This is a genomic window from Wenzhouxiangella sp. XN24, from assembly GCF_011064545.1.
Taxonomy (GTDB): domain Bacteria; phylum Pseudomonadota; class Gammaproteobacteria; order Steroidobacterales; family XN24; genus XN24.
In genome coordinates this window covers 1-55,602 of record NZ_JAAMFG010000036.1, presented here as the reverse complement: position 1 = coordinate 55,602, position 55,602 = coordinate 1, and the positions used below count along the sequence as shown (strand labels likewise).

The 55,602-nt window shown below is 64.7% G+C and carries 57 protein-coding genes (1 of these 57 only partly in view); 34 read left to right on the top strand and 23 right to left on the bottom strand.

The features are described 5' to 3' along the window. The 4 genes from G6032_RS12380 to G6032_RS12365 all read left to right on the top strand — a co-directional run. Positions 1 to 1,448 carry the 3' portion of a tetratricopeptide repeat protein gene (locus G6032_RS12380; RefSeq protein WP_165282468.1) on the top strand. Its footprint begins 715 nt before the window's first position, so the window shows 1,448 of its 2,163 coding nt (coding positions 716–2,163); its start codon lies beyond the left edge, outside the window; its stop codon occupies positions 1,446 to 1,448. 67 nt (positions 1,449 to 1,515) lie between these two features. Beyond that, on the top strand, positions 1,516 to 2,703 hold the full coding sequence (locus G6032_RS12375) for a helix-turn-helix domain-containing protein (protein ID WP_165282467.1): 1,188 nt from the start codon (positions 1,516 to 1,518) through the stop codon (positions 2,701 to 2,703). A gap of 82 nt (positions 2,704 to 2,785) precedes the next feature. Then, the gene (locus G6032_RS12370; protein WP_165282466.1) at positions 2,786 to 4,498 is read left to right on the top strand and encodes a serine hydrolase domain-containing protein; all 1,713 of its coding nucleotides are present in this window, start codon (positions 2,786 to 2,788) and stop codon (positions 4,496 to 4,498) included. Between the two features lie 136 nt (positions 4,499 to 4,634). Beyond that, entirely contained in the window at positions 4,635 to 5,840 is a 1,206-nt protein-coding gene (locus G6032_RS12365) for a S41 family peptidase (protein WP_206211972.1), read from the top strand. Positions 5,841 to 5,850: 10 nt separating this feature from the next. Here the strand turns inward: G6032_RS12365 and G6032_RS12360 are convergent, their stop codons facing one another. Then, positions 5,851 to 6,576, bottom strand: coding sequence for an adenylate/guanylate cyclase domain-containing protein (locus G6032_RS12360; RefSeq protein WP_165282465.1), 726 nt, complete (start codon positions 6,574 to 6,576; stop codon positions 5,851 to 5,853). Positions 6,577 to 6,841: 265 nt separating this feature from the next. Here G6032_RS12360 and G6032_RS12355 point away from each other — a divergent pair, with 265 nt between their 5' ends. Genes G6032_RS12355 through G6032_RS12335 form a run of 5 tightly spaced genes read left to right on the top strand, consistent with a single transcriptional unit; the run spans position 6,842 to position 12,606 of the window. Further along, positions 6,842 to 7,990: a hypothetical protein gene (locus G6032_RS12355; RefSeq protein ID WP_165282464.1), complete on the top strand. Its 1,149-nt coding sequence runs from the start codon at positions 6,842 to 6,844 to the stop codon at positions 7,988 to 7,990. After that, positions 7,974 to 9,608, top strand: a complete 1,635-nt coding sequence (locus G6032_RS12350) for an ABC transporter ATP-binding protein (RefSeq protein ID WP_165282463.1) — start codon at positions 7,974 to 7,976, stop codon at positions 9,606 to 9,608. The genes G6032_RS12355 and G6032_RS12350 overlap by 17 nt, the downstream gene beginning before the upstream one ends. Positions 9,609 to 9,618: 10 nt before the next feature. Next, positions 9,619 to 10,464 (top strand): alpha/beta hydrolase, encoded by an 846-nt coding sequence (locus tag G6032_RS12345; protein WP_165282462.1) that lies wholly within the window; start codon positions 9,619 to 9,621, stop codon positions 10,462 to 10,464. Then, complete coding sequence (locus G6032_RS12340) at positions 10,422 to 11,654, top strand: porin (protein ID WP_165282461.1); 1,233 nt, start codon at positions 10,422 to 10,424, stop codon at positions 11,652 to 11,654. The genes G6032_RS12345 and G6032_RS12340 overlap by 43 nt, the downstream gene beginning before the upstream one ends. A 10-nt stretch (positions 11,655 to 11,664) precedes the next feature. Next, positions 11,665 to 12,606, top strand: a complete 942-nt coding sequence (locus tag G6032_RS12335) for an aspartyl/asparaginyl beta-hydroxylase domain-containing protein (protein ID WP_165282460.1) — start codon at positions 11,665 to 11,667, stop codon at positions 12,604 to 12,606. Between the two features lie 2 nt (positions 12,607 to 12,608). Here G6032_RS12335 and G6032_RS12330 read toward each other — a convergent pair whose 3' ends face one another. Continuing rightward, entirely contained in the window at positions 12,609 to 12,953 is a 345-nt protein-coding gene (locus G6032_RS12330; RefSeq protein WP_165282459.1) for a hypothetical protein, read from the bottom strand. A 167-nt stretch (positions 12,954 to 13,120) separates the two neighbouring features. Between G6032_RS12330 and G6032_RS12325 the strand changes: the two genes are divergently transcribed. Further along, on the top strand, positions 13,121 to 13,492 hold the full coding sequence (locus G6032_RS12325; protein ID WP_165282458.1) for a hypothetical protein: 372 nt from the start codon (positions 13,121 to 13,123) through the stop codon (positions 13,490 to 13,492). A 23-nt stretch (positions 13,493 to 13,515) separates the two neighbouring features. Beyond that, positions 13,516 to 14,004 (top strand): hypothetical protein, encoded by a 489-nt coding sequence (locus G6032_RS12320; protein WP_165282457.1) that lies wholly within the window; start codon positions 13,516 to 13,518, stop codon positions 14,002 to 14,004. A gap of 22 nt (positions 14,005 to 14,026) precedes the next feature. On the opposite strand, the gene G6032_RS12315 is transcribed toward G6032_RS12320, so the two are convergent. The 3 genes from G6032_RS12315 to G6032_RS12305 form a co-directional block, all read right to left on the bottom strand. Beyond that, positions 14,027 to 14,503, bottom strand: coding sequence for a DUF1566 domain-containing protein (locus G6032_RS12315; RefSeq protein ID WP_165282456.1), 477 nt, complete (start codon positions 14,501 to 14,503; stop codon positions 14,027 to 14,029). A 153-nt stretch (positions 14,504 to 14,656) separates the two neighbouring features. After that, complete coding sequence (locus tag G6032_RS12310) at positions 14,657 to 15,523, bottom strand: DMT family transporter (protein ID WP_165282455.1); 867 nt, start codon at positions 15,521 to 15,523, stop codon at positions 14,657 to 14,659. Between the two features lie 2 nt (positions 15,524 to 15,525). Further along, positions 15,526 to 15,708, bottom strand: a complete 183-nt coding sequence (locus G6032_RS12305) for a hypothetical protein (protein ID WP_165282454.1) — start codon at positions 15,706 to 15,708, stop codon at positions 15,526 to 15,528. 277 nt (positions 15,709 to 15,985) lie between these two features. On the opposite strand from G6032_RS12305, the gene G6032_RS12300 reads away from it, so the two are divergent. The 7 genes from G6032_RS12300 (at position 15,986) to G6032_RS12270 (ending at position 22,654) form a co-directional block, all read left to right on the top strand. After that, the gene (locus tag G6032_RS12300; RefSeq protein ID WP_165282453.1) at positions 15,986 to 17,116 is read left to right on the top strand and encodes an AraC family transcriptional regulator; all 1,131 of its coding nucleotides are present in this window, start codon (positions 15,986 to 15,988) and stop codon (positions 17,114 to 17,116) included. 39 nt (positions 17,117 to 17,155) lie between these two features. Then, entirely contained in the window at positions 17,156 to 18,610 is a 1,455-nt protein-coding gene (locus G6032_RS12295; RefSeq protein WP_165282452.1) for an amidohydrolase family protein, read from the top strand. Between the two features lie 109 nt (positions 18,611 to 18,719). Continuing rightward, the gene (locus G6032_RS12290) at positions 18,720 to 19,364 is read left to right on the top strand and encodes a sigma-70 family RNA polymerase sigma factor (protein ID WP_206211971.1); all 645 of its coding nucleotides are present in this window, start codon (positions 18,720 to 18,722) and stop codon (positions 19,362 to 19,364) included. Continuing rightward, a complete protein-coding gene (locus tag G6032_RS12285) occupies positions 19,361 to 19,726 on the top strand; it encodes a DUF6768 family protein (RefSeq protein ID WP_165282451.1) in 366 nt (121 codons plus the stop codon). Before G6032_RS12290 ends, G6032_RS12285 begins: the two co-directional genes overlap by 4 nt. Before the next feature lie 61 nt (positions 19,727 to 19,787). Further along, positions 19,788 to 20,891: an ionic transporter y4hA gene (locus G6032_RS12280; protein WP_206211970.1), complete on the top strand. Its 1,104-nt coding sequence runs from the start codon at positions 19,788 to 19,790 to the stop codon at positions 20,889 to 20,891. Then, on the top strand, positions 20,888 to 21,232 hold the full coding sequence (locus G6032_RS12275) for a hypothetical protein (protein WP_165282449.1): 345 nt from the start codon (positions 20,888 to 20,890) through the stop codon (positions 21,230 to 21,232). Before G6032_RS12280 ends, G6032_RS12275 begins: the two co-directional genes overlap by 4 nt. 60 nt (positions 21,233 to 21,292) lie before the next feature. Next, positions 21,293 to 22,654, top strand: a complete 1,362-nt coding sequence (locus tag G6032_RS12270) for an amidohydrolase family protein (protein ID WP_165282448.1) — start codon at positions 21,293 to 21,295, stop codon at positions 22,652 to 22,654. Between the two features lie 19 nt (positions 22,655 to 22,673). Here the strand turns inward: G6032_RS12270 and G6032_RS12265 are convergent, their stop codons facing one another. The 3 genes from G6032_RS12265 to G6032_RS12255 form a co-directional block, all read right to left on the bottom strand. After that, positions 22,674 to 24,581 (bottom strand): TIR domain-containing protein, encoded by a 1,908-nt coding sequence (locus G6032_RS12265; protein ID WP_165282447.1) that lies wholly within the window; start codon positions 24,579 to 24,581, stop codon positions 22,674 to 22,676. Positions 24,582 to 24,795: 214 nt separating this feature from the next. After that, complete coding sequence (locus G6032_RS12260; RefSeq protein WP_165282446.1) at positions 24,796 to 25,236, bottom strand: universal stress protein; 441 nt, start codon at positions 25,234 to 25,236, stop codon at positions 24,796 to 24,798. A 141-nt stretch (positions 25,237 to 25,377) separates the two neighbouring features. Then, complete coding sequence (locus G6032_RS12255) at positions 25,378 to 25,575, bottom strand: hypothetical protein (protein ID WP_165282445.1); 198 nt, start codon at positions 25,573 to 25,575, stop codon at positions 25,378 to 25,380. A gap of 79 nt (positions 25,576 to 25,654) precedes the next feature. On the opposite strand from G6032_RS12255, the gene G6032_RS12250 reads away from it, so the two are divergent. Beyond that, positions 25,655 to 26,176 (top strand): mechanosensitive ion channel domain-containing protein, encoded by a 522-nt coding sequence (locus tag G6032_RS12250; protein ID WP_165282444.1) that lies wholly within the window; start codon positions 25,655 to 25,657, stop codon positions 26,174 to 26,176. 19 nt (positions 26,177 to 26,195) lie between these two features. Here the strand turns inward: G6032_RS12250 and G6032_RS12245 are convergent, their stop codons facing one another. After that, positions 26,196 to 26,789, bottom strand: coding sequence for a YceI family protein (locus G6032_RS12245; protein WP_165282443.1), 594 nt, complete (start codon positions 26,787 to 26,789; stop codon positions 26,196 to 26,198). Then, entirely contained in the window at positions 26,786 to 27,511 is a 726-nt protein-coding gene (locus G6032_RS12240) for a CDP-alcohol phosphatidyltransferase family protein (protein ID WP_165282442.1), read from the bottom strand. The genes G6032_RS12245 and G6032_RS12240 overlap by 4 nt, the downstream gene beginning before the upstream one ends. A 119-nt stretch (positions 27,512 to 27,630) precedes the next feature. Here G6032_RS12240 and G6032_RS12235 point away from each other — a divergent pair, with 119 nt between their 5' ends. From G6032_RS12235 to G6032_RS12220, 4 genes are read left to right on the top strand one after another with little or no spacing between them, the layout of a single operon-like run. Then, a complete protein-coding gene (locus tag G6032_RS12235) occupies positions 27,631 to 28,611 on the top strand; it encodes a zinc-binding alcohol dehydrogenase (protein WP_165282441.1) in 981 nt (326 codons plus the stop codon). Between the two features lie 16 nt (positions 28,612 to 28,627). Continuing rightward, entirely contained in the window at positions 28,628 to 29,026 is a 399-nt protein-coding gene (locus G6032_RS12230; RefSeq protein ID WP_165282440.1) for a 6-carboxytetrahydropterin synthase, read from the top strand. Beyond that, positions 29,023 to 30,099 carry a glycosyltransferase family 4 protein gene (locus tag G6032_RS12225; RefSeq protein WP_206211969.1) on the top strand — a complete coding sequence of 359 codons (1,077 nt, stop codon included), beginning with the start codon at positions 29,023 to 29,025 and terminating at the stop codon, positions 30,097 to 30,099. The genes G6032_RS12230 and G6032_RS12225 overlap by 4 nt, the downstream gene beginning before the upstream one ends. Beyond that, positions 30,099 to 30,956, top strand: a complete 858-nt coding sequence (locus G6032_RS12220) for a class I SAM-dependent methyltransferase (protein WP_165282439.1) — start codon at positions 30,099 to 30,101, stop codon at positions 30,954 to 30,956. Before G6032_RS12225 ends, G6032_RS12220 begins: the two co-directional genes overlap by 1 nt. A gap of 41 nt (positions 30,957 to 30,997) precedes the next feature. On the opposite strand, the gene G6032_RS12215 is transcribed toward G6032_RS12220, so the two are convergent. Then, positions 30,998 to 31,843, bottom strand: coding sequence for a RibD family protein (locus G6032_RS12215; RefSeq protein ID WP_165282438.1), 846 nt, complete (start codon positions 31,841 to 31,843; stop codon positions 30,998 to 31,000). A gap of 104 nt (positions 31,844 to 31,947) precedes the next feature. Between G6032_RS12215 and G6032_RS12210 the strand changes: the two genes are divergently transcribed. Beyond that, positions 31,948 to 33,066: a GTP cyclohydrolase II gene (locus G6032_RS12210; RefSeq protein ID WP_165282437.1), complete on the top strand. Its 1,119-nt coding sequence runs from the start codon at positions 31,948 to 31,950 to the stop codon at positions 33,064 to 33,066. A gap of 38 nt (positions 33,067 to 33,104) precedes the next feature. On the opposite strand, the gene G6032_RS12205 is transcribed toward G6032_RS12210, so the two are convergent. From G6032_RS12205 to G6032_RS12195, 3 genes are read right to left on the bottom strand one after another with little or no spacing between them, the layout of a single operon-like run. Beyond that, positions 33,105 to 33,878, bottom strand: coding sequence for a creatininase family protein (locus G6032_RS12205; RefSeq protein ID WP_165282436.1), 774 nt, complete (start codon positions 33,876 to 33,878; stop codon positions 33,105 to 33,107). A 4-nt stretch (positions 33,879 to 33,882) separates the two neighbouring features. After that, entirely contained in the window at positions 33,883 to 34,635 is a 753-nt protein-coding gene (locus tag G6032_RS12200; RefSeq protein ID WP_165282435.1) for an FkbM family methyltransferase, read from the bottom strand. After that, positions 34,632 to 35,816, bottom strand: a complete 1,185-nt coding sequence (locus tag G6032_RS12195) for a hypothetical protein (RefSeq protein ID WP_165282434.1) — start codon at positions 35,814 to 35,816, stop codon at positions 34,632 to 34,634. Before G6032_RS12195 ends, G6032_RS12200 begins: the two co-directional genes overlap by 4 nt. 153 nt (positions 35,817 to 35,969) lie before the next feature. Between G6032_RS12195 and G6032_RS12190 the strand changes: the two genes are divergently transcribed. From G6032_RS12190 to G6032_RS15830, 4 genes are all read left to right on the top strand, one after another. Continuing rightward, positions 35,970 to 36,170, top strand: a complete 201-nt coding sequence (locus G6032_RS12190; protein WP_165282433.1) for a CsbD family protein — start codon at positions 35,970 to 35,972, stop codon at positions 36,168 to 36,170. Between the two features lie 72 nt (positions 36,171 to 36,242). Then, positions 36,243 to 38,090 carry a copper resistance system multicopper oxidase gene (locus tag G6032_RS12185; protein WP_165282432.1) on the top strand — a complete coding sequence of 616 codons (1,848 nt, stop codon included), beginning with the start codon at positions 36,243 to 36,245 and terminating at the stop codon, positions 38,088 to 38,090. A 16-nt stretch (positions 38,091 to 38,106) separates the two neighbouring features. Further along, the gene (locus G6032_RS12180; protein ID WP_165282431.1) at positions 38,107 to 38,997 is read left to right on the top strand and encodes a copper resistance protein B; all 891 of its coding nucleotides are present in this window, start codon (positions 38,107 to 38,109) and stop codon (positions 38,995 to 38,997) included. Positions 38,998 to 39,302: 305 nt separating this feature from the next. Continuing rightward, positions 39,303 to 41,381: an FG-GAP repeat protein gene (locus G6032_RS15830; RefSeq protein ID WP_206211967.1), complete on the top strand. Its 2,079-nt coding sequence runs from the start codon at positions 39,303 to 39,305 to the stop codon at positions 41,379 to 41,381. An 8-nt stretch (positions 41,382 to 41,389) separates the two neighbouring features. Here the strand turns inward: G6032_RS15830 and G6032_RS12170 are convergent, their stop codons facing one another. Continuing rightward, complete coding sequence (locus tag G6032_RS12170; protein WP_165282430.1) at positions 41,390 to 41,647, bottom strand: hypothetical protein; 258 nt, start codon at positions 41,645 to 41,647, stop codon at positions 41,390 to 41,392. Between the two features lie 88 nt (positions 41,648 to 41,735). Next, the gene (locus G6032_RS12165) at positions 41,736 to 42,434 is read right to left on the bottom strand and encodes an outer membrane beta-barrel protein (protein ID WP_165282429.1); all 699 of its coding nucleotides are present in this window, start codon (positions 42,432 to 42,434) and stop codon (positions 41,736 to 41,738) included. Between the two features lie 343 nt (positions 42,435 to 42,777). Between G6032_RS12165 and G6032_RS12160 the strand changes: the two genes are divergently transcribed. Beyond that, the gene (locus tag G6032_RS12160) at positions 42,778 to 43,584 is read left to right on the top strand and encodes a Crp/Fnr family transcriptional regulator (RefSeq protein ID WP_165282428.1); all 807 of its coding nucleotides are present in this window, start codon (positions 42,778 to 42,780) and stop codon (positions 43,582 to 43,584) included. 54 nt (positions 43,585 to 43,638) lie between these two features. Here the strand turns inward: G6032_RS12160 and G6032_RS12155 are convergent, their stop codons facing one another. Next, on the bottom strand, positions 43,639 to 44,886 hold the full coding sequence (locus tag G6032_RS12155; RefSeq protein WP_165282427.1) for a hypothetical protein: 1,248 nt from the start codon (positions 44,884 to 44,886) through the stop codon (positions 43,639 to 43,641). Between the two features lie 216 nt (positions 44,887 to 45,102). Between G6032_RS12155 and G6032_RS12150 the strand changes: the two genes are divergently transcribed. Both G6032_RS12150 and G6032_RS12145 read left to right on the top strand, forming a co-directional pair. Further along, on the top strand, positions 45,103 to 45,414 hold the full coding sequence (locus G6032_RS12150) for a hypothetical protein (RefSeq protein WP_165282426.1): 312 nt from the start codon (positions 45,103 to 45,105) through the stop codon (positions 45,412 to 45,414). A 1-nt stretch (position 45,415) separates the two neighbouring features. Next, complete coding sequence (locus G6032_RS12145) at positions 45,416 to 47,626, top strand: tetratricopeptide repeat protein (RefSeq protein WP_165282425.1); 2,211 nt, start codon at positions 45,416 to 45,418, stop codon at positions 47,624 to 47,626. Positions 47,627 to 47,681: 55 nt separating this feature from the next. Here G6032_RS12145 and G6032_RS12140 read toward each other — a convergent pair whose 3' ends face one another. The 5 genes from G6032_RS12140 to G6032_RS12115 all read right to left on the bottom strand — a co-directional run bounded on the left by G6032_RS12140 (position 47,682) and on the right by G6032_RS12115 (position 52,064). After that, positions 47,682 to 49,406: a TIR domain-containing protein gene (locus G6032_RS12140; RefSeq protein WP_165282424.1), complete on the bottom strand. Its 1,725-nt coding sequence runs from the start codon at positions 49,404 to 49,406 to the stop codon at positions 47,682 to 47,684. A 387-nt stretch (positions 49,407 to 49,793) separates the two neighbouring features. Continuing rightward, a complete protein-coding gene (locus tag G6032_RS12135; RefSeq protein ID WP_165282423.1) occupies positions 49,794 to 50,033 on the bottom strand; it encodes a hypothetical protein in 240 nt (79 codons plus the stop codon). A gap of 118 nt (positions 50,034 to 50,151) precedes the next feature. Then, positions 50,152 to 50,373 carry a DUF2835 family protein gene (locus tag G6032_RS12130; protein WP_165282422.1) on the bottom strand — a complete coding sequence of 74 codons (222 nt, stop codon included), beginning with the start codon at positions 50,371 to 50,373 and terminating at the stop codon, positions 50,152 to 50,154. A gap of 18 nt (positions 50,374 to 50,391) precedes the next feature. Further along, positions 50,392 to 50,730 carry a DUF4870 domain-containing protein gene (locus tag G6032_RS12125; RefSeq protein WP_165282421.1) on the bottom strand — a complete coding sequence of 113 codons (339 nt, stop codon included), beginning with the start codon at positions 50,728 to 50,730 and terminating at the stop codon, positions 50,392 to 50,394. A 347-nt stretch (positions 50,731 to 51,077) separates the two neighbouring features. After that, positions 51,078 to 52,064 carry a PD40 domain-containing protein gene (locus G6032_RS12115; RefSeq protein WP_165282420.1) on the bottom strand — a complete coding sequence of 329 codons (987 nt, stop codon included), beginning with the start codon at positions 52,062 to 52,064 and terminating at the stop codon, positions 51,078 to 51,080. Between the two features lie 303 nt (positions 52,065 to 52,367). On the opposite strand from G6032_RS12115, the gene G6032_RS12110 reads away from it, so the two are divergent. The 3 genes from G6032_RS12110 to G6032_RS12100 are packed head-to-tail and all read left to right on the top strand — an operon-like array spanning position 52,368 to position 53,806. Beyond that, entirely contained in the window at positions 52,368 to 52,904 is a 537-nt protein-coding gene (locus G6032_RS12110; RefSeq protein ID WP_165282419.1) for a hypothetical protein, read from the top strand. Beyond that, a complete protein-coding gene (locus G6032_RS12105; RefSeq protein ID WP_165282418.1) occupies positions 52,901 to 53,092 on the top strand; it encodes a hypothetical protein in 192 nt (63 codons plus the stop codon). The genes G6032_RS12110 and G6032_RS12105 overlap by 4 nt, the downstream gene beginning before the upstream one ends. A 48-nt stretch (positions 53,093 to 53,140) precedes the next feature. Continuing rightward, the gene (locus G6032_RS12100) at positions 53,141 to 53,806 is read left to right on the top strand and encodes an exopolysaccharide biosynthesis protein (protein WP_165282417.1); all 666 of its coding nucleotides are present in this window, start codon (positions 53,141 to 53,143) and stop codon (positions 53,804 to 53,806) included. A 761-nt stretch (positions 53,807 to 54,567) separates the two neighbouring features. Here G6032_RS12100 and G6032_RS12095 read toward each other — a convergent pair. Further along, positions 54,568 to 55,107: a nuclear transport factor 2 family protein gene (locus G6032_RS12095; RefSeq protein WP_165282416.1), complete on the bottom strand. Its 540-nt coding sequence runs from the start codon at positions 55,105 to 55,107 to the stop codon at positions 54,568 to 54,570. Between the last annotated feature and the right edge of the window lie 495 nt (positions 55,108 to 55,602).

Sequence of the window (55,602 nt, the reverse complement as noted above, 5' to 3'; positions counted from 1 at the left end):
GCGAGGAACTCGGCGCCGGCCACATCCTCGAGGGCGGATTGCAACAGGCGGGCGGGCGCGTGCGCATCAACGCGCAGCTGATCGACGCCGTCACCGACGAGCACCTGTGGGCCGAGACGTTCGAGCGCGAGCTGACGCCGGACGCGATTTTCGAAATCCAGGCCGAGATCGCGATGGCCATCGCCACTGCGCTGAAAGCGACCCTGAGCGCCGAGGAAGCGGCCCAACTGGCCCAGGCGCCAACCTCCAGCCAGGGCGCCTACGAGGCATTCCTGCAGGCGCGGCTCAACACCTATGTCTATGACCCGGATGCGCGCAAGCTGTCCGTGCGCAAGTTCGAGGACGCCGTCGCCCTCGACCCGGATTTCGCGGAGGCCTGGGGCTGGCTGGGGTTCGCCCGGCTGCTGGAAGCCTGGTCGGACGGCATCACACCGCAGGATGAGCCGCTCATTGCCAGCGCCCGCGAAGCGATCGCGACAGCACGCGAGCTCGAGCCGGGCCTGCCGGAGGCGGATTACGCCGAAGCGCACTACTACTACTGGGTGCAGGCGGATTATGCCGCGGCGCTGCAGTTGATCGAGCCGTTGATCGCGCGCTTCCCCAACAACGGGGACTGGATGGCGTCGCGCGGCTGGTTCAATCGTCGCGCCGGCAACTGGGAGGAGGCGGTGGCCGACCTGACGCGGGCCCTGGAACTGGATCCGCGTAACGGTTTCGTGGCACTGGAACTGGCGAATTTCTACATCCAGCTGCGCCAGTGGGACCAGGCCGTGCCGGCGCTCGAGCATGCGCTGGCCATCAGCGGCGACCGAGACACCTATCTCGGGTACCTCGCACGGCTGCGCCTCGATTGTTGCGGCGAACTCTCAGTGGCGCGCGAATTCGCCAGCCGCCTGCACGACACCGGCCGCGACTCCATGCTCCTGGCCCAACTCCTCCGCGTGGACGGCAAGCCCGGGGAGGCCCTGGCGCTGCTGGAAGGCTACGGGCCGGAGACGTCGGAGCCCGGGCCGGACGAAAACTGGCTGACGGCGATCATCCTGCTGCGGGAGACAGGCGACGAGGAACGGATGCGGGCCGAGGCGGATGCCTACAGGCGACACCTCGAGACCTTCCTTATCGGGCACGAAGAATACTCGCTGGTGCACCGCGACCTGGCGTTCGCGTTCCTTGCCCTGGGGGAACGTGAAAAGGCGCTCTCGCATTTTGCCGACGTGGAGCGGCTCCTGCGGCCCGATGCGGTTCGCTACGCCGAAGCGGACACTTTCTGGGCAGAGACGTTCGCCATGTTCGGCGAGCATGACCTGGCCTTCGAGCATCTCGCGAGCACGCTGGAAAGGCCGGCAGGCATCAGTTGGCACCGGGTGCGGCTGAGCCCCGCCTTCGACGGGATCCGCAACGACCCGCGCTACGCGGCGCTCGAGCAGGAATACCAGGTCGCAGACTGAGCGAGGGTGGGGCGGTGTCCGATGGTCGGCGCCGCTCCAGAGATCTATTTTCTTCGACGCCATCCGGATGCCCGCGTCGATCCTGGAGACGACCATAGACATCACCCTCGGCAACTTTTTCGCCGTGATCTCCACCCTGGTCGGGTTCACCTGCTGCCTGCTGGCGGTCTTTTTGTTTGCCGTGCCGTCGGCCCGCAGGTTACCGAACCGATTGCTTGCCGTTTTCCTGGTCCTGACGGCCATCGAGCTGAGCGCCTGGCTGTGGGTCACGCCGGGGAATGCCGGCGAATGGCTCAATGCTTTGCGGCTGGCGCTCGGGAAACTGCAGATGCCGATCTTCTTCGGCTTTTTCGTGGCCACCTGTTATTCGGACTTCAGGCCAAGGTGGCGCGACACGCTCCATCTCGTCCCCTTCATGGTTGCGCTCGCCATGACATTACCCGGCAGCCAGGTTCCCTTCGCATCCGGATCCACCGCGCTGCACCTTACCGAGCTGGAAAGCCACGTCTTCTGGATCGCGTCGCACGTCCAGTACTACGCGTACATGGTGGCGGTCATCATGGTGCTCGTGCAGTTCCGGAGACTGTTTCACGCGCATCATTCGGGTGACCGCTCGGAGGTCCTGACGTGGCTGACGCAGCTCGCGGCCGTGTCGCTGTTCGCCCACACACTCATCCTGGTCCGCAACGTGTTGCTCTTCACCAGCGCGACCGATGTGGTGCTCGCGTTGCAGGTCATCGGCATCCTGTTGGCGCTCGCCATCACGAGCTGGATTGCGCTCAAGTCGCTGCTTCAGCCCCACCTGTTCAGGGATGTGGACCGGAGGTTGATCGCGCTCACCGGTGGCGCGGACCAGGTGCACCAGAAGGCCGAGGTTCCCAGTCCACAACTGGAGCGCCTGCATGCATTCATGGACGCCGACGAACCCTACTTGGACCCTGGGCTGACGCTGGCCTCGCTGTCTGCCCAGGTGGCCATGACGCCGAGGGATCTCTCGGAGCTCCTCAACCGGTCCCTTGGAGTTCATTTCTTCGATTTCATCAACGGCTACCGGATCGAGAAGGCGCAACACCTGTTGCTGGCCGAGCCGCGGCAGTCTGTCCTGCAAATCCTCTACGCCGTCGGTTTCAACTCCAAGTCCTCGTTCAATACGGCTTTCAAGAAGCACAGCGGCGTCACTCCGAGCGCCTTTCGGGCGCAGCAACCGGCCGCTCCAGGTCCGTACGCGAAAGCACCCCAAGCGTTCGACTTCTAGGAAAAACGTACGATTTCACGAACTCGGTCGCCGGCGGTGGCGAATTCGGGCATCCAGGGCCTCTCAATCGAAGAGGACCCCCATGATGTTTCCAGTCTTGCCCCTGAAATCCACTGTCAGCGCGGTGTTGAGCCTCGCGCTGATCGCTTGCACCGCAACAGGCCCCGGCAGGCCAACGCCGCCCGGTACTGAGGCCCAGCAAGCCATCGAAGCGATCCTGGCGCCCTGGGTGTCCGACAGTGCGCCGGGCGTCGCGGTCGCGGTATCGAAAGACGGCGAAATCGTGTTCGCGCGCGGCGCAGGCATGGCGAACCTGGAGCACGGAGAACCCATCACGCCGGACTCGGTTTTCCAGGTGGCCTCCGTGTCCAAGCAGTTCACCGCGTTCGCGACGCTCCTGCTCGTCTCGGAAGGGAAGATCGGGCTGGATGACGACATCCGGACGTATATTCCCCAGCTCGCTGAACATCCCGTGACGGTCACGATCCGCCACCTGTTGAATCACATGGGCGGCCTTCGGGAAGTGAATACCCTTGCGGCGATGGCGGGGTGGCTGGACGATGACATCCAGACCCACGCACAACTCATGGAACTGGTCACGCGCCAGCGCGGCGTGAATTTCGCAGCAGGTGCGCGGGTCGAATACAGCAACACCGGTTACATGCTGCTCGCCGAAATCGTGTCGCGCGTCTCCGGGATGCCGTTCGAACAGTTCACGAGAGAGCGGATCTTTGCGCCGCTCGGCATGACCAACACGCGCTTCAAGGCGAGCAGGAACGATCTCGTGCGCGGACGGGCCAGTTCGTATTTCCCTGCAACCGACGGGTTCAGGAACGTCGTCGCGGCGGGGGAGAGCACCGGTTCCACCGGCCTCTACACCACGGCCCTGGACCTGTTGAAGTGGACGGAGAACTTCCAGGCCCGGCGGGTCGGCGAAGACATCGTGTTCGATTTGATGGAAAAACGTGCCGCTGCCCTGGACGGCGAAGACGCCACCTTCGCCAAGGGACAGGAACAGCGCCAGTACAAGGGACTCGAGACATGGTCCCACGGCGGGCGCGACGCGGGTTATCGGTCGTTCCTGCTGCGCGTCCCTGCCGAAGGGTTCGCGGTTGCCGTGCTAAGCAACCGGACGGACTTCGACACCGCCAGGCTGGCGTTCGCCGTCGTCGATGCATTCCTCTCGAGTTCACCATTCTATCGCCCCGATGAACCGGAAAATTGGGAACCGGCTTCGTCCGCACAACTGAAAAGCTACGCAGGGCACTACGAAATGTACCCCGGCGTGATTTTCACTATCTCCGCGGACAGCGAAGGACTGAAGTTCGCTGCACTGAACGCGCCGGAAAACGAGTACCAGGTGCTGCCGCAGATCGGCCGGCACAGGTTCCTCGTTTCACCGGCCGCAGACATTTCCATAGCATTCCATGACCCGGTGGAGGGCCAGTCCCCCGGGTTCAGCTACACGATCGGATTGCACGGAACACTGAAAGGGCGCCGCGTGGAACTGGCGCCCTTCGATCCGGCGACCGTCGAGCTCTCGGACTATCTCCGGACCTGCGAGAGCCCCGAGCTCGCTGCGCGCTACGTCTTCAGTATTTCCGGCGACACGCTCTTTGCGAAGCACCCGCGGCGTCCGGCGTTCGCCCTGGCCCCCTACCAGGTCGACGCCTTCACGGGGGAGGGGCCTTTGCAGGAGATCATTTTCACGAGAGATCGGAACGGGAACGTTTCAGGGTTGCGTGCATCAGCCAGTCTTGCCGACGACGTCACGTTCCGATGTACAGCCCGATGAAGAGCCGCTAGCATCCTGCGCCACCAGGGACATGCGCAGCACCGGCGGGGTTGAGATGGAAATGGCTAACAGGTCCGGGCCGGAATGCAACGCGCGTCGTGCCCGTGTCCAGCGGACGATTCGCGGACGCCGTGCATTGCTGGTCACGCTCGCATGCGCGGCACTCGCCGCGTGTACATCGCAGCAAATCGAAAACGGCGACACGGAGCGCCAGGCCGCCGGGCCTGCGGCGGACTCCCCTGAAGACTTGTACCGCGCCGATGCCCTGGCGATCCGACCGCTCATTGAGCAAACCTATGCGTATCTCGAGCGGTTCCCCGGGGGCAGCGTGCCGGTCTCAGCAGCGCTTTCCGAGCAGGCCCGACAAGTCACCGATTTTCGCTCCTTGATCGGCTATGCGGAGCGCGTATTGCTCTCGCTCGCCGACCACCACGCGATCCTCGGCTCATCGCTGTCTGACAGCTGGGCGCTCGTGCCCAGCTATGCGGACCTGTGGATCCTGCAGGAGGATGGCGTCTACGTGGTGGATGCGGTCCGGGCGGGATCGCCCGCAGAGCAGGCGCAGATCATCCGAGGGGACGTGGTCGAGCGGGTCGGCGGCGTTCCGATAGAGACGGCAATCGAGGCGTTCTGGGCGGAGCTCGGACTTCCGGTGACCCCCGAGCGAGCGGCCTTCGCAGCCCGCATCCTGGTGGCCGGCCGGAGGGACCGCCCAAGGCTCGTTGCTTTGCGAACTGGCGAAAGTGTGCGCGAGCTGGAATTGCCGAGCCTGTACCAGGTGCATCGCGACGAGCGGCCGCCTGTCAGTGCGACTGAGCAGGCCGGCGCCCTGGTGATCCGCGTCAATGATTCGCTCGGATCGAATTCGACGATCGCTGCGTTTGACGCCGCGATGTCCATGGCGCAACCGGGGCAGCGGATCGTCATTGATCTGCGCGACACACCCGGCGGGGGCAACACCACCGTGGCCCGGGCGATTCTTGGCTGGTTTGTCGACGCTCCCACGGACTACCAGGTGCACAGCCTGCCGGCGGAAGAGCGGTTCACAGGAATCGCTCGCCAATGGGTCGAGCAGGTCCTGCCAAGACCGGGCAAACGACATGACGGGCCAGTGCAAGTGTGGGTGGGTCGCTGGACCGGCAGCATGGGCGAGGGACTGGCGATCGGTTTTGACGCCATCGGGGCAGAGGTCGCGGGCACGCCGATGGCGGGGCTGCTCGGCGCTATCTATGACCACCCGCTTGAGCACAGCGGTCTCGTGATCAAGCTGCCCACCGAACGCTTGATGGCCGTCGACGGTTTGCCGCGCGAGCGGTTCGTTCCCGGCCAGGCCGCGCCGTGACTCGCCCGGCCTACTGCTGAACGTCAGGCGTCCGCCAGAGCCATTCTTCCCCGTCCACGAAAGACAGGTGCCGGAAGCCCCTCCGGTCGGCCGGCTTCAGTCCCTTGGTGACCGCGGCGCGATCCAGCATGTCCTGCGGAGGCGTGAGCAGGCGGCGGCCGAAACCGGGCAGCAGCGTGCGCAGGTAGCGCTCCGGGTCGGCCTGCAGGGCGCCGACCGTGCTGGCGCACAGGGCGGTCCCGAAGCCGGAGGCGAGCGTCTGCATGCGTGCCGCGCAGTTCAGCGGGTAGCCGACGAAGTCCACTTCGCTGGAAGCGCTGAGGTGCGGCTCGAGCTGGATGCGGATCGCCTCGCCAATGGAAATCCCTACGCCGTAGCCGGTCGGCGCGGCATAGGGCAGTGATTGCGCGAGGGCGGCGTAGCCCTTGTGCAGGGCGAAGGTCGCGTCGAGCGCGCTCACCAGGCAGCGCGGTAAATCCTCGTCGCTCTCCAGCTCCCACAGCAGCACGAAGCCGTCGCCGAGAAACTTCTGGAAGGGTTGCTGGAAGTCGTCGCAAAGCTGCATGACGTAGCCGAACTGCAACTTGACGAGGTCCGCCACGTCGTCGAGCGGTTGTGTCTCGCTCCAGTTCGAGAAGCCGCGCATGTCCGCGAACATCGCCACGATGCGCGAACGGGCGCCGAAGCGCTGGTGGCTGCGGGTCGCCAGGCCTAATGCCGAGGTTCTCTTGTACATGGAGCCTGAAGCCTTGGCTGGATGCGATGACCAGCGCCCATGGATACCACCATCCGGCCGTCACGCCAAGCGCACTGAGTAAGTGGTGATCTCGTAGCGGCAATGCCGGGCAAGACGCGGATCGGGAAGAAGAACACCCGCCGGGCGCCCTTTTTTCGTCCTCGAGTGTTGACAATCCCATATTTGGGTATATTCTCCCCAACTGTAAGGTTCGCGACTCGACGCGCCGCCCCGGAAGAATCCGGCTAACAGGGAGCCCGCCCCCATGACCAGTGAAGCCTTGATCTCGAAAATAGCGCCTGAGCCCTGCCCCGGGGAGGCCGGCACGATCAACCCCGCCGGCGCGGCACGACCGCTCGCCAACGGCCGGCTGGACGCGGCGCGGGCCGCGTTCGTCACGCGACGCGTGGACCTCGGTGACGCACGCACGCTGCTCACGAATGCCGCCCCCCGGGCCGGCGACGTCGTGCTGGCCCGCGTCAAACGCCTGCGCCACCACGCCCGGCTGCAGTTGGCCAACGGCCGCCGCGTGCAGCTCTTTCATGGCGACGAGATCGTGGTCTGCTACGGCGACCGGTATGCGCCCCAGCAGTTCGAGGCTTACGTGCCGGCCACCATCGGCCCGTGCCACCTCGTGGCCTCGGGCGGCGTCGCCGCACACGCGGTGAACTGGCACCAGCGGATCCAGCGCGGCCCGACGGAGATCGAGGTGCTGGGCATACTCGGGGATGCCGAAGGGCGCGCCCTCAACCTCCGTCACTACGCCCTCGACCCGCAGCGGACCGAAGCGCCGCGGCCTCGACTGATCGTGGTGGCCGGGACCTCGATGGACTCCGGCAAGACCACGGCCGGCGCCCACCTGGTGCGCGGACTCAGTCGCGCGGGGCTGCGCGTCGGCGCCGCCAAGGTCACGGGGACCGGCGCCTGCAACGACTACTTCCTGATGCAGGACGCCGGCGCATCGGTCGTGCTGGATTTCACCGACGCAGGGCATGTTTCGACCTATCGTGCCGGCGAACCGGCGATCCGGCGGATCGTCGAGACCCTGAGTGCGGAACTCGGGCGCCATGAGCTGGACGTCGCCGTGCTCGAGGTCGCCGACGGGCTGGTCCAGGCGGAAACCGCGGCACTGCTGAGCGCGGCCTGGTTCCGGCACGCCATCGACGGGGTGGTGTTCTGCGCGCAGGACGCCATGGGCGCGAAGGCCGGCGTGGACTGGCTGGAACAGCGCGGCCACGACGTGCTGGCCGTGTCCGGCGTGCTGACCGCGGCGCCGCTGGCGATGCGGGAGGCGGGTGACCTGGTGCAGCAACCGGTGATCGGTCTTGATGGCCTGTCAGATCGCTATGTCTCCCGTTCCCTCCTGGCCCGCGACGCTCGCGGCGTGGAGCTGCGCAATGCCTGCACCGGCTGAGTCGCTCCCTCTCGACGTCCGCGCGGCGGCGGCCGCCGCGCCCTGGCACTTCGCGGCGCTGCTGGCCAACGCCGTCGCCCAGGCGGCCTGCACCGTGGCGCTCGCACTCGGCGCCCGGGCGGCGATCAATTCCGGGCTGGGCACGGCGACGGTGGCGGTGCTCGTCGCGGCCGCGCTCGGCGGCGCCTGGCTCCGCGGGCGCGAGCGCGTCGACGGCGAGGCGCTCGGCCAGCGCTTCGTGCACGACGTTCGCCTGCGTCTGTTCGACCACCTGCTGGCCGTGCCGGCGCGGGATCTCAGCGAGCGTCCGAAAGGAGGCGCGCTGGTGCGTTTCGTGGGCGACCTGCAGGCGATCAAGTCCTGGATCAGCCGCGGCCTGGCGCAGCTGATCGTGGCGCTGCCGATGCTCGTGGCGTCCGTCGCCGTGCTGGGCTGGATGGACCCGGTCCTCGGCATCACGGCGGCCGCCCTGGTGATCGCCGGCGCGATCGGCGCCGCTCTCCTGGCGCGCCCGCTGGCGGACGCCAACCGCGAACTCCGTAACCGCCGCGGCCAGCTGGCACGTTTCGTCACCGAGATGATGGGCGCGGCCCCCTCGGTGCAGGCGCACGGCAAGGAGCTGCGCGAGCAGCGGCGTCTCGATACGCGCGGTGAAAAGGTCATCGAGGCCGCCTGTGACCGGGCCGTGCTCGTCGGGCGGGCACGAAGCCTGGTGCAGCTGCTCGGCTCGGGCGCCCTGCTGGCCGTGCTCATCATTGGCGCTGCGCGACTGCAGGCCGGCGAGATGGTGGCCGCACTCACGATCGTCGCCTGGCTCACGACACCGATCCGGGATCTCGGGCGGGTGTTCGAATACTGGCAGGCCGCAGCGGTCGCCCGGGAGCGGATCAGCGCGTTCTTTCGCTGGCCGCAGCTTCCCGGCGTGCGCAACGGCCGGCGGCTGCGCCGGCCCGGCGGCGAACTCCGCTACGAAGGCGTGGTGGCCTGCCCGGGCGGCACGCCCATCGACCTGGCCCTCGAGCCCGGCAGCGTCACCGTCGTCACCGGCCCGAACGGCTGCGGCAAGAGCTCGCTGCTCGCGGTCACGGCCCGCCTGCAGGCGCCGCTGGCCGGCCGGGTACGGCTCGGCGGCCAGGACCTTGCCCAGGTGCGCAACCGCGACCTGAGACAACACATCGCGATCGTCGGCCCGGATCTCCCGCTCATCCGCGGTTCGGTGCGTCGCAATGCGAGTTATCGCAGTCGTGGCATGACGGCGGAGGCGTTCCGTACGCTGATGGGGCGCTGCCGGCTGGAACATCTCGTCGAGAACGACAGCGACTCGCCGGCCCGCATCGCGGAGGCCGGCCTCAACCTGTCCAGCGGGGAACGCCAGCGCCTGGCACTGGCTCGCGCGCTGTGGCCCGAACCCAGCGTGCTGCTGCTGGACGAGATCGACAATCACCTGGATCCCGAGAGCCTCGAGGTGCTGCGCGGCGTCATTGCCACCTTCCCGGGCACGGTCATCGTCGTCACCCACGACCCGCGCCTGCTGGATGCGGCAGAGCGCGTGGTGGAACTGGGCGCGGACGGGGCCGTGGTCAGCGACCGCCGCCGGCCGGCGGCGGACGTGGCCTAGGAGGCGCTGCATGACCCGCTCATCAGTCCCGGCCGGCGCCCCGGTCAAGCATCGCCTGGCAACCGATCACCGCACCCGCTACCTGCGGTTCGTGCCGGGCAACCCGGATCCGCAACGTCCCCCCTTGGTTTGCGTACACGGCATCAGTCGCGATGCGGAGGGCCACCTGGAAGCATTCATCGACTGGGCCGAGCGGACCGGCACCGAGCTGCTGGCGCCCCTGTTCGATCGCCGACGTTACCGCGGCTACCAGCGGCTCAGGTCCTCCAACCGCACGCTGCACCCCGTGGCAGCGCTGGACGCGATGCTGGATGAGACCGTCGGTGACCGGCCTTGCCTGTTGTACGGATTCTCGGGCGGTGCCCAGTTCGCCCACCGGTATGCACTGGTGCGGCCGGAGCGTGTCGCGGGCGTCGCCCTGGCTGCGGCCGGCTGGTACACCTTCCCGACCGTCGCGGCGAGCTTCCCCTACGGACTCTCGCCCGGGCGCCTGCCGGCCTCGCTCGCGATCGACTTCCCGGCCTTTCTGCAATTGCCGAAATGCGTGCTCGTCGGCGACCGGGACGTGGAGCGCGACCCGGCGCTGCGTTCCAACCGGGTACTGGACCGTGAGCAGGGCGACAACCGTCTCGCCCGCGCCACCGCCTGGGTGGCCGCGCTCGAGCGCGCCGCCAGCAAGGCCGGGCAGGCCTCCGCCTGTCGGCTGGTCGTCGTACCGGAGGCGGGCCATGACTGGCAGGAATGTTACGCGCAGGGGCGCATGCACGAGCATGTCGCCCGCTTCTTCGACGACGTCTGCAATGCAGGGCAGCCATGCAAACCGGTCGCAGACGCGACCAGCGTCGCCGCCCCCTGATCACCTATGCCGAACACATGGAGATGATGATGCAAAGTCCCTGGAATCGTTACCTGATGATCGCTGCTCTCGCCCTGGCGCCCGCGGTGGCCAGCCAGGCGGCGGAGACTTCGTTCACGCTCGACGACGGCGCGATGATGGAGTGGGATGACGATCGCTACGTGCGGCTCGGCGGACGCATCCACTATGACGTGGCGCGCTACAGCGACGACGTCACCTTGCTCGAGGACGACCAGGACTTCCGCCGCGCACGCCTGATATTGCGCGCCGGCTATGACGACTGGCAATTCCGGGCCGACTACGACCTGGGCTTGGTGGACGGTTGGCGCAGTCTTTACGTCCGCTACGGCGGCTGGAAGCGCGTGCGCGTCACGGTCGGCAACCAGGTGGCGCCGTTTTCGCTGGATGAGCTCTCGAGTTCCAACGATCTCGCCTTGATGGAGCGCTCTCTCGCCTCGGCGTTGAGTCCTGCGATGCTCACGGGTGCCTCGGCCAGGACCTGGGGCAGCAACTGGAGCGCGACGGCGGGCGTGTTCGGCAACGAGCTCAGCGATCTCGACCGGCGCGCTGTCGACGGCAACTCGATCATCGGCCGCTTCACCTATGCGCCGATACGCAAGAGGCGCCAGGTACTGCACTTCGGTATTGCCCACGAGTACCGCTCGGTCGATTCCAATGCCGATGTGCGTATCCGCGCGCGCCCCGAATCCCGCCTTGCGAACGAACGGCTGGTTGACACCCGCTCCCTCGCCGGCATCGACAGCCTCTCCACCACCGGGCTGGAAGTGATGGGCATCCTCGACAACGTGCGGCTGCAGGGCGAGTACATGTTCATGAGCCTGGACGGTGGATCCGAGGCGGCGGACTTCAGCGGCGGCTATGCCCAGGCGAGCTGGCTGGTCACCGGGGAGCGCTATCGCTACAGCCGTTCACGCGGCGTGCCGACGGCCGTGCGGCCGAAAGGCGACTGGGGTGCGCTCGAATTCTCCCTGCGCTACAGCATGCTCGACCTGGACGACGGCGTCGTGACGGGCGGCGAGCAGACCCAGGTCACGGCGGCCGTGTCGCTGTACTGGAACGAGCACCTGCGGACCAGCCTCAACTACAGCCGCTACGACGCCGCGCCGAACCGGGACGGCATCGACGAGGACGGCTCGATCCTGATGTTCCGCTTCCAGGCAGCCTTGTAGGAGAACGGTCATGGTGCATTTCCGTCGCATCCGTACCGGCGTCGATCTCGAGCCCCTGCGGCTGGAACTGGGGCGTCACTCGAGCGCATGGGATCTCCAGGTCGGCCGCCAGCTCACGGCGCCGGCGCAGCGTGACACCAACGCGATCCCGCTCCGGGGCCTGCGGCGATCCTGCATCCGCGGGCGCCGCCGGCGGGACGTGCACGAGAGCCGCTGGACGTCGTTGTCCGCGAAGTTTTCCGCGACCGTCGCCTTCATCGAGGCGTTCGCAGCCGAGCAGGGTGCCACGCCGGGCCGCGCGCGTTTCGCCTGCCTGCCGGCCGGCAAAACCGTGTTGCCGCACGTGGATCGCGGCGAATATTACCGGCTGCGGGACCGTTACCACCTGGTGATCCGGAGCGAGAAGGGCAGCGTGCTCAACGCGGGTGGCGAATCGGTGCGGATGCGCGAGGGCGAGCTCTGGTGGTTCGACAACAAGGCCCTGCATGACGCCTGCAACGACTCCGGCGCGGACCGGATTCACCTGATCTTCGACCTGCTGCCGGCCGATGCGGAACCGTCGGCGCTGTTCGATGACCCGGGCCAGCTCCTGGAAACGGAGCTGGCGGCGCGCGAACGACGGTGGGTCGAGGAGGTCGCCCGTGCCGTCACGCTTTATGTCGCGGCACGGGGTAACCCGGAGCGCTGGGCGGGGACGCTCAGCGACGCGGGCTTGCTGGAGTTCGCGCGAAAGAAGCCCATTGGGGCGCTTGCGCGGTTGTTCTGGCCCGGTCTCGGCGGTCCCGGGCTGGCACGACTGGAATCGGCCATCGGCTGGGCACTGGGGCTGCTGGACATCGAGCGGATCCGGCCCGAAGAGATCACCGAGGCGATCAGCGAGGCCGGCGGGCTCGATGCGGTGCACCGCGCCTGGCAGGCGGACCGCGACCGCGCAATCTACGGGTTTCGGTAGGCTCAGGCCGCCCGGCGCGCGGCGATGAACGACTGCACCATCAGCGCGAGCAGCCCGCCGCACAGCACCAGCATACCGATGTTCACCGTCAGCGCGAGCGGGCTCATCTGCGCCGCCCGGATGACGAGCGTCGCGGCCGGGGCCAGCGCGCCGAGCAGCGCGACCACGGCGGCGACGTGCATCAGGTGCCGTCGTCCGCCTTCGAAGGCGAGTGCGAGCCCGCCGAGGATCCCGATCACGAGGCCGGCGTAGGCCGGCAGCAGCGCGGTCCGGCTGCCGGAGAAGAGGAACGCGCCGACGCCGAGAGCGATCAGCAGGGCAGCGAACAGGACAGTCAGTTTAGGCATCGTCGGGTTCCCAGGATGATTGATGGCGTCGAGCGGGAGCGGGTCAAAAGATGGATAGACGATACCCATAAAGCGACGCTTCTGAAAGCGCTGGCGGTATCGTAGCCAACTCGACCGGAATTCTTGGTAGGATCGGAATCACCTTCCCAAGCTTCGCTGGTACGCCGATGAAACGCTCACTTCTGAAAGGATTCCTGCTCCTGGTGCTGGCCGCGAGCGCGGTTCCCGTTCTCGCGCATCATGGCTGGTCGGGCAATAGCGCCGGCGAGGTCGAAGTGACGGGTACGGTGGTGACCGGCGTCAGGCTGGCCGGTGCGCATGGCACGATGCAGATCAAGGATGCGGACGGGAATACCTGGGACATCACGCTGGCGCCGGGGCCGCGTACCCATCGCGCCGGCCTGCGCGAAGACATCATTCCGGTCGGCGCCGAGGTGACGGTGTTCGGTGAGCGCAACGAGGATCCGGAGGTCTTCGAGGCCAAGGTCCGGCGCGTGGTCTGGAAAGACCAGGTGTTCGACGTCTACCCGCCCGAGTAAGTTGGACATCCGGGGCGTCGCCCATGCTTGAGGTGATGACCTGGCTGGAAAGCTCGGCGCTGGCCGGGTTCCTGCGCGGCCTGGGCATCTGGACCTACGGCCTGCTCAACCTGGCCCACATCATCGGCATCAGCAGCCTGTTCGGCGCCGTGCTGTTGCTGGACCTGAAACTGCTGGGACTCTGGCGTTCGATTCCCGCAGTCAGCCTGATCCGGCCCACGGTCCCGCTGGCCGCGTTCGGCTTCGTGCTCGCTGCAATCAGCGGCATCATGATGCTGTCGTTCAACACGACCGAATACCACGGCAATCCGTTCTTATACATCAAGCTGCCGGTCATCGTGCTCGGACTGTTGAACGTCGCGATCATCCAGCGTCTTGCGGCCTGGCGACGGGCCGCAGCGGGGCTGCGGTCCGAACCCGGCGACCAGAGGATTCTCGCGAGCTTCGGCAGTCTTTCCCTGCTGACCTGGCTGACCGTGATCAGCTGCGGCCGGATGATCGGCTACTGGTGAGTCCGGCCGGGAATGGCGCGGCCTATTCCGCGGCGCCCTCGACATCGCGCGTACACAGCGCGCGACCATCATCGAAAATATGCACGGCGTAGTAGGGAAAACCGCCGTCGAACATGAATCCCCAGTGATACATCTCCGGTCGTCCCGCGATCTCGTCGCCGTCCTCGGCCGGACGATCGACCAGCGATTCGCTGCTCCACAAACAACAGCTTCCGATGACGAAGGGACTGCGGATGCCTTCTCCGCCCTCACCGTCCGCATCGTGCAGCCCTGCCAGTTCCGCCAGCGTGGGCAGGCGCCAGTCATCGTGGCCGGCCAGCGAGAGCGCTGCACAGTATTCGACGGCCTCGGGCCACTTGATGTCTTCGCCGCTGCTCGCGGGCGCCCATTCCAGGCCGTCGAGCGTGATTGTTCGGGCGGCAGCCTCCTGCTCGACTTCAGCATGGACCGGCATGGCGATCGAAGCGCCGACCGACACGGCAACCGAGAGCGCAATCACCTTCAGGATTCCGATAGACGAACTTTGATGATGAATGCGCATGGCGTTTCCCCGCTCGATGATCATGATTTGCCGTCCGGCATGGTTCGGGATTCTGCCAGAATGCGATGCCCAGGGGGCAGCAGGGGAAAACCGCCCGGTCCGGCGCGGCGCTCAAACTCGCCGGCCCAGCCACAGCAGCGCAACGAGCACCAGCGCGAAGCCGGCCCACTGCCAGGCATGCAGTGAAACCCCGAGCAACGCGGCCTCGGCGGCCAGGGTCAGCACCGGCGCAAGCGCGACCAGGCTCGCGGCCAGCGAGGCCTCTGTGCGGTCGAACACCTGGTAGAGAGCCACCGCAAAGACGCCCATGCACACGCCGCCCAGCAACAGCCAGTGCCATGCTGCGTGCAAGGTGTTGCCGAGGTCGGCGAGGGCCCACGGCAGCGCCAGCGCGAGAATGAGCACCCCGCCCACGGCGCGACCGGCGGCCACCACTTCCGGTGGCTGGTCGACCAGGTTTTTCTTCGCGATCACGTCCGCCAGGCCGATCATGGGGAGGGTGGTCAGCAACAGCCAGAACGGCCAGTTCAGCATCGACAGTCCCGCGCCCGGCTCGATGTTCATCAAGACGAGGCCGGTGCAGACCAGTGCGATGAGCACGTAGCTCAACGGCCCGAGGCGTTCGCCGAGCAGGAACCGGGCCGCCAGCGCGGTCGCGGCCGGGTAGGCCGACTGGAACAGTGCACGGTTCGACGCGCTGGTCTCCGTCATGGCCAGGATCCCGAACAGCGGGACCAGGCCGGAACCGAGCGCACCGACCAGCAGCAGGGCCATGCGCTGGCGCCACGGCATGCGCGGCAATCTGCGCGCCTTGTCGCGCACCAGCATCCAGCCGCAGACCAGCAAGGCCGCGACCAGGGCCGTGACCAGTGCCACCGGCAACGTGGAGCCGCCGACCGACAACGCCATCTTCATGGCCAGCGGGGCAAACGCCAGTGCAAGCACGGCCGCCAGCGTCCAGCTCCAGAAGGAAAACATGATCAGGCGCTGCCCGGATTGTGGAGAACGAGTCCGCTCAGCATGACGGCGAGACAGGTCCGGTTCGCTTTCCAGAAGAAGCCGATCGATGTTTTGGCTGCTTCTCCGTACAGCGCCCAAAAATCCACGTTGGCGCTGGCCGACGCATTCAATAAAAGGGTCAACTGCCTCGCCAGGTCACGCATCGTGTCGGGCCTCCCACGTCAGGCTCCCTATTCTTCCACAAGCAGGTCGCGATGCTTAAGGCCTCGAGATTCGCGCTTATACTCCAGTCAAGGTCGAGCAAGAACCAGCAAGGCGCGTTCAAGTACAGGCGGTCACTCGCCATCACGTTCAGCATCTTCAGAACGATAATGAAACACATCTTGGCCAGCCCGAGGAACAATCGATGCCTGTCGTGTGCGGCGGGCGATCGAGCGGTCCTTGAGTCAACGACAACATGGACCGGCCCCACTGCTGATCATGTTTGAGTCCATCTCAAACGCCGCAGCGGCCGACTCGCTGATTTCGCCGCTGATTTCGCCACTGGTTTTACTTCCGGTGAATGTGCTGCAGGTCACTGTCATCTTTGGCAGTTTGCTGATGGCTGCGATGATCTGGCCGCAACCGCGCCTACGTGGGCTGTTATTGTTGCTGGGAATGAACAGCGGGCTGATGTTGTTCAATCTTCTGGAAGAAACCGGCATCACTCGCCACGTGCTAATGGTCACGCCGGCTTTCAGCCTGCTCATCGGGCCGGCTTGTTATCTGTTGGTTCGCCAGCTGGCATTTTCTGATGCGCAACTTCGATGGCGTGATGGCAGACATGCCATACCTGCCGTGCTGTTGTTGCCCCTGGCTGGGCAAGTACAGCTGGTGTTGGCACTGGGTACCGCAAGCCAGCTGATCTATCTGGCGGTAGCCGCGCACCTATTGTGGCAATACCAACAGAAGCTACGCTCCGAACGGTCCGATGCCGATCGGCTGGGCCTTCAATGGCTGATCTGGCTGCTACTGGCGCTGGCCGGCTTGTTGCTGGCTGACCTGGTCCGGCTGAATCTACAGCCCTATTTGCCTTATGAACTCCGTAACCAGTGGTATTTCCTGCAGCAGTTGCTGGTTTTCGCCTTGATTTGCCTGCTGGTATTGCGCGCCAGCCGGCAGCAGGAGTTTTTCGACGGGCTCGATACGAATGCGGCGGTGGCCGAGAGCACGACCACGGCTACGGATGCCCGGGCGCGGGCGGTGTTCATGGAACTGGCTGAACTGATCGAACAGCAGCAGTTGTATCTGCAACCCCGGCTGGCGGTGGCCGACCTGGCGGAACTGACCGGTTTGGGGACTAAAGATGTGTCCTGGGCCATCAATCGGGGAGCCGGCATCAGTTTTTGTGATTACATCAATCAACTCAGGTTGGCGCATGTGCAGCGAGAGCTGCAGTTGCCCGGCCGAACGCCCATTCTGGAAATCGCTTTTGCCGCCGGTTTTAATTCCAAGTCCACTTTCAATACGCTGTTCAAAGCCAGTACCGGCCTGACGCCAAGCCAATATCAGCGCCAGCAAGTGCAAAATCCGGATACCGGACGAAAAAAAGCAGCAAGACGGCCAAGGTGATGACATCTTTCCAAGATGTCAGACCGGTCAGGTAAAAAAATGCAGAACACGAGATTCACGAGGACCGGAAAGGCCGGCGTCGCGATCGCGATAATCTTTACCATAGCGCTCGCCTGGCTGTGGCAGATCGTGACTGATTTTCCGCAGGCGCTCGAACCGGCGCAGCATAAACCTGCCGGCGTGCTGATCGACAACGTTCGGCTGATCTCGATGATCCCTGGGGCGCCGGATGTCGAAGATGCACGGTCCGTGCTGGTCATCGGGGATCGCATCGTCCAGGTGGGCGCCGCCGGGGAATTATCGGCTCCGGAAGGCGTGCGCATCGTCAACGCCCGCGGACTCAGTCTCATGCCGGGGCTGATCGATGCACATATCCATCTTAGTGACGAGGCGGAGTTGGCAGGCTATCTTGCTCACGGGGTTACCGGCCTGCGTAACGTGTCGGGCTACCCATTCCATTTGCGCCTCTCCGAGCGCATTGCGGAGGGGCTGATTCTCAGCCCGGACTTTATTACCACTGGTCCGATACTCAACAGCCCTGGACCGAATGAAAACCTCCTTCAGCAGACCGTCGCGACGGCCGCTGAGGCGCGCGCCGCCGTGCGTGCTCAATATGACGCGGGATATCGCAGGCTGAAGCTGTACTCGAATCTGAGTCGCGATGCCTTCGACGCCATTCTCGACGAGGCCGCCGTGCTCGGCATGCGAATTATGGGCCATTCGCCAGAAGGGCGGCGTAGCGCCGGGATGCCTCGCGACAAGCCTTTCGAAATCCCGTGGGAAGCTTCGCTAGGGCGGGGTTTCACGACATTCGAGCATGTCGAAACACTCGTCTGGCACAGTCTTCGTGGTCGGCTGGATGAGAACCAGATGCGTGAGGTGGCTGCCAGGTTAGCGGCGTCGGGCGAAGCGGTGACACCCACGCTACTTGCTCACAAGCGATTGGTGCTGATTGCAGAGACCAGGGGCGCATACCTGGATCGCCCCGGCTCCGACACCATCAACCCGCTGATACGTATTGCACAGCGTGCCGAAGCGAGGTTCTGGAGCGAGGCCGATCCGTCGGCTTACGAGGGGCCACGCGCCGACTTCTATCTTACGGCCACTCGATTGCTGCACGAGGCAGGCGTCCCCCTGGTCGCGGGAACCGACGCAGGAGTATTCGCTGTGATACCGGGGGCATCCATGGCCCGGGAGCTGGAGCTCATGGTCGAGGCAGGGCTTTCCCCGCACCAGGCGCTGGCATCAGCCACGCGGACAAGCGCACAGACTTTGGGGTTTGAGCAAACCGGAATGATTGCACCGGGCTACCGCGCCAATCTCGTGTTACTTCGCGACGATCCGTTGACTCGGATCAGTGCGGTTGAATTCCCGGCCGCCGTGATGCTCGGCGGGTACTGGATGGATGAAGTGATACTTGAAGAATTAAGACAAGCTGCCCGCGACACTTCTCTTATCCGCGCGGCCTGGCGAGCGCTGCAAATGAAGCTCTGAGGCGTAAGCTGTCACTTCCCGCCCTGGCCTCCCTGAATTTATTCGCCGTTCAACAAGTTTCTCCCGCCACCGTTGAACCGTTTCCCTCTCCACGAACACCCTAAGACTGTTGACGGTTATTTTCGGCGCTGGTGCAACGATCCCCGCCGTCAGAAAGGCTGCTGACAGCTGGCAGGCTGGCGCTCAACCAGGGGAGGAACACGTGCGGACAGACCAATCCATTGCGCTCGATCACTACCTGGTGACCGTGGCCCGCACGGGAGACAGAAGCGCACTGGGCCAGTTGGCGCAGCGTTGGCAGCCGAAGTTGCTGAAGCACGCCTGGCGTCTATTGGGCGAGGAAGAGCCGGCGCGCGAGGCGACCCAGGAGGCCTGGCTGGAGATCCTGCGTGGGTTGTCCGGTCTTCGCGAAGCACGCGCCTTTCCCGCATGGGCCTATCGGATCGTCTCGCGCCGCTGCGCCGGCAGTATCCGTCAAGCACAAGGCCGACGCCGGCGGGATGTTGCCGAGACTTTCGATGACGTGGCGTCAACCACTGCATCACCCGAGCAGGGCGCTTCAGCCGCTGAGTTGCATGCGCTGCTGGACGGCTTGCCGGCCCACCATCGCGCCACGCTGGCGCTGTTCTACCTGGAAGGCCTGACGGTGACAGAGATCGCCGCCGCGCTCGAAATTGCGCCGGGCACTGTGAAGACCCGGCTGATGCATGCGCGCCATCGCATGCGCGTTCTTTTGCAAGGAGAATCACCATGAGCAATGTTGATGACATGATCCGCAAGACTCTTGAGGAGCAGGACCGCGCCGCCTGGACGGAGCTGGGCGACGAGCCCGGGTACCTGCGCCAGGCCTTCGGCCTGTTTCGCGGCCGGCTGGGCTGGGTGTTGTGGACGGTCATGGTCGTCCAGCTGTCGCTGTTCGGCGCCGCCGTCTGGGCAGCTTTCCAGCTGATGGCTGCCGGCGATCCTGTCCAGGCCGTGCAATGGGGCGTCCTGGTGGTGGTGCTGGTCCAGGTCAGTACCTTCCTGCGCGGCTTCATGGGCAGCCACTTCGAGGCCAACCGCATCCTGCGCGAACTGGCGCTGGTCCAGTTGAAGCTGTCGAGCAAGGCGGACTAGCGCGGTCATGTCGCCAGGCGCTCTGCTAGACTGGCCGCCGCCAGCCTTGCGGAGTAACGACTTGTCCAGTGACGCCCGCGCCATCGAGCGCCTGCCTCCGTCAACCTGGATCGTGCCTGCAGTGGCATGCGCCTGGTTGACGGCAAAGCTCGCCGGGCTGCTGCCCGCGGCCGCCTCGGTGGTCGTGATCGTTTCGACGATACTCCTGTTCGCCGCGGTCTTCGCCTCGGTTCACCACGCCGAGGTCATCGCGCTGAAGGTCGGCGAACCTTTCGGCACTCTCGTGCTCGCCCTGGCCGTCACCGTGATCGAGGGATCGTTGATCGTCTCGGTCATGTTCTCGGGCGGCGCCGAATCGAGCGAGCTTGCGCGTGACACGGTATTCGCCACCGTGATGATCGTGTGCAACGGTGTGCTGGGCTTGTCCCTTCTCGTCGGCGGACTGCGCCACCGGGTGGTGAGCTTCAAACCCGAGGGGACGACGCCCGCGGTCGCGGTGCTGGCCACGCTTGCAACACTCACGCTCGTGCTCCCGCAGTTCACGCTGGCCAGCGATGGGCCGACCTACTCGTCGTCTCAGCTTGCCTTCGCAGGAATCGTGTCGCTGCTGCTCTATGCCGTCTTCATCTTCGTCCAGACGGTGCGCCACCGCGGCTATTTCCTGCCGGAAGACGCTGGCGCCGAGGAAGAACATGCAACCCCCCCGACCCTGCGCGCAGCGCTGCTGAGTCTTGGCTTGCTGCTCGTCGGGCTGGTCGCGGTCGTCGGCCTGGCCAAGGTGCTGGCGCCGACTATTGAAGGCGCGGTCGATTCAGCCGATATGCCGCGCGCAGTGGTAGGCATCGCCATCGCGATGATGGTGCTGCTGCCTGAATCCATGTCGGCCTTGCGTGCCGCGAGGCGCGGCCGGCTGCAGACCAGCATGAACCTCGGGCTCGGCTCCGCGCTCGCGACGATCGGCCTGACCATCCCCGCGGTCGCCGTCGCGTCGATCGCCCTCGGACTGCCGCTGACCCTCGGCTTGCCGCCCACGGAGATGGTGCTGCTGGGCCTGACGCTGTTGTTGACGGCCATGACCGTCCTGCCCGGGCGCGCCACCATATTGCAGGGCGCTGTGCACCTGGTCGTGTTCGCCGTGTTTCTCTTCCTGGCGATGGTCCCGTGACCACGCCGGATCCCTTGTCCTCGTATCGGCAACCGATGGTGACTGCGACCGGGCTCTTGCTCGGCTTCACGCTGGGCTTCGCCGCCACCTGGGTGCAGACCGACAACCCGTTCGGCGCCATCCAGGCGCTACTGGTCGGCAGTTGCGTGCTGGCCGGGACGATCGCGATGATCGCGACCCTGTTCCGCATCCTGCGCCACGACTACCCGCGCGATGAGGCCGGCGCGTACTACGGCAGGACGCTCAAGCTTTTCATCCTCGGCATCTGTATCACCTTCGCAGGTGTTTTCATCGACCTGGCGATTACCGCGATCACACTGGGTGGCTCGGCAACGGGGTGACCTCCAGGCGTGACGGGATTTTTCGTGATTACGCGCGCCGCGTGCGCCAAGGAGGCTTCCATGAGGTTCCTGTCATCGATCCTGGTCGCGGGCGTGCTCGTGGCAAGCGGCCTGGCGGCCTCCGTGTCGGCCGCCCAGGGTACGCAGCCGACAACGATCCTGTTCGAGAATGTCCGGGTCTACGACGGCAAGTCCGAGCGCTTGTCCGCCGCGGTGAATGTGCTGGTGCGTGGCAATCGCATCGAGAAGATATCCCCTGACCCGATCGCCACGGACCGCAGCGCGATGACCCGCATCATCCACGGCGAAGGCCGCACGCTGATGCCGGGGCTGATCGATGCGCACACCCACATCATGTTCGCGACCGTGCCGCAGCTCGCCGTCCTGACCAGTGACGTGGGCTTTCTGAATGTCGCCGCCACGCGCGCCGCCGAGGACATGCTGTTGCGGGGCTTCACCAGCATCCGCGACCTGGGCGGACCCGTGTACGGGCTCAAGCGCGGCATCGACCTGGGCCTGGTACCCGGGCCGCGGATCTGGCCTTCGGGCGCATTCATTTCGCAGTCGGGCGGCCATGGCGATTTCCGTCTGCCCAACGAACTTCCGGCGGCGCCGGGCAGTTTCTCTTTCAGCGAGCGGGTGGGCGCGGCCGCGATCGCCGATAACCCCGACGCGGTCCGTTTACGCGCGCGCGAGCAACTGGCGCTGGGCGCATCGCAGATCAAGCTGATGGCCGGGGGCGGCGTCGCCTCCAGCTTCGATCCGCTCGACGTCACCCAGTACACCGTGCCGGAACTGCGTGCGGCAGTGGAGGCGGCCGAAAACTGGGGTACCTACGTGACCGTGCACGCCTACACGCCCCGGGCGGTCCGGCAGGCGATCGAGGCCGGCGTGAAATGTATCGACCACGGCCAGATGCTCGACGAGGACACCGTCAAGCTGATGGCACGCAAGGGCACCTGGTGGAGCCTGCAGCCGTTCGTGGACACCGGCCGCTCGCCGTATCCGGAGGGTTCGGCGAATCGCCGCAAGCAGCTCGCGATGTTCGCCGGCACGGATAGGGCCTACGCACTGGCAAAGAAACACAAGCTCAAGATCGCGTGGGGCACCGACACGCTGTTCAACGCCGAGACGGCGGCGACGCAGGGCGCGCAACTGGCCGGCATGGTCCGCTGGTTCACCCCGGCCGAGGCACTACGGATCGCGACCTCGGGAAATGCCGAGCTGCTGGCGTTGTCGGGCCTGCGCAGTCCCTATGAAGGAAAGCTGGGCGTCGTTGAAGAAGGGGCGCTCGCCGATCTCCTGCTGGTAGACGGCAACCCGCTCGAGAATATCGACCTCGTCGCGGACGCCGAGAAGAATTTCATCGTGATCATGAAGGATGGAAAAATCTTCAAGGACGCTGTCCCGGTTCACCGCTGACAAAAGCAGCGGCAGCGAATCACAACCGCGCGCGCGCCGCCTCCAGCGACTCGACCAGCGATGCGTCCCCGGTGGGGTCGTTCTCGACGGCGCATTGCCACGCGTCGACGGCCTCGGTGCGGCGCGCGAGCGCATCGAGGGCGCGCCCCTGCCAGCCGCAGGTGTAGCTTAGGTAAAAGCGGGCCAGGGCCATGTCCGGGGAGCGGCCGAGGATCCACCGGAGCAGTTCGGTGGACTGGTCATACCAGGGCAGCGCGTCTTGATGATTCGCCTGGCGGCTGGCGAGCTCGCCGAGGTTCGTGTAGGTGCCGGCCAGCTTCAGGCGGTAGTCGAGCACCGCGGGATGGTCCATGACCAGCGCCGCCTTGAGTTCTCGCGACCGGTCGTAGGCCGCAGCGGATGCGTCGTAGTTCTCCAGCAGCATTTCGATGCCGCCCAGGTTCTCGTAGGCGGCGCTGAGGCTGATGCGCGTCTCTGGGTTGTCGGGTTGGCGGGGCAGCAGGGCCTCGCCCTGGTCCACGCCGAGCCGGGCCGTGTCCCGCCCGGCCTCCAGTTGTCCCGTACGACCATACAGCGCCGAGAGATTGATGGCGCTGTAAATCACCAGGCCCTGGTATGCCAGGTTGTCCGGATCCGCCAGCACCAGCCCCTGGCGCAGTCGCAGCGCCTCCAGCAACCGGGTTTCGGCCTCCGCCGGCCGGCCTTGGCTTTCGATCCACTGGCCGTAGTTGTCGAGCAGGCTGGCGAGGGCGGAGCGGCGGAAGAGGTTGTCGCTGCGCCGCAGGTCGAGCGCCTCCATGCGCTCGAGGGCTTCCGCGTAAGCTGCGCCAGCCTCCGGTTTGCCACGGTCCGCCAGTACCAGCCCGAGCTCGCTGGTCATGTTCGCCAGGTTGAAAGCATGCAGCTCGTCTTGCGGCTCCCTGGCGAGCAACTGCTCGGTGTTGTCGATCGCGAGGCGGACCTCCGCTTCGGCCACGTCGAGATCACCCATGATGCGGCTGATGTTCGCGAGGCGGTGGTGCGCATGCGCGAGTTCCGCCGTGATCTCCTCGCCGTCCTGGCGGGACGCGAAGTCCTGGTAGAACTCGCGGGCGGTCTCCAGCAGTTGCCGCCGGAGGGTCGTCAGGCCGCTGGTCTTGAGCTCCGGATTTTCTGCGACCCGGGTCAGGTAGCGGTCGACGGCGTCGCGGGCAAGGTCGAAGTTGGCCTCCGCCTTGGCGCGTTGCACGTCCGCCTCGATGCGCGCGAACCAGGCGCTGGCCGCGAGCAACGACGTGATGCCCATGCCCACGACGGCGGCCGCCGCCACGGCCGCGAGCCGGCGCTGCCGGCGCTGGGCTTCGCGCTGGCGCAGCGCGTCGAAGCCCACGCCCAGGATGCCGGCGACGATCTTGAGCAACGCCGCCTGCTTGCCGTCCTTGCCCGGGCGCAGGTCCGCCGCGATCAGCTCGGTGCGTTCCAGGGTCAGCTCGCCAGCGGCATCGACCGTGTAACGGAGGGCCTTCGGAAAACATTCCTCGTCGGCCCGGTCCGGCTGGTCGGAGGCCCAGGGCTCGCCGTCGACGATCATGGCCAGGACACGCTGTGCCTTGCCCAGGGCCTTGAAGCTGCGGATCTCCTCGTTCACCCAGCGGGACCGGGCGGCGGCGGGGGAACAAATGACGACCAGCGTCTCGGAGGCCGCGAGGGCCGCCTGGATCTCGTCAGTCAGGCTGGATGCGGAGGGCAATTCGTCCCGGTCGAGGAAGACCTTTCCCAGGCGCTCCGGGATGGGCCCGAAACGCCCCTCGCTGCCGACCAGGCGCCGGGGGACTTTCCAGCGTTCCAGTGCTTTCTGCAGCCAGGCGGCGTGACGCTCGTCGGCGTGGCTGTAGGAAATGAAGGCGCAAAAGGCGGGCGCGTCCTGCGGGGAAAGCTTGAGCGCCATGGTGCCGAGCCTCTGGCTTCGTGAGCGCTGATCCTAGCAAGCCGACGCGCTCCGTTTCCACAGGCTATGCTCGTGGCAAACTTCCCTGATCGCCGGGATCCCGAGAGTCTCGCGGGAATCGGCCCCGTTGGGAGGAGCGGGCACCGGCCAGCGAACAGGTGCTCTATACGGCCTGCACTCGTCGCACGCGCACGCTCAGGGCGCCTCCAGCCGCTCAGGCATCGACCTGGCGCGGCACCACCAGCACCGGGAAGCGGCGTGCGGCCAGCACCTCCTCGCTGACGCTGCCCAGGACGCGACGATAGAGCATCCCGCGTCCCTGCGAGCCGACGACGATCAGGTCGGCTGACCAGCGGCTCGCCTCCTGGACGATTGCTTTCGCCGGCACGCCCCTGAGCAGCAGCGTGGAGCAACGAATACCGCTGGCTTGAAGCTCCCCGGCCAGCCGATCGAGTAATTCGCGTCGGTCTCGCAGGGCCTCGGGCACTGGATCCAGTACCTCTTTGCGGGACAACTGCCGGCCGAGTACGTCGGCCTCGCGCGGCGCAATGTTGAGGAGCAGCACTTCGGTCGATTCGGCGGCCGCGAGGCGGCGCACCATCCCCACGACGAGGTCGGCGAAGTCGGAACGATCAACGGCAGCGACGATTCTCATCTGGTCTTACTCTCACCCCAGGCAGACGTGCCGGGCGCCATGAGAGTATAAACCGGCTCTTGTTGAATTTGATGCGCACGACGCCGTGATCGTGCCGGTCCCTGGTCGCGGCCAGGTCGGAGCCCGTGTTCGGCCAGGGGTTTATTCCGCCCTGACCGACTCCCGAACGTCGTCGTACTTCTCCGCGGCGTTGGCCTTCGCAGCATCGACGCTTCGGTCGCTCGCGTCACCGTAAATCCGGTCTTCCATTCCGGTCGGCGGCACCAGTGCACCCAGGGCGGCGCCGATCGCGATGCCGAGGCTTCCCGCGAGCAACGGTTGCTCGCGATAAAATTGCACGAGGCTGTCCCGGGCGTGCTGCGCCGACTCCTTCACATCTGTTGTTGCACCCTGCACGCGATCGCCCGCTGCAGCAGCCTTGTCTCGCGGCCTCGCGAGCTTTCAGATCGCCATTGCCAAACCGGTGCGCATCGGTGACACGGTGAAGTACCAGGACTACTGGGGTTACGTCGAATCGATCTACTACAGCTTCCTTGTCCTGCGCGTATGGGACGGCCGACGCCTGGTAGTTCCCGTTCAGTACTTCATCACCTACCCGTTCGAAAACTGGTCGATGGTCGACGCCAGGATCACGCGCACGTTCACCCTGCGGCTCGACCATTGCGCACGGCCGGGCGAGCTGAGAGACGTGTTCGAGAAAATCGTGGCCGAGGATGACGATGCCGTCGATGGCGGGATGACACTGACGCTGGTGACGGAGCATAACGAGGACTACCAGGAGATCTCTTTCGTCGCCACTGGCAGCAATCCGGCCGATACCTGGCTGATGGAGATGCGCCTGCGAGAAGCCATGGGCGACTGGATACGAGACCACCACCCGGAATGGTGGCAGTCCGACCGGCTACTGATGGCGCGCAGTGGAGCAGGGGACACCTGTTAAACGGGAGAGCCTGCATGCGTTACTGCCGAATCGCCTCGAACTCGAGAATCAGTTCGACTTCGTCGCCGACCAGGCCGTCTTCGACGCCGTAGGTCATGCCCCACTCGCTGCGCTTGATGGTCGTGCGGGCCGAGATGCCGAGCGTGTGCCGTCCGTGGCCAAAGGGGTATTTGGCGGACTTGTTGATGGTTACGCCCAGTTCTACTGCACGCGTTTGGCCGAGCAGGGTGAGATCTCCTGCGAGCGTGCCTTTTCGCTTGCCTGCGGGACGCCATTGGGTTGCCTCGAAGCGGATCGCCTCGTGACGGTCGGCGTCGAGGAAGTCGTCGCTTCTCAGGTGCTTGTCCCGGCGCCGGTGATTCGTGAACACGCTGTCGGCCGCGATGATCACCTCGCCTGCGCTCAGTTGATTGGCTGATTCGTCGTAGACGAAGCGGCCCTCGGCCTCGAGGAACTGGCCGATCGTATTGGCGTAACCCACGTGCTCGACCAAGAAGGCAATGGAGAAGTGCTCCTTGTCGATTTCGAAGTTTGCCGGCTCGGCGAACGATGCGTTCGAGACGCCGACGATAAGCGCGGCCAGCAGGCCGCGAATGGCAGGTGTCGTATTCATGGAATGGTCCGCTCCGTATGTTTCGAGGCCTGGCGAGTCCTGAGCAGCCAGGCTATGTCTGTGGCGAAGGAAATTGACAGGGCGAGCAGCGCGACGGCCAGCAGGGCCACGCGCATTAATGCCGTCACGAATGGCACAAGAGCGATCAGCAATACGGCAACCTGGACCACGCAGACCAGTTTGCGGCGGAAGCTGTCGGGAAGGGGTTTCGACAGCCAGGGCCAGATCAGGGCGCCGGCGAGAAAGGCCGGGCGCATCAGGCCGATGGCCAGTACCCAGGCCGGGGCGAGGCCGGAAAGCCATAGGCCGGCACACAACACGAGGATGAGCGCGCCGTCGGTCTCCATGTCGAAACGCGCCCCGAATGCGCTGGACTCGCCGTTGCGCCGTGCCAGCCAGCCATCGACGCCGTCCAGCACCAGCGAGACCAGCGCCAGGCTGACTATCAATCCCGCTCGCTCATCGAACAGGCTGGGTTGAACGAGAGCGCCGGCGAGGGCGCAGGTGATCGCGGCGCGCAGCAGGGTGACCCGGTTGGCCCAGCCGAGGCCGTGCTTGCCTGCCAGTGCCATGACCAGGATCGAAGCAACGATGCCGTAAACGAAAACGGCCGCGGCCGGGGGTTGCCAGCTCGGGCCTGGCGAGGCCGAAACCAACATCGCGAGCCCGCCCGTGGCCAGCGCACCCACAGCCAGTTCCGCCTTGATCAAGCGGCTTGTCATCGGAAACTGCTCGTTTTTCTGAAGCCTGATGATCGCATAATGGCTCGATCGGGCACATCAACATCAGCGCTACTAAGTTATCGTGATGATGTGCGGCATTTTTGGAGTGAGACACGCTGATGAGCGGAACTGCCCGAGCTTTCTGGATCGTCGCTCCCGGCAGCGGCGAGATTCGTGGCGAGTCGTTGCCGGATGTGGCCGGCGACCAGGTGCTCGTGCGCACGCTTTTCTCCGGCATCAGCCGCGGCACCGAGGCGCTGGTGTTCAATGGACAAGTGCCGCCATCGGAATACGAGCGCATGCGCGCGCCCTTCCAGCAGGGCGAGTTCCCCGGCCCGGTCAAGTATGGCTACAGCGCGGTGGGTGTCGTCGAGGACGGGCCGGAAGCGTTGCAGGGACGCCAGGTTTTCAGCCTGCATCCGCACCAGGATCGGTTCATCGTGCCCGCCGCATCGGTCGTCGGGCTGCCCGAAGGCGTACCGGCCGGGCGCGCCGTGCTGGCGGCCAACATGGAAACCGCGGTCAACGCTGCCTGGGACGCCGGAATCGGTCCCGGTGATCGTGTGGCGGTCATCGGCGCCGGCGTCATCGGCGCGCTGACTGCGTGGCTGGCCGGGCGCATTCCCGGCACGCAGGTGACGCTGGTCGATGTGCGGTCCGATCGCGCGCGGCTCGCCTCGCGACTGGGGGTGGATTTCGCCCTGCCGCAGGACGCTGAAGGAGCTTGCGACGTGGTCGTGCACGCGAGCGCCAGCGAGGCCGGGCTGGCCACCGCGCTGGCCCTGGCCGGGAACCAGGCGCGCGTGGTCGAGATGAGTTGGTACGGCACAAATCGTCCGGCGGTTCCGCTGGGTGAAGCCTTCCACTCGCGCCGGCTGTCGCTGATCGCCAGCCAGGTCGGACAGCTTCCGCCCGCTCGGCAGCCGCGCTGGACGCACCGGCGACGACTGGAACTGGCGCTGCGCTTATTGACCGATCCGGCTCTCGATCACCTGGTCTCGGGCACGAGCCGGTTCGCGACCCTGGCCGAAGACATGCCCGAAGTGCTGGCGGCAGCGAATGACGTGTTGTGCCATCGTGTCGAGTACGGCAGCCCATAGTTCGAGGAAGGACAGCATGTACACATTGACCGTTCGCGATCACTTCATGATCGCCCACAGTTTCTCCGGCGAGATATTCGGGCCGGCACAGCGCCTGCACGGGGCCACCTACGTCGTTGATGCGAGTTTCATGCGTCCCGAACTCGACGACGACGGACTGGTGGTCGATATCGGCCTGGCCGGAAAGGTGCTCGGCGAGATCCTGGCCGAATTCAACTACCGCAATCTCGATGATCTCGACGAGTTCTCGGGGCGGAACACGACCACCGAGTTCATGGCCCGGGCGATCTTCGACCGCCTGGTCCGCGCCATTTCGGACGGGCGACTCGGCCCCGCGGCCGGCGGGCTGACGCGCCTGAAGGTCAAGCTCAAGGAATCGCACCAGGCCTCGGCCAGCTTCGAAGGAGCGGTGTGAGCCGGCACCTGTACATGATCATTCCCGGCGAGCCGGGACAGCGCACCGGCGGGTACCTGTATGACGCGCACATGGCGCGCGAGCTTCGAGAGCTGGGCTGGACGGTCGACGTGATCGGGCTCGAGGGGCGCTTCCCCGACACCGACGATCGCGCTGCCACGGCGATGCATCACGCGCTGGGGAGATTGCCCGACGGTGCGCGCTTGGTCATCGACGGGCTCGCACTGGGCGGGCTGCCTGATGAAGTCGCTGCGCATGCCGGGCGCCTGGACATCAACGCGTTGGTGCATCATCCCCTGGCCGACGAAACCGGCCTCGATGCGGCGGTACGCGAACGATTGCTCTTGCGCGAAACGCGCGCGCTTGCCGCCTGCCGCAGGGTCATCGTCACCAGCCCTTTCACGGCCCGCCGGCTGCGGGAGCTGGGTTTCGAGCAAAGAACGCCGCGCGTCGTCGAGCCGGGCGTGAACGGCGCAGAACTGGCCGCAGCGGTCGCGGCGCGCCTGCAAGGCCGCGAGCCGGAGGGGCCGGAGCGATTGCTCTGCGTCGCCAGCCTGACGCCGCGGAAGGGCCAGGACCTGCTTGTCCGGGCCCTGGCGCAACTGGCTGACCGTGACTGGCACTGCACCCTGCTCGGTTCGAGCGCGCGTGACCCTGCCTTTGCCGAACGTGTCGCTGGCCTGGTTCGGGAAGCCGGCCTGGCGGACCGGATCGATTGCATCGGCGAGTGCGACCAGGCCACGCTCGATGCCGAGTATCGCCGCGCCGGCGTGTGCCTGCTGCCGTCGCATTACGAGGGCTACGGCATGGTGGTCAGCGAAGCGCTGGCGCGGGGGCTGCCGATGATCACGACCACCGGTGGGGCCCTGGCGCAGACCGCGCCGGAAGACTGTTGCCTCCGGGTCGAACCCGGCAACATCGGCGCGCTGGCCCAAGCCCTGGCCCGGTGGCTGGATGATGCCGCCCTGCGCCGACGCCTGACGCGCAGTGCCGCCGAGCGGCGCGCAACCTTGCGCAGCTGGCCGGAGGCGGGGCGCGCCTTCGCCGCCGCGCTGGAGGGCGGCGCAGGCTGATGGCGCACGAGGCGGCTCGTTTTGCCGGGGATTGGCTCGCGCTGCGCGAACCGGCCGATCATGCCGCGCGAGTGGCGCGCTTCGCCGACCAGCTTGCCGAGTGGCTCCGGGACAGGGACAGGCTGCGGGTGATCGACCTGGGCGCGGGCACCGGCAGCAACCTGCGCTGGCTCGCACCGCGGCTTGACGTCGAGCAGGACTGGTTGCTGATCGACCATGACGACGCGCTGCTGGCGATGGCACGGCAGGCTCCGGTTGTCGCAGACGCCGGTGGACGGGCCGTGCGGATCAGCACCCGCTGCATGGACCTGGGCGGATTGCCGCGCGAGTTGTTCGACAATGCCGGCCTGGTCACCGCCGCGGCGATTTTCGACCTGGTCTCGAAGGACTGGATCGAAGCGTTGGCCGGGCGGATCGCTGGTTGCGGGGCGGCCGCGCTGTTCGCCCTGACCGTGGATGGCCGGCGCGGGTTCGTCGACGAACGCGGCCGGCGTCTGGAAGACGAACGTGATGCGCGCCTGGAGGCACTGTTCAACCGGCACCAGCAACGGCGCAAGGGCATGGGCGAAGCCCTCGGGCCGGAGGCCGCCGACGTGTTGCCGGCACTGCTTGAAAAGGCGGGCCTGAGGACCTGGATGGCCAGGGCCGATTGGCGGCTCGACGCCGGCCAGGCGCATACGCCCGCGCTCGGCGCGGCGCTGCTGCAGGACTGGATGCAGGCTGCCGTCGCGCAATCGCCGCATGATGCAGCGTGGATCGAGGCCTGGTACCGAGCCCGCCGCGCCGACCTGGAGCGTGGACGTGTCGGCCTGGTCGTCGGGCACGTCGATATCCTGGCCCTGCCGCAAGCGAAGTGACTGCAGGCATTACCAGGCGCAGCCTGGAAGGCGTCGTCCATTCAGCCCTGGGACAAGCGCAGATCCACGTCGACCAGCAGTTCGCCGTCGAGCGAAAAGCTTCGCATGCGGGGCCGGCGTGCCTCATCGAGCCGTTCGATCACGGGCAGGTCCAGCCCGTTGCGGCCCGAGCCGATGATCAGCGGCGCGATAAGCAGGTGCAGCCGGTCGAGCGCCTCGGCGTGGATGAAGCGCGAGATCGTCTCGGCCCCGCCTTCGACCAGGATCCGATGCAGGCCGCGCTCCTTTAGCGCGGCAAGCACGGCAGCGGGCGAAAAACCGCGTTCGCCTGTAGCCAGCCTGAGGCGCTCGACATGCCCGGGCGCCGGCTCGGGCGACGCCTCTGGACCAATGACATGGAGAACAGGGGGCGGGTCCCCGTCAGCATCGAACAGCGGGCCCCGGGCCGGCACGCGCGCACGCGGGTCGATGACGACCCGTACCGGGTTGGGCCCGGTCACGCGGCGAACGGTCAGCTGCGGACAATCGGCGCAGGCGGTGTTGGCGCCGATCACTACCGCGTCGACGAGTGCGCGCAGGCGGTGGAGGTGCTTGAGAGCGACCGGGCCGTTGATGTAGTGGGAGTGCCCGCTTTCGGTGGCGATGCGTCCGTCGAGACTCTGGCCGAGCTGGCCCACGACCAGCCGGGCCGCGGTTGCCAACGGAGCCAGTGAGTCAAGCAACGTGCGGGCCTCTTCATCGAGCGTGAAGTCGGCCTGCCAGGTACCCGAGCCGAACAACGTGACTCTGCCGGCCGGGGTGGATCGGCACCAGCTGCTGCGATCGATCCAATCCAGGCTGCGCGCGTCGAGCAAAGCTCGCCAGATTGATTCAGTGTCCGTGGTCATTCACATCGCTCCGGGCGTACCGCCAGGCAATTCGCACAGACCAGCTGCAGGTCGCGAACGCCTCAATCGCGTGCCATGATGATGGCATAAGCTGAAAAGAAACCATGTACCAGGTAGAACGCGCTATTTTCGATCTTCGCCGGGGACTGGCGGTCGTCATACACGACGACCGGGAACCCTCTGATGCCGGCGTGCTGGTCTATCCGGTCGAATCCATCGCGGATGCGGAATTGCGGGAGACCCTCGAACTGGTCGGAGGCGCGCCGGCCCTGACCGTCACCCGCCACCGCATGGAAGCGATGGGTTTTTCAACCCAGGCCGAGGCGGCTTGCCTGCCGTTGCGGCGGGCCGACGGCCTGCGCGCCGAAGCGCTCTACCTCGCCGCGGTGGCCAGCGACGGGATCGGGGCCCGCTTGTTCGGCGACCCGCGACCGGCCGGCACCAGCGAACGCGCTGCGCTGGCGCTGATGCGGCGTGCCTTGCTGGTGCCCGCGGCGATCACCGCGGGCATCGACGCCAGCAGGCGTACCGCGCTTGATTCCTTGGTCGCCGACGGCAGGATCTTGCGCGTGTCGGCGCGCGCGGCCGAGCGCTGCTTCGAATCCGGCACTGGTATGCTCCGCCGTGTCAGCGAGGCTGACATCCCGCTCGTCGAGTCGGTCCGCTCCCGCTTCATCCTGTTTCGCGAACCCGACGGCCTGCGCGAGCATGTCGCGGTGGCGATCGGTGATGCCGAAAACTGGCCGGATGAAGTGCCCGTGCGCCTGCACTCGGCCTGCCTGACCGGCGACCTGTTCGGGAGCCTGCGCTGCGATTGCGGCGAGCAGCTGCAGAACGGGGTGCGAACCATACTCAAGCTCGGCGGCGGTTTGCTGCTGTACCTGGCGCAGGAAGGGCGCGGCATCGGCCTGGCCAACAAGCTGCGAGCCTACGATTTGCAGGACGCCGGGCTGGACACCGTCGATGCCGACCAGGTTCTCGGCTTCGGCGAGGACGAGCGGCGCTATCGCGCGGCGGTTGATATCCTCGCCGCGCTTTCCATAAAACGCGTCAAGCTGCTGACCAACAATCCCAACAAGATCCACGCGCTTGCCGAGGGCGGAATCGAGGTGAGCGCGCGGGGCAGCGTTTACGGCCGGGTCACGCGGCAGAACCGGTGCTACCTCGAAGCCAAGGCCCGCCGCTCGGGCCACCTGTTGAGGGACGTGCTGGACGAACAGTGACTTGCGCCTCGGCCGGTCGGCCTGGTCCAGGTCCTGGCTCATGCAGGTGGGGGCCACACCAGGTCCCGGCTGGCCTCGATGATTCGCGCCAGCCGGTTGGCGTAATGGCTGAGCAGGCGTTCGCCCAGTGCCGCGTCGGCCGAGGCGGCGTCGCCGACCACGCCGGCGGCGTGCAGGTCTTCGGCCAGCCAGGCCCAGGCCGCTTCGCCCTGGGGCGCCAGCGGACTTCCGTGCGGGTAATTCGGCCGGAAGTCCCGCGCACGCTCCATGCGCACCAGCTCGGGTGCGATGTGCAGCATCATGGCCGTTTCGGCCAGTCCGCCATGCAGGCCGTCGCGCAGCTCGGCGGCGGATAGCAGTTCGGCGGGCGGCTCGAACTGCATGTAGCTGGCCTTGACTGCCAGCAGGCCCAGGCGGCGGCGCAATTCGAGCGCGGCGTCATTCATCCAGCCGATATTCCCGCCGTGCGCATTGACGAGCACGAGGCGCTCGAAGCCGGAGCGGGCGAGCCCGTCGCCGATGGCCACGACCTGGTGCTTCATCTGTTCCGGGGAGAGAACCAGGGTGCCGGCAAAGCCGGCGTGCTCAGCGCTTGCGCCGAGCGAGAGCGAGGGCAATACCAGCAGCGGAAAATCCTCTTCCAGTCGTTCGCCGGCAAGGCTCAGCAGGCCCTCGCCGATGATGAGGTCGGTTGCCAGCGGCAGGTGCGGCCCATGCTGCTCGATCGCGCCGAGCACGAGCGCCGCGACCGGTTTTCTCGCGGCCAATGCGGCAAGATCGGTGCTGGTGAGATCGCCCCAGTCATATCGCATGGTGTCAGCTTCCCCTCGGGCGGTGAACGGCATAGAGATCACCCGATCTCAGCCCGTCGGCGCCGGCGGCCAGCCAGCTGCGAACCGTTTCCGGTTCCGCCCACTCGGACCAAAGGTATTCCCGCTGCTCGCCGGCCACTGCATTGTATCGGTAGTCCCCCAGGGCCGACAGGCGGTCGATGCAGGCCCGCGCGCGGTGCAGGGCGCCTGCGACGAACTCGACCGAAAGCGCCGGCAAAGGCTGCGACAGGCCCTCGAGCACCTCGCTTTCGTGGCCCTCGACATCGATCTTGCAGAAATCCGGCAGGCCGTGGCGATCGACCAGTTCGTCGAGGGTCGTCACGGTCACCTCGATCGAGTGCGGCCAGCGAACTGCGGCGAACCCGGCGTGGCTATCGCTGACTTCGGCGCGCCAGCGAGTCGAAAGCGAGGCGACCGCCGGGTGCATTTCGCTGATGGCCAGCCGGGCCCGCCCCGGTTCGGCGCCGGCTGCGCGATCGACCAGGACGACGCCGGCGTCGCCGCCGTGAAAGCGCTCGAGCCAGCGCATCAATGCTGGCTGGGGCTCGAGTGCGACGACCCGGGCGCCCAGGCGGCGAAAGGCTCGCGTGCGATCGCCAAGGTGGGCTCCGATGTCGAACACCAGGCCGCCGTCCGGTACGAACGGGCGATACAGCGCCAGCAGTCCGTGCAGCCGTCCGGGCCGGCGGTAGGTCCACATCGACCGCGCCAGGCCGATCATGCTGCGCAGTGTCATGGGCGGGATGCGCGCCCGGGCGGCGCGGCGGGTGGTGTCAGCGTGCTCATGATGCCTTTTTCTTCGAGCGCTTTATGAGTTGTGCGGGCTATTTTTTCCGCGCCCCGCAAGGAGGGGTGCCAACAGTCGTCTACAAAATCCTCGGCCTCGAAGCGGATCGACGCGGTCTCCTCGATGAAGGCGATCCTCGTTCCTTCCGGCGGGTGCGCGGCAAGTTCCAGCGTCACGCGCCGCTGGATGTCGGCCATTTCGCGGGCCAGCGACTCGATGGCGTCGAGCCTCTCACCGGCATGCCACGGGATGCCCAGCACACCCCTGCAGATATTCGACATGTCGAACAGATCGCGGCCCATCCATCGCAAGGGCCGCAGCTCCCCCGACCGGATGTCACGGCAGGTGACCTCGGCATCCTCGTATCGTACCCGGCGGTCCAGCAGGTCGTCACGCCTGGAGGTTTGCAGCAGGTTCACCGGTGAGAGGACGACGATCGCCGTCCCCTTGGGATGAGGCGCGATTTGTTCCAGCGCCGTAACGAATCCGCCAAGGAATTCCTGCGCATACGTGTCCAGGAACGCGCGACGGTAATGCGGATCCTGCTCGAGGCCGGCGGGAAAGTCGCACGTCTCGTACAGGTTCATCATCACCAGCACGAGCTCAGGCTGGTGCCCGGGGAGCACGGCAGGCATTGCAGGAGCGCGCATCTGCAGCGCCGCGAACTGGTACTGGAGATTCCTGGCGCCGCTGCCATGTCTCGCCGCCAGGTAAATATGACGGGGCAGCACGCCGAGCTTGCGTCCGAGCAGGTAACCCCAGCTGTACTGCTCCGTGTCGATGATCATGGTCCGGAGGCGATCGCTGCCGGTGCTACGGGAGACATCGGGCGGTTCACCGTGGCTCATCCACAAGCGCGTGGGAGGCCAGATGGGTCGGCGGATGTTGAATGCCGCCGGATCGGCATATGCGTCGTAAACCGGCGTGTTGCCCGGGGTGGCGAACGGCGCCGCCATCTCGAGGTGTCCCCGGACTGTGTGCCCTACCAAGGCGCCTGAAGTCGCCGTAAAGCCCTTCCCCGTGAGCGCGCCGGTGGAGACGCTGTCGCCGACGATGCCGATACTTTCCAGGTCAGCCGCGCCGAGGCCGACAGGACAGAGCAATGCAAGCAGGCCTACCAGGTGTCTCACATCCTGAGTGTAAGCAGTGCAAAGCGTCGGTGCCGATTAATAACGCTCGCGCGGACGACCGGTGCATTGCGCCCCTCCTCAACCAGCGCTCCGGGTTGCCTTGACCTAGACTGAAGTAGCAGGGCAAACCTGAAATTTCTGAGGAGATCGACAATGAACTGGGATCGTATCAAGGGAAACTGGAAGCAGATCAAGGGCAAGGCTCGTCAACAATGGGGCGATCTCACGGATGACGATCTGGATACCATCGAGGGGAAACGGGAGGAACTCGTGGGCAAGATCCAGGAGCGCTACGGCAAGACCAGGGACCAGGCCGAGCGCGAAGTCGACGAGTGGAGCCGGGAAGTCGACTGATCCTCGACCCGACCATATAGCAGGCTGCGAGGAGCGCATGGCGTCCCTCCTGGCCTTGCTTTCACACGTATCATGAAAGATCGCCCCCAAACAAAGACCTTGTCGCGAAGGGAGTTCCTCTGCACGACGTGCCTGGTTTCCACCAGCATGTTGTTGCCCTCCTTACGTCCGTTCTGGGCGGCCCAGCCAGCCACCAGGCGTGCCGGCGAGTTTGGCGAACTGACCGCGACCGATCCTGCCGGCATCGACCTTTACCTCGAACGCCAGGACCTGCTGATCGGCGGTAAACCCGGCTGGGCGATCGCGATCAACGGATCCATTCCCGGGCCGGTCATCCGGATGCAGGAAGGCAAAGAGGCGCTGATCCGCGTCCACAACCGGCTGGGCGAATCTACGTCGATTCACTGGCACGGGATATTGCTGCCGTTCAACATGGACGGTGTCCCGGGCATCAGCTTCCCCGGCATTCCCGCCGGCGAAACATTTACCTACCGCTACCCCGTCCGGCAGAACGGCACCTACTGGTATCACAGCCACACCGGCCTGCAGGAACAGCTCGGGCATTACGGCCAGCTGATCGTCGAGCCCGCCGAACCGGACCCGGTGGGCTACGACGTGGAGCATTCGATCGTTCTGTCCGACTGGACTTTCGAGGATCCGCATCGTGTCCTGAAAAAGCTCAAGACCATGGAGGGCTACTACAACTTCCAGCGTCCGACGCTGGCGAATATCGACGACCAGATGAAAGCGACAGGTATGTCGCTGAGCGAGGTGCTGGAGAAACGATTGGCGTGGGACCGGATGCGGATGGACCCCACCGACATCGCCGACATTACCGGCGCGACCTACACGTACCTGATGAACGGCAAGGCGGCCCACGAGAACCCTACCTTCGTCGCCAGGCCCGGCCAACGCGTGCGCCTGCGGATCGTCAACGCCTCGACGATGACGTTCTACGACATCCGCATCCCGGGCCTGCCAATGACTGTCGTGCAGGCAGATGGCCAGAACATCAAGCCGGTAGAGACCGACGAGCTTCGGATCGGAGTGGCCGAAACCTATGACGTGATCGTGACGCTGCCGGACGCACGCGCATACACCCTGTTCGCGGAGACCATGGACCGCAGCGGTCATGCACGCGGCACGCTGGCCCCGAGACCGGGAATGTCGGCGGCCGTGCCCGAACAGCGACGCCGGCCCATGCTCACCATGGCCGACATGGGCATGATGATGCACGGTGACATGGACGGCATGGACGGCATGGACGACGAGAACCATGCCGGCATGGGACACGAGATGCCGCAGCGCGCACCCGGCCACGGGCATGGAACGGAACTGCCGACGACCAACCTCGTCGAGCGTATCGAGCACGGCCCCGACCAGCACGGCCCGGCCAGCATCACCATGGCTCAAACGGCATATCGCCGGCTCGACTATCCCGGCGCCGGACTTGGAAACGACGGCTGGCGTGTGCTGACCTACAGCCAGTTGCGGGCGCTGGAAGAACCCTATGATCGGCGGCCGCCCACGCGCCAGTTCGACCTGCACCTGACCGGCAATATGCACAAGTACATTTGGGGCTTCGACGGCAAGAAGTGGTCCCAGTCGGACATGATTCGCCTGCAGTACGGCGAGCGAGTCCGGATCAACATGATCAACGACACCATGATGAGCCACCCGATTCACCTGCACGGCATGTGGATGGATCTCTACGCGGGGGCCGAGAACTATGGCGACAACCCACGCAAGCACACGGTGATCGTCCAGCCGGCGGAGTTGCTCACCGTGGACATCAGCGTCGACGCCCCGGGACAGTGGGCGTTCCATTGCCACCTGCTCTATCACATGGAGGCCGGCATGTTCCGCACCGTGGCCGTCGTCCGCTCGCTGGAAGCAGCTCCGATCAATGTCACGTCCTAAACTCAGCCCCTGGAACATGATCGTGCTCGCCATGCTGCCGGCATTCGCCGCCCCGGCATGGGCCCAGGACGACGCCATACCGAGCACGGCGGATCGCCCGATGCATGGCGAATCGGCCGCGCAGCACGATGAGTCGGCGCCCCGCGCACCGGAGAACGAACCGGCAATCCCACCAGGCATGACCCTGGATGAGGTGTTCGACTTCGCCGAGTCACCGCCGCCCGCCGACTTCCCCGAACCGGTGCCCGATGACAGGATCTATGTCTTCACCCTCTTCGAGCAGCTGGAATACAGGGTCGCGACAGACGAGGCGGCCGACCAGCTCGGGTGGGAGGCGCAGGGGTGGATCGGCGGCGACTTCAACAAGTTCTGGTGGAAGAACGAGGGCGAGGCGGTTTTCGAGGGTCCGGACGAGGGAGAAACGGAAACCGATCTGCTCTATTCTCGCCTGGTCACGCCGTTCTGGAACTTCCAGGCGGGCGTGCAATACGCCAACGAGTGGCACAGTGGCGACTACGAGGACCGGTGGTCCGGCGTGATCGCGCTGCAGGGCCTGGCTCCCTACATGTTCGAGCTTGATAACTCGCTCTACATCTCCGAGGACGGTGACGTCACTTTGGCGATCGAAGCCGAGTACGACCTCCGCATCACCCAGCGCCTCGTGCTTCAGCCGCGAACTGAAATGGGATTTGCCTTTCAGGATATTCCCGAACGCAGCCTTGGCGCAGGCATGACCGACGTCAAGCTCGACGTCCGCCTGCGTTACGAGATCAAGCGCGAGTTTGCTGCCTATTTCGGCGTTCGCTCCCAGTTTCTCGTTGGAGACACTGACCGCATCGCGGAGGCCAATGGGGAAGATTCCGCACAGCTCTTTTTCATGGCGGGCTTTCGCTTCGCCTTTTTGTAGCCACCATGGAATAGTGTGATCGAAGGGGGGGCAGAATTTGCACAGGCATGAAGTACGCCCGCTGCCCGGCCGGATCGTCCCGCATAGCCGACCATGGTGACCTGCAGTGACCGCCGCCTCCCGCTAGCGTAGCCCTTTGCCTACCCCCCGATGGCTTGAGGGCGAACCCGGGACCACGGGATGACGTTCGACCTTGGGATACTTGAGTCCGTTAGACCATGAAACCCAAACTGGGTTAGTCTGGCAGGGCGCGCGCAAGGCCGGTGCAGGCCGGAGGCCCCCGAATCAGCACAAGGAGATCTCCGATGGAAGACTCACAAACCCTGCTCGTCGCCCGCGGCAGCGCGGGTCGTCGGTCCGGCATTCACTCCCCGTTACCCCGGCTCGCTGCGCTTGCGCTCATCAGCTGCCTGGGCCTCGCCGCATGCGGCGGTGGCGGTGGTGGTGGCGGCACCCCCAGTTTCACCGTCACGCCATCCGCAGGCGCCAACGGCAGCATCGCCCCGGCGACCGCACAGACCGTCACCCAGGGCCAGGTCACAAGCTTTACCATTACCCCCGCCAGCGGTTTCGGCATCGCCGCCGTGACCGGCTGTGGCGGCACGCTCGCCGGCAATACCTTCACCACCGCGGCCATCACCGCCAACTGCACCGTCTCCGCCACCTTCGAGGCACTCCCGGCCGCCCCGGCCCTGACCCTCACGCCCGAGGCCATCAAGACCTTCGCCTTCAGCTGGGCCGCCGTGCCCGGCGCCTCCGAGTACCGGCTGTTCGAGAACCCCGACGGTGGCTCCGGTTACACCCAGGTGGCCACCGCCCCCGGCACCGACACGGGTCTCGATCTCGAGGTCTTCCTGCCCGGACGCGTCAACGCCAGCTACATCCTCGAGGCCTGCAACAGCGGCGGCTGCACCGACTCCAACACCGTGTTCGTCAGCGGCACGCTCGCCGAGGCCGTGGGCTATGTCAAGGCGTCGAATACGGGACTCTTCGACGCTTTCGGCGTCAGCCTTGCCTTGTCCGGCGACGGCACCACGCTTGCCGTGGCGGCCAGGCAGGAAGACAGCAACGCCATCGGTATCGACGGTAACCAGGGCGACGACAGCGTCGTCAACAGCGGCTCCGTCTACGTATTCATCCGCGATGGCGCCAGCTGGATGCAGCAGGCCTATGTCAAGGCGTCGAACACCGGCACGAACGACGAGTTCGGCGCCGCCATCGCGCTGTCGGACGACGGCAGCACGCTGGCCGTGGGGGCGTGGGACGAAGACAGCAACGCCACCGGCGTCAATGCCGACGAGGGCGACGACAGTGCACCCGAAAGCGGCGCTGTCTATGTCTACACCCGCAGCGGCACCAGCTGGTCCCAGCAGGCCTATATCAAGGCCTCCAACACCGGCCAGGACGACGAGTTCGGCACCAGCGTGGCGCTCTCGGGCGACGGCGACACGCTCGCCGTGGGGGCTGTCGGCGAGAGCAGCAGCGACACGGGTATCGAGAGCAACCAGGGCGACGACAATGCACCCGACAGCGGTGCCGTCTACGTCTTTACCCGCAGCGGCACGAGCTGGTCCCAGCAGGCTTACGTCAAAGCCGCCAACACCGATCAGGACGACGAGTTCGGTACCGCCGTTGCGCTGTCGGACGACGGCAGCACGCTCGCCGTGGGCGCCCGGGGCGAAGACGGCAACACCACCGGCGTCAACGGTAACGGTAGCGACAACAACGCACCCGGCAGCGGCGCCGCTTACGTCTTTACCCGCGACGGCACCAGCTGGTCACAGCAGGCCTACATAAAGGCGTCCAACACCGGCCAGCAAGACATGTTCGGCCGCGCCGTAGCACTGTCGGGCGATGGCGAGACCCTGGCGGTTGGGGCCGTCGCCGAGGACAGCAGCGCCACCGGCATCGACGGCAACGGGGACGACGACAATGTATTCGGCAGCGGCGCCGTCTACGTCTACACCCGCAGCGGCACCAGCTGGTCACAGCAGGCGTACGTGAAGGCCTCCAACCCCGGCCTGAACGACGTTTTCGGGCATAGCCTGGCGCTGTCGGACAACGGCAACGCGCTGGTGGTCGGGGCCACGGGCGAAGGCAGCAACGCCACGGGTATCGGCGGCGACCAGGCCGAGGACAACACCACGAGCGGGAGCGGGGCCGTGTACGTCTTCGCGCGCACCGGCACCATCTGGGCCCAGCAGGCCTACGTCAAGGCCGCCAACACCGACCAGGGCGATGCGTTCGGATTCGACGTGGCGCTGTCGGGCGACGGTACGACCCTGGCAGCGGGAGCGACCAACGAAGATGGCAGTGCCACCGGTATCGGCGGCAACCAGGACGACAACGCCCTCCCAGGCAGTGGCGCCGTCTACCTCTACTGAACAGCGCGTCACTCAAAGCTTAGCTTCCGCTCGAGCGGTGGAAGAACTGCGAGGAGGTCTCGGCGCACATTCTGCGGGCAGAACTCGATCTGCTGAGTGTCAGCGTCAATAGCAAGCCGGTGTTCCACAACGGCATCGACCTCGACAACATCAGGTACAACGCCGCGGCACTGCAGGACATCGCCCGTGGTTTGAAGCCGTTCGTGAACGGCACAGTCAAGGCGCATCGTATGGCCGTGCAGTAACGACCACACGGTCGACTGCATCGACGTGCTTTATCCGGTCAGCCAGACCTATGTTCGCGTCGAGTCGGTGTAACCCGCTCCAGGGGGATATGCAGCGGCCTTGGAAAAGTCAGAACGTGAATCGCACGCCCACGTTCCAGAAGGTGATCTTGCCGAACTCGTAGCCGGTGACCAGCGCGATGTCAGGCCGGAAGTACCAGCGCCCGTTCAGGGCGAGCAGGATGTCGGAGTCGAAGGCATCGGAGCCATCGCCGGCGACCTCGCCGACCGAGGTGTAGCGCACATGGCCCTGCAGGTGGAGCGCCGGCGTCGCCGCCCAGATCATGCCGACCTCGCCGCCGATGCCGTCGTCGTCGACGTCGGCGTCGAGATTGAAGCCGGCGACCTGCACGTCCTTGAACTCGATGCTGTCAAAGCTGAGGCGGCCGTAGAAGTTCATCGTGGGCGAGAATGGGTATGCATAGCCGACCCCGATACGCCAGCGCACCACGTCGAAATCACCTTCGACGGTGTCGATGCCGTCGCTGACCTCGAGGTCCTGGCTGGTCACCGCATAGTCACCGAACAGGTGCATGTTCTCCCCGAACTCCCACGCGCCGCCGATGAAGCCGCCGCCGCCGGCATCGGTCTCGAGGTCGAACGTGCTGCCGTTCTCCGTGATTGTCCCGGACCCCTCCACGTCGTTGACGAAGCCGGCGATGAAGCCGCCTTCGAGGTAAGTGAAGCTGAAATCCTGGGCCCCAGCTGCGGCTGGCGCGCTAAGCGCGGCCGCCACGGCAAGTGCGAGCATCTTGTGACGAGTGGACATACGTTACCCCTGTTTGGGAACTGGAAAATACTGCCGGCCATCACGGCCGGGACTGTGGGAGACGGCCTGTAAGCGCCTTCCGCAACGCACAACTTTACTCCGGGGGCATACCGGCGACAAGGCGATTCCGCGCTTCGTGGTCACCAGCCTCGTCGCGCGGGTTCGCGTTAGATAATGAGAAGAAACGCAAGGGCCTTTTCACCGCCCGCATCAGTCGAATTCGCCCGTCCGAACGGGCCGAACCCCGGTCGAGGCAAGACGTCCGGTGGTAGATTCCCCGTATTGAAATCGTGCGTCATAGAGCCTACGGTGACTAAGCACGTCACAGGTCAACGGCGCCAGCATGTACGTCAAACCGCTGCCCGAACATAACCACCTCCTGGCAGCCTTGCCGCCTGAGGCTCAGGACCGTTTGTTCCCGCACCTGGAACTCGTGACTATGCCACTGCGCGGCATATTGTACGAATGCGGGCGCCCCCGGCGTCACGTTTATTTTCCGACGGACTCCATCATCTCCGTGCAGTACTTGATGCAGGACGGCGCCTCGACTGCGATCCTGGTCGTGGGCAACGAAGGATTGCTTGGCGTCACGTTGTCGATGGGTGAGGACAGCGCACCGAGCCGATCGCTGGTGCAGAGCGCCGGCTACGCCTACCGCCTCCCCAGGAAGCGGGTGATGGAGGAGTTCAATCGCCACGGCGAGTTCATGTTGCTGATGTTCCGCTATACGCAGGCCCTCATCACCCACGTGGCTCAGACCGCGGTGTGCAATCGGCACCATACGATTGACCAGCAGCTCTGCCGCTGGCTGCTCCTTTCGATGGATCGCCTGTCGCACAATCGCTTGACCATGACCCAGGCATTTATCGGCAACATGCTCGGTGTGCGTCGCGAGGGTGTCACCCAGGCAGCAACGAAATTGCGAAACCTGGGCGTGATTTCCTATCACCGCGGCTTGCTCGAGGTGCTTGACCGGCCAAAGCTCGAAACGCTCAGCTGCGAGTGCTACGAGGCGGTCCTGAAGGAAACCAAAATCCTGCTTAATTACCTGCCGCAGCGCCAGACCATCAAGAATAATGAATCCATTTCCAAGGTGACGCTGAAGACGCCGCAGGACGCAATGCCTGCGAGGCCGAAGTGCGTCTCCTGATCTCAAGTCACCACCCGGACTGAGAGCGCCATCATTTGGCTGGGCACTGCCTCCCTAGAAGTGGTACTCCAAGCTTGCGACAGCGTAGTGCAGCCAGGCGAAATTGTAGACGTCGTCGGTATCAACGCCCCCTTCGAGCAGCCGGTAGCCGGCGCCGATCCGCCAGCCGGAACCGAGCTCGTAGGTACCCTTGAGCGCCACGTCGAAAGCGCGGCCGGGCCCGCCCGCCAGCCCGTCGAAGTCCAGCGCCAGTCGCCAGCGTTCGCCCAGGGCATACTCCCCGTGCAAGTACAGCACCGGAACGAAACCCAGGTCGTCGTCGTTGGCCTGGAGCGAGCCCTGCCGCAGCTCGATGTTCGCGTCGCGCACCAGCACCGTCCCGCCGACCCGCCAGCGCCATGGGCCGTGGTCATGGAACGTGTATCGATACGTGACCCGGTAGGTATTGAACTTGTAGGTGCCGCTGGTCGGACCGGCTGCAAACGTCTCGCCGGCGAACTGGGTGTCCCGTGGCAGGTCGCCCGTGCCGGAGACCTCGAGGGGCGCGACCAGGAGTCGTATCCCGTGACGCTCGTTGAAGTCCCAGGTGCCCTCGAGCCGGGCGAAGGCCTCCGGTCCGTTGCCGGTGAGCTCGAGCATGTCGAATCGGGTGCCCGAGTCCCCGGGGATGCGCACGTCATTGCGAGAAAACCAGACCGGCCCGGTTTCCAGCACGAGGGCGCCACGACGGGGCGAGTCAGCGTCCTCGACTCCGGACGCGGTTGCGGGCAGCGGAAGCCCGTAGCCCACGAACGCAAAGACGGCGACAGCGCAGCACGTGATGGCACGGTGGAGCGCCCGGTGCGCGGCGGTTCGGTGAAAGGCTTGGAGCTTTTCGCCCATGGATTTGTTTTTGCGGAGGTACCCGCCGAGGTCCAGGTCCCGGAAATCGGATCGAGTCATGGCAAGGGTTCCCAGGGCGTCCCACATGGCGGTCTTGATTTCGGTGGCGGCGAGCAGGGCTTCGAGCTCCACTACGCGGGAGAGGTCGGAGTAGGTGAACAGGCTGTCGTTGAGCTTGAAGCGGCCCGCCTTTTCCGCGCCCCAGGCGGCGAAGTTTTTGAGGGAAGAATCAGAGGCTTTGATCCGGCGGAGCATTTCCTTGAGAGTCTTCCGCTCCGCCTCCAAAGTCGGGATGACCCCGGTCAGGAACTCGCCCAGTTCGCCCTCGGGGTTGCTGTTCCTGGCCCGTTTGGCCAGTTCCAGCGCGGCAAGCGTGAGGGCGGCATGGTCAGCGAGGTAGGTTTTGAGGTGGTTGGGCATGAACAGGCCTGGATGTGGAAAAGAATAATAAAGAGGATAGCTTGAAGTACGGCGGGCCGAGAGAAATGCGCTTGTCGCTGCGAGGCACTGTGACATCCGGTGACGAGGTTCGCCCCGCCAGGGACCGCCGCAGCCTCGATGAGGCACAGTCGCATATACTCGGCCCAGCTCCACTAAAGAGGCGCGCCCATGTTGCTCCGCAGGATCACTAAGCATGTGAAAGCGCAAAACTGGTTCGCGGTCGGCCTCGACTTCGTCATCGTCGTAGTCGGCGTGTTCGTCGGCCTGCAGGTCCAGGACTGGAATGACTCCCGCAAGGAGCGAGTCGAAGAAGGCGTGTTAATGGTTCGCCTGTTCGAGGAGACTCGATCGCTGATCGACGCTCACGAGCGGGAACTGGCCTCGCTTCGGTCTCGGGCAAAAGTGCTGATCGGTTTCGTGGCGGAACGACGGGACCATCTCCTCGAACTCAAGGATACCCTGGTTGATTTGATCGAGAGGCAAGGCCAAGCGCCGGGAACGAAGTAGAATGACCGCTTCCGATCCAAGGCGGCTGATGCCAATGTCCTTCTTCAGCGAACTGCGGCGCCGACACGTGTTCCGCGTCGCCGGGTTGTACATTGTCGCGGCCTGGGTGGTTTTGCAGGTCGCCGATCTTGGCTTCGAGTCGTGGGGCGTGCCATCCAGCGCTTTGCGCTTCGTGTGGATCGCCGCGCTGCTGTTGTTTCCGGTCGCACTCGTATTCGGCTGGCGCTACGACATCACCGCGCATGGCATCGTGCGAACGCCGCCCGCGACTGGCAGCGCTGACCTGTCCCTGAAGACACCGGACTTCGTCATCCTGTCTGCCCTGGTTGCCGTTGCTGCGCTGAGTGGTTGGTGGACGGTCGAGCAGGTAGCAGGCAACAAAGACGAGTCACGAGAGAACATCATTGCCCGCGCGATTGATCCTGCCTCGATCGCTGTGTTGCCTTTCGCGACGCGTAGCAGTGTCGCCGATACGGCTTTCTTTGCCGACGGCGTCCACGACGACCTCCTGACCTCTCTGGCAAAAGTCATGTCAATGAGGGTCATTTCGAGAACTTCGGTGCTGAGATACCGCGATACTGAAAAGAGCATCCCGGAGATCGGCAACGAACTTGGCGTCGCATTTGTTCTCGAGGGCGGCGTGCAACAGGCCGGCGAAAATGTTCGTATCAATGTGCAGCTTATCGATTCGCGGACAGACGGCCATGTCTGGGCTCATACCTACGATCGCGCGCTGACCGCGCAGAACGTGTTTGCTATCCAGAGCGAGATCGTGGAGACCATCGCAGCTCAGCTCAAGATGGAGCTTACGGCCGAAGAACGCAGGCGCATCGGCCGGGACCGTACCGACAATCTCGATGCGTTTCGCGAATACACGTACGGGAAGCAGCAAGTCGATATTGCCTCGTTTGCGGCGCTGCGCGAGGCAGTCGACCATTTCCAGAGGGCGCTGGAAATCGACCCGCAGTATGTGCTGGCCCACGCCGCGCTGGCCAACACGTTCGCACAGCTCGCCGTGACGGGGGCAATTACACCCGCCGAAGCGCTGGCTCAAGGCCAGTCACACCTCGACCGTGCCGTGGAACTCTATGCCGATAATCCGTTCGTACAGGCAGTCCGCGGCAGGTATCTAAGCCTCGCAGATGATCCGGAAGCCGACGCGGTCATGAAGGCGGCCACTGTCGCCGCGCCGAACGATGTCGACGTGCTCAGCATCTATGCGACGTATCTTCGAATCCAGCGGCGCGGCGAGGAAGCGCTGGAAGTACTTCGGCAGGCACTGGACCTGGACCCGTTATCGGCACCGCTGTACCACGACCTCGGGCGCATGCACCTGGCGCTCGGCCAGTTCGAGCCAGCCCTCGAGGCTTTTGAGCGAATCGCCCAGCTAAGTCCAGGAAACCCGTATGCCGCCCACGGCGCAGCCACCGCGACAATTCTCAGCGGCGACCTCGTCGAGGCCGCGTATTGGTCAGAGCAGGCCCTGTCGAAGGATGCCGACGATTTCGAGAATCCGGCAACCTGCGTGGTCATATACGCGAGCTTTGGAGATTACGAGTCGGCGCGCCGGCATGCAGACTTGGCGCTCGAGATGGGCCCGGCGGAACCGTATCCCCTGTCGTCAAAAGCGCTGTTGCTCGCGATGACCGGGGAAACGCAGAAAGCCGTGGCAATGGCGCGCGGCGCCCTGGCGAGAGACCTGGAAGACCGGTGGGGGTCGCACTTCGTGTTCCTGAGGCTGGTCCGAAATGCAGCGCTGGATGCCGGCGAGTTCGACGAGGCGCTCGCCCTGTTCCAGAAGTACGAGCCTGGGTTGTTCGAATCACCGCCGCAGATCACCGCCGGGAACTTGCGCAAGGCCGTGGACCTCGCGTCATTGCTGCAGCGGGCCGGGCCCGACCAGCAAGCGACAGAGTTGCTGCACGCAGCGATCGCCGCTTATGAGCAGCAGTACACCCTGGGGTCAGCCAATTATCCGTTGGGTATAGCGGTTGTCGATGCGCTCGCGTTGTTAGGCCGCGAAGAGGAGGCGGTGACGCGCCTTCGAGAACTGGCTGACGATGGCTGGCGAGTCCTGTGGCATTTCGACACCAACCTGAATCCGAGTCACGATTCGCTGCGCGAGCTACCTGCGTACCAGGACATCCTCACGCTCATCGAAGCTGACCTGCAGCGCCAGGTCGACACCTTCTCTATTCCGGATATCGGGTAACTGTCGGGTATTTGCCGTTCGCCGGCAGCGCCTGGCTGACCCGTCCAATTCACGGCTATACCGACACCACAGGTGGCCCGGGCGGAATCTCGAGCCCGGCCTTGCGGAGGCCGTCGATGAAGAGCTCCGCGTATTGGGGGTTCCACCACTTGGCAAACTCCGCGCGAACCGAGGCGGCAATGTTCGGCCGCAGCTTGAGTAGTTCCTGCAAAGCTTTGCCCGCCGCATCCCGTTCCCCGAGGTGGCCGTGAGCTGCCGCGAGCATCGCGTGGAAGCCCCAGTGGCCCGGCATGTTGGCGCGCAGCACGAAGGCGATTGTGGCGCGGAAATCGTGCTGGCTGAAGGCGTGGTAGACGTCGGCGTACCAGTACCATCCCGGGTGGTGGGGATTAAGCTGCTTGGCGCACCCCGCCAGCTCGAGCCCGCGCTGCCAGTCGCCCGAATAGGTCAACAGCTCACCGAGAAAAGCGATCGAGTAGCCGTCCATGGAGTTGAGGGTGACGGCACGCGCCGCCGCATTGCGAAAACTCTCCAGGTCCTTGCTGAAATAGAACGCCTGGGCCAGGGCGAAGTGCGCCAGGTGATTCGACGGCGCGGCTTCCACGGCTCGACGCGCAGCGGCCAATCCCTGGGCCAGGGAATCCGCCTGGATGCCGAAGCCCTGCGCATGATCCTGCAGGCACAGCCACGCCAGCATCGCCCAGGCATCGGCATAGTCCGGTGCGCTACGCACCGCCAGCTCCACGCCCTGCCGCGCGATGACGAGCTCGTCCGCGGTGACCCGCTCCGAGTAGGCAAAACTGCGCACCACGGCCTCGTACGGGCTCAACTGCGTGGGGTCCCGGCTGCGCAAAGCGGCGCTCATGCTCCGGGGCAGGATGCCGTGCATGTCGGCAACTGTTGCGACGATTCGAGGCACCAGTTCGTCCTGCAGGTCGAAGACGGCTGCGGGGTCGTAGGGCCGATCGTAGGCCTCAGCCCAGAGAGTGGCGCCTGAATTCCCGTCGACCAGCTGCACCGCTATGCGCACCTTGTTGCCGGCCTGACGCACGCTTCCCTCCATCAGGTAGCGGGCACCGAGTTCGCGGCTCACGGAGCGGGTGTCGGCCGCCGTGCTGGCGTAGCGCAGCGTGGCCCCGCGCGCCACGACGCGCAGGTATGAGAAGCGCGACATCCCGGTGACGATGCCTTCGGACAGTCCATCGGCAACTGCGGCAGCGCCCGGGTCGGTGCCGCCGTGGGCAAAGGGCAGCACGGCGACCCAGAAGCCGTCGTCCCGGCGAGTTGCTCCGGTCACCGCCACGGACGGGTGAGCCCGGGCGGGTGTCGCCGCAGCAATTACTGGTCCGCCAGCAAGCAGGCATGCCGCTCGTTCGACGAATTCGGCAGCCACTTCGCCTCCCGGCAGTCGCGTCCACTGCCGCTCGCGGAAGCGATCCGGCAAGCGCGCCGCGGGTTCCGGAGTGTCGTCGATGAGCACCGGCAGCAGGAACACCTGGTCGTCGGCCATGTCCAGCATCCGGCGCACCGCGAGATTCCACTCGCGACGGAAATAGCCTTCGCTGCGCGCATTGGTGTTGGCCGAGATCACCGCGATGAACAGCGCGCATTCCCGGACCTGCCGGCGAATCGCAGCATCCCACGCGTCGCCGCTGCGCAGCTCGCTCTGGTCGAACCACACCTCGATCCCCGCAGCACACAGCGCGTCGTGGATGCGCCGGGCGGCGTCCGTGTCCTGCGATGCATAACTCAGGAAGACGGCTTGTCTGGGATTACTCATGCTGGACGGGAGTATAAGCAGTGCAACGCGCCGTTTCGACGGCCGGTACCCGTATCCATTGCCGCGATCACCTTCGCTGAAGCTGTTGAACCTGATCGAGCGGAAGGGGCTGGAGGCAGTGATCTAGCCTCGCTCGAATCCCGTCAGGCCAGCTATGGCTAAACGCTCGTCAAATGAACGATGTCGAACACGCCGAATATACTGAAATCGCGCCAGTCGGTGGTCGCGGTTCGCTTGATGCCCGCGCTGTGATAATTCGCGGCAAGCAGGGTATCGAGAACGCGCTTGCGCCTGAGTCGATGCCGGTTTCAAACAGTTCCAGGCAGGCCGAATGGGCAGGATGCTCGCGGATCGCCAGGCCGACCAGAAAGCTGGTATCCAGTCCGATCACGAATTGCGATCCAGCATTTCATCGAGCAGGTCATCGGCGGCGGTCAGCGGACGAAGCACCCGGCCGGCCGAGCGCGGCCGGAATGCGGCCAAGTCGCTGACCGGACGGAGACGTTCGCGTCGGTACAGCTCCATGGCCTCGCGGATCAGTTCAGGGGTGGGCCGGCCGGCTGATTTGGAAGCGGCCTGAAATTCCGCGTGGACCGGCTCAGATACATTGATCGTGATGGTTTTCATACATGAAAATTAATGTACATCATGCCGTATCGCAAACTCTTGTGAACAATCGCGCCAACGATCGAGTACGTGCCGTGAGCTGCAATTGACCCAAAGTTGAGTGATGAATGGGTCATGCTCACCCTAACTGGCGAAGGTTGCGAAAGCGGCCTTGTTCGTCGACTTCAATCTCGAAGCGACCGTTTATGCCGCCGTCCCGGATCATCATGCGCAGCAGGCGAGCGTCGAAGTCGACAACGCGTCCATCCTCAGCGAGCACACGCACGCGCCTCGCCGAGCCCCTGTAGTAGCGCATCACCTCGGCACGATCGAGTTCCAGTCGAAAACGAATCTGTGGCATTGAAGGTTGCGACACCTTTTAAAGGTCTACTTTTCGCGACCATTCCTCAGCCAGGTCGCCGATAACCGGCAGCTTGTATCGCTCTCCCTGGTAGGCCTTGATCATCAGCAGTATCCATAATACGACGCCCAGCAAATTCAAAAATGGAATGAGAAACAGGAAAAACCCCAGCAGGCTGCCGAGCACGAGGTTCAAGACCGTCAAGGCGCCGAACGTTACAATCGACTGCATGGCGTGAAAACGAACAAAATCGTTGTTTTTTTCCACCAGGATCACGATCAGCCCGCTTATCCAGCCGAGCGCGTAGGCGAGCAAGCCGGCAACGTTCCGGTCCACACCCATTGATTTCTGCCCCATGGCGCTGCTCCTTGATCTGGCTTACTGATTGCCGGGAACGCAGGGCGTGCCACCGGTACCTGCATCTATTTCCTGCTCAAGGCTGGGCAGGAAACCCATTGGCACGCGGTCGATGCCGTTGAAATCTGGCACTATTATGCCGGCGCGTCGCTGATTTTGTCATGCGCGCCAACATTGGAGGGTCCGGCCGTAGATCAGCATCTCGGACCTGGTATTGGTGCAGGGCAGTTGCCGCAGGCGATTGTCCCGGAGGGGCATTGGCAAAAGGCCGCAACGACAGGCGCATGGACGCTGGTGGGCTGTACGGTATCGCCGGGGTTCCAATTTGCAGGCTTTACGCAGCCAGTTTACTTTTCGATCCCCAAATCAATCTTTTGCAGGTTTGAACCATCCAGGTCGACGCTCCACAGTTCTCGTCCTGCCTGGCCACCATAAACGGTGTCATTACTGACAAAGAGAATTCGTTTTCGATCATGGGACAGTGCGGGGCTGTCGAGGTAGGAGTGCAGGTGAATGATTTCCCGCACAGTTTCATTATTGGTGTCGATCAGGAACAGCCCAAAGCCATAAACTGCGGAATACTCCCCCAAATTGAGCGCCCCGCGAGAGCTGTACCCCGGCTTTCGTTCTTCCACCTTGGCGCTTGCGAGCACGAATTTCCCATCGTCTGTGAATTCTGAAACTGGATACGTAGAGGTGAATACTATGAAGGGGGAAGGATCAAAATCCGTGAAGTAGCGCGGCTTGTCCAGATGCAGGATTTTCGAGCGGGAATATATCTCGTTGCCAGATGGCGACACCGACAGGCCGTGAAGAACATAAACATTGCCATAGCTTAATCTTTCCAATTCTTCCCCGTCTGTGCGTATCGAGAAAAAATCCATGCGGTGGGGGCGCGATGTGGCAATCGGAGAAGAATGCCCAAAGTACCCGGAGTTGATGTAGTAGATCGTGTTGCCATCTTGTGACAAGGCCAGATCCTGGATGTTTTGTGCGCCTTCTTGGCCATGAGTGATCTGGGTCATCTCAGAGCCATCGATGGCTACAGAGAATAAATCACTCCGGTCGGGTTTCTTCCTGGCGATGAAATACAGTTTCTGACCATCATTGGAAAATACGGGCCTTTCATAAATCGTGCCGTCTTCGGATTCGACGACGATCGATGAAACCGGCTCGTTCAAATTCCTCGTCGCTATCAGGCTGTCGTCACCCTTTCGGTAGCTGAAAACACAACGATCATCGTGCGGCGCCATCGAGACGGATTGAATACCCTCTTGGGACACAACGGAGCAGGCGCTGAACGCGACAGCCAGAACGACGAATGCAAGACGCATGGAAATTCGCGACGCAGTTTTCATCGGACCTGAAATTTTGCAATCCACTCACCTTGAATTTAGTGTCCTCTTCGGCGATTACAAGGCTGCGAGGTGGCGCTCCTCATGTTGCGCAGAACCTGGGGGGAATGAGCGCGCGCCTCACCTATGCCCCGCACCGAGGGACGGTGAATCCCTTCACCTCCCGCCATAACTCCGTAAGTTCATAGAATCACATCCATGCAGGGCGTAAAGCCTGGCGGTTTCCCTGCGCGGCGATGTTGCCGATAATGCCTGGACTTTGAGCCAGGCGGAATCAACCCCATGAGCGAGTTCGAGTTTTTAGCGGTCCTGGTGTCGATCATCTTCGGTTTCGGGCTCACTCATATCCTGAGAGGCTCCGTCAGCCAGATCTTCCGCAAGCAGGCCCTGGATCTCCGTCTTTCGTATGCCGCGTTCTTTGTCGTCGTTCTCGTCCTGAACTGGTGGGTGTTTTTCAGCTGGCGGAACAACGAGGTCTGGAGCTTCGAGATTTTCCTGGTGCTGGTGCTCTGGGCCATATCTCACTACGCTGTGGCGATTACCTTGTATCGACCCGATGACCGGGAATCGGACAGTCGGTTCGAACTGCACCTGTTCCTGCTGGCGTTCGTCATGACGGGGTTGTTCGACATCGCGCAGACGGCGATGCGCGGAACCCTGTTCGAGCCCTGGTACTACCTGCCTTTCGTCGGGCACTACATCGTGCTGTCAGGCGCGGGCTACCTCATCAAGTCGGATGTCTTCCACCGTTTCCTGAGCACCTGGTTCCTGGTCTCGATCCTGACCTGGGCGCTCGTGGTGAGGAGGTTCCTCGCGTGATCCGGGGCGTGCTTGTCGACTGCGAGGAGGATTCCAGACCGCGCATCATCGGCTGCTGCGCCCTGCTGGTGAGTGACTTCCTGAGCCGCCAGGATCTCTGGCCCTGGCTGGGCTGCCTGCGGACAAGTTGCGAAGTTATCCAGTCGCTTGAAACCAAGTCGCTGATTGCTGCGGTCCAGGCACATTAACTCGCCAATACCCTCTCGACACTCGAGCAAGTCGCAGGCTCATTCCAAATGAACAAAAAATCCGTCGAAGTTGTATCAGACGAGGTCGCACCGAGCGGCGGATTGGTCGCCGCATTAAAGGTCATAGCTGATGAAGCGCCAGCCTCCGGATTGACATTGCACGACTTCACGCAAGCCCTCGGCGAACGGGCCTTCGGCTTGATGCTGTTCGCCTTGTCGTTGCCGGTCTCCATCCCGCTGTTGTACGGCATTCCACAGATCGTTGCGCTGCCGATGATGGCCATTGCGTTGCAGATGGCCATCGGTCGCCCCGAACCCTGGGTGCCCCGGCGTTTCGGTGCACGGCTGCTGAGTAAAGAAGGATTGCAGAAAATGGCGGCAGGGGCGGAAAAGTACTTCGGATGGCTCGAGCGCATTGCCCGCCCGCAGTTACTGCTGCTGTCAGGACCCACTGCGGAACGGTTGGTGGGCGCGGTCTTTGTCGTGTTCATTGCCAGCATCTTGATACCGTTACCAGCAACTAACACTGTTCCTGGCATAGGTATCGCCATCGCGTCCATCGGACTTATAACCCGTGACGGGCTACTTGTTCTTGCAGGTCTGGCCATCGGCAGTGCGTGGATTCTTCTTCTGGTGGTCGGCATTTCAGTTTTCGGGCCCACATTCATCGATCTGTTCAAAGATTTCGTCAAGAGCCTGCTAGGCCTTGGCTGACGCGGCTGCTAAGAAAGGCACAGATCGAAAGGACTGCTGTTGGCCGGTCTCGGCCAGTTGAGCGATTCCAAGGCAGACGTCAGGGGTTGTCGGTCGGGATCTTCGATGCCCGGGATTTGGGCAGCTGGCATACCGATGATCGGTGCAGGCGCGGTAACCTATGCCACATGGTGGGCCCGCCAGGCATCCCCGGCGCCTCGGTGAGACACCGTTCTCTCGCCTGTCATCTGCGTTGCCGCTTGAGAGGGGAAGGGTTGTGAAAACTTGGCCAACATGGTTGGGCTTGCTTGCTGGGCTTGCGGCTCTGGCAGCGGGCTTGTTGGCCGGGGCAGATCTACAGGAGGACTGGCAGCTGGCCGCGCGATCTACCGCCCGCGCGTCTTTTCCATTCTTCCTCGTCACCTTCGTCGCCTCGTCAATCCTGCGACTGTACCGGCGCCCCTGGACCATGGCGCTGATGCGCGACCGCAGGTGGTGGGGCCTTGGTTTCGCAGCCTGTTTCTTTGTCCACCTCGTGGCGCTACTCACTTACAACTGGCTGAGAGACCAGTTCCCGCCTGTTGGCCTCCTTGATCGCGGCGCGGCGGCGGAGCCGAGCAAAGCGGCTTCGTCGCGCGTATGCCGGGTGACGATTCATTCAATCGGACGCTGGTTCGCGACGCGGCTCAACCAGGCGTCAGGCATCACAGATCCAGGGCAGGGCTATGCAGAGGTCAATGGGTTCCAATCCCTTCACCTCCCGCCATAACCAACTGCGTCACTCAGTCGCCAGGCGTCGGCGAAACGGCGCGCTGCCAGGGCGGGCCGTCGGTGTATGTGCGGAAGCTGACGACCTTGCCATCCACGAATTGCCACACGTGGGCAAACGGCGCCTCGACGCTGTGACCGGTGGCCTTGTAGGTGCCGCTGTAGTAACCGAGCGCGACCACGCGGTCGCCTTCGGCGACGTAAGTATTGATGACCACCGAGTAGTTGTCCCATTCCGCGCCGATGCGCGCGATGAGGCCCTCAAGGAGGGCATCAGGGCCGACGTACGTACCGGCGTAGGGGTAGCCCTCGGCGGCGACCCACGTGACGCCCGGATCGAGGATGTCCAGGAAGGCCGGGACGTCGCCGCGCGCGAAGTTGGCGTAGGCGGTTTCGACGATCGCGCGGTTGTCGTGCTCCTGCGCGAGGACAGGTGTGCAAAGCACGACGGCGAAGAGAGCAAGCAGGAAGCGGTTTATGCCTGTAAAGCGTCGTGTGCGAAAGCGGCGCGTGCGCAGAAGAACTTGGGCGAGGGTGGCGGGTTTTGCAGGCATCGTGTTCTCCTTCAGGGATGAAATCGGGTGGGAGCGCCAGCGACTCGGTCGTCACGACGGATGAAAGTCGCGAACTCGGTCATGCCGAAGGCCTCCAGCACGGCAGCAACAAAGAGTGTAAGCCGTATATACCACCTTTCCGCTGGCTGGTGCCCGCTCCTCACCGACGCCGGTACATGCGTGCAGCGTTCTCTTCCACGCGTCGCCGCCCAGGCTCGCTATGCCCCACACCAAGGGATTCCAATCCCTTCGCCTCCCGGCATAAAACTCCAACCTTTTGAAAAGCATGGTGGGCCCGCCAGGCATCTTCGGCGCCTCGATGAGGCATCGTTCTCTCGCCTAAGGCTCGAGGGCGAACCTGGAACCAACAGATTATGAGCCGAGCTAACAGGGCAAAGTACACGGGGACCGACTTATACTGCGTGCCCCAGTTGTTCAAGGGCTGCCAGGGAAACGGGATGTCATTGGTTCTGCGCGCCTTAGCGGTTCCGGCCA

Bases quoted from the DNA above. Each gene is read 5' to 3' on its own strand.
- G6032_RS12375 (WP_165282467.1), top strand. From the start codon at position 1,516: ATGCCCGCGTCGATCCTGGAGACGACCATAGACATCACCCTCGGCAAC.
- G6032_RS12370 (WP_165282466.1), top strand. From the start codon at position 2,786: ATGATGTTTCCAGTCTTGCCCCTGAAATCCACTGTCAGCGCGGTGTTG.
- G6032_RS12360 (WP_165282465.1), bottom strand. From the start codon at position 6,576: ATGTACAAGAGAACCTCGGCATTAGGCCTGGCGACCCGCAGCCACCAG.
- G6032_RS12355 (WP_165282464.1), top strand. From the start codon at position 6,842: ATGACCAGTGAAGCCTTGATCTCGAAAATAGCGCCTGAGCCCTGCCCC.
- G6032_RS12350 (WP_165282463.1), top strand. From the start codon at position 7,974: ATGCCTGCACCGGCTGAGTCGCTCCCTCTCGACGTCCGCGCGGCGGCG.
- G6032_RS12345 (WP_165282462.1), top strand. From the start codon at position 9,619: ATGACCCGCTCATCAGTCCCGGCCGGCGCCCCGGTCAAGCATCGCCTG.
- G6032_RS12340 (WP_165282461.1), top strand. From the start codon at position 10,422: ATGCAAACCGGTCGCAGACGCGACCAGCGTCGCCGCCCCCTGATCACC.
- G6032_RS12335 (WP_165282460.1), top strand. From the start codon at position 11,665: ATGGTGCATTTCCGTCGCATCCGTACCGGCGTCGATCTCGAGCCCCTG.
- G6032_RS12330 (WP_165282459.1), bottom strand. From the start codon at position 12,953: ATGCCTAAACTGACTGTCCTGTTCGCTGCCCTGCTGATCGCTCTCGGC.
- G6032_RS12325 (WP_165282458.1), top strand. From the start codon at position 13,121: ATGAAACGCTCACTTCTGAAAGGATTCCTGCTCCTGGTGCTGGCCGCG.
- G6032_RS12320 (WP_165282457.1), top strand. From the start codon at position 13,516: ATGCTTGAGGTGATGACCTGGCTGGAAAGCTCGGCGCTGGCCGGGTTC.
- G6032_RS12310 (WP_165282455.1), bottom strand. From the start codon at position 15,523: ATGTTTTCCTTCTGGAGCTGGACGCTGGCGGCCGTGCTTGCACTGGCG.
- G6032_RS12305 (WP_165282454.1), bottom strand. From the start codon at position 15,708: ATGCGTGACCTGGCGAGGCAGTTGACCCTTTTATTGAATGCGTCGGCC.
- G6032_RS12300 (WP_165282453.1), top strand. From the start codon at position 15,986: ATGTTTGAGTCCATCTCAAACGCCGCAGCGGCCGACTCGCTGATTTCG.
- G6032_RS12295 (WP_165282452.1), top strand. From the start codon at position 17,156: ATGCAGAACACGAGATTCACGAGGACCGGAAAGGCCGGCGTCGCGATC.
- G6032_RS12285 (WP_165282451.1), top strand. From the start codon at position 19,361: ATGAGCAATGTTGATGACATGATCCGCAAGACTCTTGAGGAGCAGGAC.
- G6032_RS12270 (WP_165282448.1), top strand. From the start codon at position 21,293: ATGAGGTTCCTGTCATCGATCCTGGTCGCGGGCGTGCTCGTGGCAAGC.
- G6032_RS12265 (WP_165282447.1), bottom strand. From the start codon at position 24,581: ATGGCGCTCAAGCTTTCCCCGCAGGACGCGCCCGCCTTTTGCGCCTTC.
- G6032_RS12260 (WP_165282446.1), bottom strand. From the start codon at position 25,236: ATGAGAATCGTCGCTGCCGTTGATCGTTCCGACTTCGCCGACCTCGTC.
- G6032_RS12245 (WP_165282443.1), bottom strand. From the start codon at position 26,789: ATGAATACGACACCTGCCATTCGCGGCCTGCTGGCCGCGCTTATCGTC.
- G6032_RS12240 (WP_165282442.1), bottom strand. From the start codon at position 27,511: ATGACAAGCCGCTTGATCAAGGCGGAACTGGCTGTGGGTGCGCTGGCC.
- G6032_RS12235 (WP_165282441.1), top strand. From the start codon at position 27,631: ATGAGCGGAACTGCCCGAGCTTTCTGGATCGTCGCTCCCGGCAGCGGC.
- G6032_RS12230 (WP_165282440.1), top strand. From the start codon at position 28,628: ATGTACACATTGACCGTTCGCGATCACTTCATGATCGCCCACAGTTTC.
- G6032_RS12220 (WP_165282439.1), top strand. From the start codon at position 30,099: ATGGCGCACGAGGCGGCTCGTTTTGCCGGGGATTGGCTCGCGCTGCGC.
- G6032_RS12215 (WP_165282438.1), bottom strand. From the start codon at position 31,843: ATGACCACGGACACTGAATCAATCTGGCGAGCTTTGCTCGACGCGCGC.
- G6032_RS12210 (WP_165282437.1), top strand. From the start codon at position 31,948: ATGTACCAGGTAGAACGCGCTATTTTCGATCTTCGCCGGGGACTGGCG.
- G6032_RS12205 (WP_165282436.1), bottom strand. From the start codon at position 33,878: ATGCGATATGACTGGGGCGATCTCACCAGCACCGATCTTGCCGCATTG.
- G6032_RS12200 (WP_165282435.1), bottom strand. From the start codon at position 34,635: ATGACACTGCGCAGCATGATCGGCCTGGCGCGGTCGATGTGGACCTAC.
- G6032_RS12190 (WP_165282433.1), top strand. From the start codon at position 35,970: ATGAACTGGGATCGTATCAAGGGAAACTGGAAGCAGATCAAGGGCAAG.
- G6032_RS12185 (WP_165282432.1), top strand. From the start codon at position 36,243: ATGAAAGATCGCCCCCAAACAAAGACCTTGTCGCGAAGGGAGTTCCTC.
- G6032_RS12180 (WP_165282431.1), top strand. From the start codon at position 38,107: ATGATCGTGCTCGCCATGCTGCCGGCATTCGCCGCCCCGGCATGGGCC.
- G6032_RS15830 (WP_206211967.1), top strand. From the start codon at position 39,303: ATGGAAGACTCACAAACCCTGCTCGTCGCCCGCGGCAGCGCGGGTCGT.
- G6032_RS12170 (WP_165282430.1), bottom strand. From the start codon at position 41,647: ATGCAGTCGACCGTGTGGTCGTTACTGCACGGCCATACGATGCGCCTT.
- G6032_RS12165 (WP_165282429.1), bottom strand. From the start codon at position 42,434: ATGTCCACTCGTCACAAGATGCTCGCACTTGCCGTGGCGGCCGCGCTT.
- G6032_RS12160 (WP_165282428.1), top strand. From the start codon at position 42,778: ATGTACGTCAAACCGCTGCCCGAACATAACCACCTCCTGGCAGCCTTG.
- G6032_RS12155 (WP_165282427.1), bottom strand. From the start codon at position 44,886: ATGCCCAACCACCTCAAAACCTACCTCGCTGACCATGCCGCCCTCACG.
- G6032_RS12145 (WP_165282425.1), top strand. From the start codon at position 45,416: ATGACCGCTTCCGATCCAAGGCGGCTGATGCCAATGTCCTTCTTCAGC.
- G6032_RS12140 (WP_165282424.1), bottom strand. From the start codon at position 49,406: ATGAGTAATCCCAGACAAGCCGTCTTCCTGAGTTATGCATCGCAGGAC.
- G6032_RS12135 (WP_165282423.1), bottom strand. From the start codon at position 50,033: ATGAAAACCATCACGATCAATGTATCTGAGCCGGTCCACGCGGAATTT.
- G6032_RS12130 (WP_165282422.1), bottom strand. From the start codon at position 50,373: ATGCCACAGATTCGTTTTCGACTGGAACTCGATCGTGCCGAGGTGATG.
- G6032_RS12125 (WP_165282421.1), bottom strand. From the start codon at position 50,730: ATGGGGCAGAAATCAATGGGTGTGGACCGGAACGTTGCCGGCTTGCTC.
- G6032_RS12115 (WP_165282420.1), bottom strand. From the start codon at position 52,064: ATGCGTCTTGCATTCGTCGTTCTGGCTGTCGCGTTCAGCGCCTGCTCC.
- G6032_RS12110 (WP_165282419.1), top strand. From the start codon at position 52,368: ATGAGCGAGTTCGAGTTTTTAGCGGTCCTGGTGTCGATCATCTTCGGT.
- G6032_RS12100 (WP_165282417.1), top strand. From the start codon at position 53,141: ATGAACAAAAAATCCGTCGAAGTTGTATCAGACGAGGTCGCACCGAGC.
- G6032_RS12095 (WP_165282416.1), bottom strand. From the start codon at position 55,107: ATGCCTGCAAAACCCGCCACCCTCGCCCAAGTTCTTCTGCGCACGCGC.